At 65.2% G+C, this 56,405-nt stretch carries 49 protein-coding genes, 3 pseudogenes and 1 riboswitch (1 of these 53 running past the window's edge); of the genes and pseudogenes, 14 read left to right on the top strand and 38 right to left on the bottom strand.

The window, feature by feature from the left end; genetic code table 11:
- Positions 1-1,230, bottom strand: partial view of an exodeoxyribonuclease VII large subunit gene (gene xseA, locus FK527_RS11675; RefSeq protein WP_144733901.1) — the 5' portion only. Its footprint begins 105 nt before the window's first position; only the first 1,230 of its 1,335 coding nucleotides appear in the window; it begins with the start codon at positions 1,228-1,230; the stop codon falls past the left edge of the window.
- 397 nt (positions 1,231-1,627) lie between these two features.
- Here xseA and FK527_RS11670 point away from each other — a divergent pair, with 397 nt between their 5' ends.
- The 6 genes from FK527_RS11670 to adk all read left to right on the top strand — a co-directional run bounded on the left by FK527_RS11670 (position 1,628) and on the right by adk (position 5,783).
- On the top strand, positions 1,628-2,272 hold the full coding sequence (locus FK527_RS11670) for a MotA/TolQ/ExbB proton channel family protein (RefSeq protein ID WP_144733898.1): 645 nt from the start codon (positions 1,628-1,630) through the stop codon (positions 2,270-2,272).
- Positions 2,273-2,294: 22 nt separating this feature from the next.
- The gene (locus FK527_RS11665; RefSeq protein WP_144733895.1) at positions 2,295-2,732 is read left to right on the top strand and encodes an ExbD/TolR family protein; all 438 of its coding nucleotides are present in this window, start codon (positions 2,295-2,297) and stop codon (positions 2,730-2,732) included.
- Positions 2,733-2,788: 56 nt separating this feature from the next.
- Positions 2,789-3,946: a tetraacyldisaccharide 4'-kinase gene (gene lpxK, locus FK527_RS11660; RefSeq protein WP_144733892.1), complete on the top strand. Its 1,158-nt coding sequence runs from the start codon at positions 2,789-2,791 to the stop codon at positions 3,944-3,946.
- Positions 3,947-4,002: 56 nt separating this feature from the next.
- Positions 4,003-4,185 carry a Trm112 family protein gene (locus FK527_RS11655; protein WP_144733985.1) on the top strand — a complete coding sequence of 61 codons (183 nt, stop codon included), beginning with the start codon at positions 4,003-4,005 and terminating at the stop codon, positions 4,183-4,185.
- Complete coding sequence (kdsB, locus tag FK527_RS11650; protein ID WP_246072764.1) at positions 4,182-5,024, top strand: 3-deoxy-manno-octulosonate cytidylyltransferase; 843 nt, start codon at positions 4,182-4,184, stop codon at positions 5,022-5,024. Before FK527_RS11655 ends, kdsB begins: the two co-directional genes overlap by 4 nt.
- Before the next feature lie 102 nt (positions 5,025-5,126).
- The gene (gene adk, locus FK527_RS11645; RefSeq protein ID WP_144733889.1) at positions 5,127-5,783 is read left to right on the top strand and encodes an adenylate kinase; all 657 of its coding nucleotides are present in this window, start codon (positions 5,127-5,129) and stop codon (positions 5,781-5,783) included.
- Positions 5,784-5,864: 81 nt separating this feature from the next.
- On the opposite strand, the gene FK527_RS11640 is transcribed toward adk, so the two are convergent.
- Positions 5,865-6,812: an asparaginase gene (locus FK527_RS11640; protein ID WP_144733886.1), complete on the bottom strand. Its 948-nt coding sequence runs from the start codon at positions 6,810-6,812 to the stop codon at positions 5,865-5,867.
- A gap of 155 nt (positions 6,813-6,967) precedes the next feature.
- On the opposite strand from FK527_RS11640, the gene lexA reads away from it, so the two are divergent.
- Complete coding sequence (gene lexA, locus FK527_RS11635; protein ID WP_144733883.1) at positions 6,968-7,642, top strand: transcriptional repressor LexA; 675 nt, start codon at positions 6,968-6,970, stop codon at positions 7,640-7,642.
- A gap of 537 nt (positions 7,643-8,179) precedes the next feature.
- Here the strand turns inward: lexA and FK527_RS11625 are convergent.
- The 11 genes and pseudogenes from FK527_RS11625 to FK527_RS11575 all read right to left on the bottom strand — a co-directional run bounded on the left by FK527_RS11625 (position 8,180) and on the right by FK527_RS11575 (position 20,047).
- Positions 8,180-10,075 carry a cation:proton antiporter domain-containing protein gene (locus tag FK527_RS11625; protein WP_246072772.1) on the bottom strand — a complete coding sequence of 632 codons (1,896 nt, stop codon included), beginning with the start codon at positions 10,073-10,075 and terminating at the stop codon, positions 8,180-8,182.
- Between the two features lie 21 nt (positions 10,076-10,096).
- A pseudogene (locus FK527_RS11620) lies at positions 10,097-10,255 on the bottom strand (IS30 family transposase); the annotation flags it as partial.
- A gap of 74 nt (positions 10,256-10,329) precedes the next feature.
- A complete protein-coding gene (locus FK527_RS11615; RefSeq protein WP_425460444.1) occupies positions 10,330-11,700 on the bottom strand; it encodes an aminotransferase class I/II-fold pyridoxal phosphate-dependent enzyme in 1,371 nt (456 codons plus the stop codon).
- Positions 11,691-12,725, bottom strand: coding sequence for an adenosylcobinamide-phosphate synthase CbiB (gene cbiB, locus FK527_RS11610; protein WP_144733880.1), 1,035 nt, complete (start codon positions 12,723-12,725; stop codon positions 11,691-11,693). The genes FK527_RS11615 and cbiB overlap by 10 nt, the downstream gene beginning before the upstream one ends.
- A 24-nt stretch (positions 12,726-12,749) precedes the next feature.
- Positions 12,750-13,046 (bottom strand): NadS family protein, encoded by a 297-nt coding sequence (nadS, locus tag FK527_RS11605; RefSeq protein ID WP_425460443.1) that lies wholly within the window; start codon positions 13,044-13,046, stop codon positions 12,750-12,752.
- The gene (locus FK527_RS11600) at positions 13,043-13,354 is read right to left on the bottom strand and encodes a type II toxin-antitoxin system RelE/ParE family toxin (RefSeq protein WP_144733874.1); all 312 of its coding nucleotides are present in this window, start codon (positions 13,352-13,354) and stop codon (positions 13,043-13,045) included. The genes nadS and FK527_RS11600 overlap by 4 nt, the downstream gene beginning before the upstream one ends.
- A 61-nt stretch (positions 13,355-13,415) precedes the next feature.
- On the bottom strand, positions 13,416-16,358 hold the full coding sequence (locus tag FK527_RS11595; protein ID WP_144733871.1) for a class I SAM-dependent DNA methyltransferase: 2,943 nt from the start codon (positions 16,356-16,358) through the stop codon (positions 13,416-13,418).
- Positions 16,359-16,555: 197 nt separating this feature from the next.
- Positions 16,556-17,107, bottom strand: a complete 552-nt coding sequence (locus tag FK527_RS11590) for a methylated-DNA--[protein]-cysteine S-methyltransferase (protein ID WP_144733868.1) — start codon at positions 17,105-17,107, stop codon at positions 16,556-16,558.
- Between the two features lie 506 nt (positions 17,108-17,613).
- The gene (locus FK527_RS11585; RefSeq protein ID WP_144733865.1) at positions 17,614-18,321 is read right to left on the bottom strand and encodes a hypothetical protein; all 708 of its coding nucleotides are present in this window, start codon (positions 18,319-18,321) and stop codon (positions 17,614-17,616) included.
- A gap of 376 nt (positions 18,322-18,697) precedes the next feature.
- A complete protein-coding gene (locus FK527_RS11580) occupies positions 18,698-19,306 on the bottom strand; it encodes a hypothetical protein (protein WP_144733862.1) in 609 nt (202 codons plus the stop codon).
- Between the two features lie 36 nt (positions 19,307-19,342).
- The gene (locus tag FK527_RS11575; RefSeq protein WP_144733859.1) at positions 19,343-20,047 is read right to left on the bottom strand and encodes a CerR family C-terminal domain-containing protein; all 705 of its coding nucleotides are present in this window, start codon (positions 20,045-20,047) and stop codon (positions 19,343-19,345) included.
- A gap of 112 nt (positions 20,048-20,159) precedes the next feature.
- Here FK527_RS11575 and FK527_RS17580 point away from each other — a divergent pair.
- Positions 20,160-20,384 (top strand): annotated as a pseudogene (locus tag FK527_RS17580) (transposase); the annotation flags it as partial.
- 1,449 nt (positions 20,385-21,833) lie between these two features.
- Here the strand turns inward: FK527_RS17580 and FK527_RS17575 are convergent.
- The 5 genes and pseudogenes from FK527_RS17575 to FK527_RS11545 form a co-directional block, all read right to left on the bottom strand.
- Positions 21,834-22,817 (bottom strand): annotated as a pseudogene (locus FK527_RS17575) (MGDG synthase family glycosyltransferase); the annotation flags it as partial.
- Positions 22,814-23,377: a hypothetical protein gene (locus tag FK527_RS17570; protein ID WP_246072762.1), complete on the bottom strand. Its 564-nt coding sequence runs from the start codon at positions 23,375-23,377 to the stop codon at positions 22,814-22,816. The gene FK527_RS17570 and the pseudogene FK527_RS17575, both read right to left, overlap by 4 nt.
- Before the next feature lie 9 nt (positions 23,378-23,386).
- The gene (locus FK527_RS11555; RefSeq protein WP_144733850.1) at positions 23,387-24,877 is read right to left on the bottom strand and encodes an efflux transporter outer membrane subunit; all 1,491 of its coding nucleotides are present in this window, start codon (positions 24,875-24,877) and stop codon (positions 23,387-23,389) included.
- Positions 24,870-28,193, bottom strand: coding sequence for an efflux RND transporter permease subunit (locus tag FK527_RS11550; protein WP_144733847.1), 3,324 nt, complete (start codon positions 28,191-28,193; stop codon positions 24,870-24,872). The genes FK527_RS11555 and FK527_RS11550 overlap by 8 nt, the downstream gene beginning before the upstream one ends.
- Positions 28,190-29,350, bottom strand: coding sequence for an efflux RND transporter periplasmic adaptor subunit (locus tag FK527_RS11545; protein WP_222116149.1), 1,161 nt, complete (start codon positions 29,348-29,350; stop codon positions 28,190-28,192). Before FK527_RS11545 ends, FK527_RS11550 begins: the two co-directional genes overlap by 4 nt.
- A 135-nt stretch (positions 29,351-29,485) precedes the next feature.
- On the opposite strand from FK527_RS11545, the gene FK527_RS11540 reads away from it, so the two are divergent.
- Complete coding sequence (locus FK527_RS11540) at positions 29,486-29,650, top strand: HepT-like ribonuclease domain-containing protein (RefSeq protein ID WP_144733844.1); 165 nt, start codon at positions 29,486-29,488, stop codon at positions 29,648-29,650.
- A gap of 90 nt (positions 29,651-29,740) precedes the next feature.
- Here the strand turns inward: FK527_RS11540 and cobO are convergent, their stop codons facing one another.
- From cobO to FK527_RS11505, 7 genes are all read right to left on the bottom strand, one after another.
- Positions 29,741-30,310 (bottom strand): cob(I)yrinic acid a,c-diamide adenosyltransferase, encoded by a 570-nt coding sequence (cobO, locus tag FK527_RS11535; protein WP_144733841.1) that lies wholly within the window; start codon positions 30,308-30,310, stop codon positions 29,741-29,743.
- Between the two features lie 76 nt (positions 30,311-30,386).
- A complete protein-coding gene (locus FK527_RS11530; protein ID WP_144733838.1) occupies positions 30,387-31,151 on the bottom strand; it encodes an ABC transporter ATP-binding protein in 765 nt (254 codons plus the stop codon).
- On the bottom strand, positions 31,148-32,179 hold the full coding sequence (locus tag FK527_RS11525; protein ID WP_144733835.1) for a FecCD family ABC transporter permease: 1,032 nt from the start codon (positions 32,177-32,179) through the stop codon (positions 31,148-31,150). Before FK527_RS11525 ends, FK527_RS11530 begins: the two co-directional genes overlap by 4 nt.
- A 236-nt stretch (positions 32,180-32,415) precedes the next feature.
- Complete coding sequence (locus FK527_RS11520) at positions 32,416-33,282, bottom strand: ABC transporter substrate-binding protein (protein ID WP_186298434.1); 867 nt, start codon at positions 33,280-33,282, stop codon at positions 32,416-32,418.
- Between the two features lie 83 nt (positions 33,283-33,365).
- A complete protein-coding gene (locus FK527_RS11515; RefSeq protein WP_144733832.1) occupies positions 33,366-33,962 on the bottom strand; it encodes a bifunctional adenosylcobinamide kinase/adenosylcobinamide-phosphate guanylyltransferase in 597 nt (198 codons plus the stop codon).
- Entirely contained in the window at positions 33,959-35,350 is a 1,392-nt protein-coding gene (locus FK527_RS11510; protein WP_144733970.1) for a cobyrinic acid a,c-diamide synthase CobB, read from the bottom strand. The genes FK527_RS11515 and FK527_RS11510 overlap by 4 nt, the downstream gene beginning before the upstream one ends.
- Before the next feature lie 111 nt (positions 35,351-35,461).
- A complete protein-coding gene (locus FK527_RS11505; RefSeq protein WP_144733829.1) occupies positions 35,462-37,384 on the bottom strand; it encodes a TonB-dependent receptor domain-containing protein in 1,923 nt (640 codons plus the stop codon).
- 82 nt (positions 37,385-37,466) lie between these two features.
- A riboswitch (cobalamin riboswitch) is annotated at positions 37,467-37,703 on the bottom strand.
- Positions 37,704-37,730: 27 nt separating this feature from the next.
- Here FK527_RS11505 and FK527_RS11500 point away from each other — a divergent pair.
- Positions 37,731-37,964, top strand: a complete 234-nt coding sequence (locus FK527_RS11500) for a DUF904 domain-containing protein (RefSeq protein ID WP_144733827.1) — start codon at positions 37,731-37,733, stop codon at positions 37,962-37,964.
- A complete protein-coding gene (locus tag FK527_RS11495; RefSeq protein WP_144733824.1) occupies positions 37,961-38,296 on the top strand; it encodes a cell division protein ZapA in 336 nt (111 codons plus the stop codon). Before FK527_RS11500 ends, FK527_RS11495 begins: the two co-directional genes overlap by 4 nt.
- Before the next feature lie 72 nt (positions 38,297-38,368).
- On the opposite strand, the gene FK527_RS11490 is transcribed toward FK527_RS11495, so the two are convergent.
- Positions 38,369-38,878 (bottom strand): Crp/Fnr family transcriptional regulator, encoded by a 510-nt coding sequence (locus FK527_RS11490; RefSeq protein ID WP_144733821.1) that lies wholly within the window; start codon positions 38,876-38,878, stop codon positions 38,369-38,371.
- Between the two features lie 207 nt (positions 38,879-39,085).
- Between FK527_RS11490 and epsA the strand changes: the two genes are divergently transcribed.
- Positions 39,086-39,883, top strand: a complete 798-nt coding sequence (epsA, locus tag FK527_RS11485) for an XrtB/PEP-CTERM-associated transcriptional regulator EpsA (protein ID WP_144733818.1) — start codon at positions 39,086-39,088, stop codon at positions 39,881-39,883.
- Between the two features lie 64 nt (positions 39,884-39,947).
- On the opposite strand, the gene FK527_RS11480 is transcribed toward epsA, so the two are convergent.
- The 10 genes from FK527_RS11480 to moaE all read right to left on the bottom strand — a co-directional run bounded on the left by FK527_RS11480 (position 39,948) and on the right by moaE (position 52,906).
- Complete coding sequence (locus tag FK527_RS11480; protein WP_144733816.1) at positions 39,948-40,658, bottom strand: hypothetical protein; 711 nt, start codon at positions 40,656-40,658, stop codon at positions 39,948-39,950.
- Between the two features lie 76 nt (positions 40,659-40,734).
- Positions 40,735-41,565 carry an ExeA family protein gene (locus FK527_RS11475; RefSeq protein ID WP_144733813.1) on the bottom strand — a complete coding sequence of 277 codons (831 nt, stop codon included), beginning with the start codon at positions 41,563-41,565 and terminating at the stop codon, positions 40,735-40,737.
- Between the two features lie 3 nt (positions 41,566-41,568).
- On the bottom strand, positions 41,569-43,929 hold the full coding sequence (locus FK527_RS11470; RefSeq protein WP_186298433.1) for a tetratricopeptide repeat protein: 2,361 nt from the start codon (positions 43,927-43,929) through the stop codon (positions 41,569-41,571).
- A 67-nt stretch (positions 43,930-43,996) separates the two neighbouring features.
- Positions 43,997-45,547, bottom strand: coding sequence for a VPLPA-CTERM-specific exosortase XrtD (gene xrtD, locus FK527_RS11465; protein WP_222116148.1), 1,551 nt, complete (start codon positions 45,545-45,547; stop codon positions 43,997-43,999).
- A gap of 89 nt (positions 45,548-45,636) precedes the next feature.
- Positions 45,637-46,392, bottom strand: coding sequence for a WecB/TagA/CpsF family glycosyltransferase (locus FK527_RS11460; RefSeq protein WP_144733804.1), 756 nt, complete (start codon positions 46,390-46,392; stop codon positions 45,637-45,639).
- A 2-nt stretch (positions 46,393-46,394) separates the two neighbouring features.
- Positions 46,395-47,564, bottom strand: coding sequence for a glycosyltransferase family 2 protein (locus FK527_RS11455; protein WP_222116150.1), 1,170 nt, complete (start codon positions 47,562-47,564; stop codon positions 46,395-46,397).
- 20 nt (positions 47,565-47,584) lie between these two features.
- A complete protein-coding gene (locus FK527_RS11450) occupies positions 47,585-48,790 on the bottom strand; it encodes a glycosyltransferase family 4 protein (RefSeq protein WP_144733798.1) in 1,206 nt (401 codons plus the stop codon).
- Positions 48,791-49,028: 238 nt separating this feature from the next.
- A complete protein-coding gene (locus tag FK527_RS11445) occupies positions 49,029-49,547 on the bottom strand; it encodes a GNAT family N-acetyltransferase (RefSeq protein WP_144733796.1) in 519 nt (172 codons plus the stop codon).
- 134 nt (positions 49,548-49,681) lie between these two features.
- Positions 49,682-52,288, bottom strand: a complete 2,607-nt coding sequence (gene clpB, locus FK527_RS11440; RefSeq protein ID WP_144733793.1) for an ATP-dependent chaperone ClpB — start codon at positions 52,286-52,288, stop codon at positions 49,682-49,684.
- 126 nt (positions 52,289-52,414) lie between these two features.
- Positions 52,415-52,906 carry a molybdopterin synthase catalytic subunit MoaE gene (moaE, locus tag FK527_RS11435; protein WP_144733790.1) on the bottom strand — a complete coding sequence of 164 codons (492 nt, stop codon included), beginning with the start codon at positions 52,904-52,906 and terminating at the stop codon, positions 52,415-52,417.
- Positions 52,907-53,001: 95 nt separating this feature from the next.
- Between moaE and FK527_RS11430 the strand changes: the two genes are divergently transcribed.
- Entirely contained in the window at positions 53,002-53,256 is a 255-nt protein-coding gene (locus FK527_RS11430; protein ID WP_144733787.1) for a hypothetical protein, read from the top strand.
- Positions 53,257-53,276: 20 nt separating this feature from the next.
- Here the strand turns inward: FK527_RS11430 and FK527_RS11425 are convergent, their stop codons facing one another.
- On the bottom strand, positions 53,277-54,743 hold the full coding sequence (locus FK527_RS11425; RefSeq protein WP_144733967.1) for a sensor histidine kinase: 1,467 nt from the start codon (positions 54,741-54,743) through the stop codon (positions 53,277-53,279).
- Positions 54,744-54,796: 53 nt separating this feature from the next.
- Positions 54,797-55,531 carry an osmolarity response regulator transcription factor OmpR gene (gene ompR, locus FK527_RS11420; RefSeq protein ID WP_425460441.1) on the bottom strand — a complete coding sequence of 245 codons (735 nt, stop codon included), beginning with the start codon at positions 55,529-55,531 and terminating at the stop codon, positions 54,797-54,799.
- A gap of 191 nt (positions 55,532-55,722) precedes the next feature.
- Here ompR and FK527_RS11415 point away from each other — a divergent pair, with 191 nt between their 5' ends.
- Positions 55,723-56,292, top strand: coding sequence for an SIMPL domain-containing protein (locus tag FK527_RS11415; RefSeq protein ID WP_144733784.1), 570 nt, complete (start codon positions 55,723-55,725; stop codon positions 56,290-56,292).
- Positions 56,293-56,405: the final 113 nt, after the last annotated feature.

Here is a 56,405-nt window from a genome sequence, read left to right as displayed (position 1 = left end):
CGCGTCGCTCAGCAGCGCATAGCCGCGCTGCAGCACCTGTTGCGGGTCGAGCAGTTCCAGGCGCAGCGCGAGGCGCTCGAGCCGCTCGTGCTCGCGCGCGAGGCGCTGCCGTGTTTGTTGCACGAAATCGGCCTCCAGCGCTTTCCCCTCGTGCGCAAGCCGCTGCAAATAAAGGAGCATCGCATGGCGCAGGCGCTGCGCCTGCTGCGCGAGCCGCAGCTGCGCGCGTGCAGCGCAGGCCGAGGGCCGCCCCAGGCGCGCCGCCGCCTGGTCCAGGCGCTGCCAGCGCGCATCGAGCTGGCGCTGCATGGCGTCTGCAAGGCGCTGCTGCAGCAAGTCGAGCGCGCCCAACCAGACCGAGCGCGGCTGCGCCACGAGCTCTGCTGCGGCCGTGGGCGTGGGCGCGCGCAGGTCGGCGCAGAAATCGGCAATCGTGAAATCAGTCTCGTGCCCCACGCCGCTGACCACGGGCACGGGGCTTTGCACGATGGTGCGCGCGAGCTGCTCGTCGTTGAAGGCCCAGAGGTCTTCGATCGCGCCACCGCCGCGCACGAGCAGGATCACGTCGATGGGCGGCGCACCGGGCTGCGAATTTTTAGCCAAATCGGCCTCTTTAGCGCTTGTAGCTTGCGCTAGCAGATATAACTTTGAGAGCGCAGCGATGAGCGACGCCGGCGCCCCCGCGCCCTGCACGAGCGCGGGCACGAGCACCACGGGAATGTGCGGCACGCGCCGGCGCAGCGCGCTCACCACGTCGTGCAGCGCCGCCGCGCCCAGCGAGGTCACGATGCCTATGCCGCGCGGCAGCTGCGGCAGCGGGCGCTTGCGCGCGGCGTCGAACAGGCCCTCGGCTTCGAGCCTGGCCTTGAGGCGCAGAAACTGCTCGAACAGCGCGCCCTGCCCGGCGCGCTGCATGCTTTCGACGATGAGCTGCAGGTCACCGCGCGCCTCATAAACGCCCAGACGTCCGCGCAGCTCGACCAGTTCGCCGTCGCGCGGCGCGAAATCGAGCTGGCTCGCGGCGCGGCGAAACATGGCGCAACGCAGCTGGCCTTGCGTATCCTTGATGGCAAAGTAGCAATGGCCGCTCGCGGCGCGCGCAAAGCCGCTGATCTCGCCGCGCACCGCGACGGGGTTGAAGCGCGCCTCGAGCGCGTCGGCCACCGCACGGCACAAGGCCCCGACCTCCCAGACCCGCGCCGCAGCGTCCGCGCCGAAAAGCTCAGGCATGGCGCCTCCTGGCGCGGCGGCAAACTCGCCCACGGGCGAACAAACACGCACTATTCCACAGTGCAGCGCGCCCGGCAGCTGCGAATTGCAGAGCAGCCCCAAGCCCCTGAAAGGCGCAGGAACACGTGCAACCCATTGATTTACAAGCGATTTTTACTGCGTAATTTTTCATCATTCTGATTGACGCATGGCGCGGCGCGGGCTTGCAGGCACTCTTCAGGGCTTTACCCACAAAGTTATCCACAGAAACTGTGGGCGACCAGAAGGCCGTCAGGCGCCGGACATCGAAAACGTTCCCGAAATGCGGCGCGGCCAACGCACAGGCCGTGGCCCCCGGCGGGTCAGCCATCCTGCTGCGCCATAATCGCCGCCTGCCCTGATGCCCGTGGAGAGAGAATTGCTGTCGATCATACAAGCCGCAGGCTGGCCCATCTGGCCGCTCATCATCTGCTCCATCCTCGCGCTGGCGCTGATCGTGGAGCGCTTCGTGGCCCTCAAAAGCGCGCGCGTCGCCCCGCCCAAGCTGCTCGACGAAGCCATTGCCGTCTCGGCCAAAGGTGTGCCCGCACCCGACGTGGTCAATCAGCTCGCGCACAACTCTGCGCTCGGCGAAGTGCTCGCGAGCGGCTTGCGCGTGCTCCTGAGCAACCCGCGTGCGAGCGAGGCCGACCTGCGCGCCGCGATGGAAGGCGCGGGCCGCGCGGTGGCGCACCAACTCGAAAAATACCTGAACGCGCTCGCCACCATCGCCTCGGCCGCGCCGCTGCTGGGCTTGCTTGGCACGGTGATCGGCATGATCGAAATTTTTGGCTCGCAGGCTGGCGCAGGCGGCGCGGGAGGGGCCATGGGCGGCAGCAACCCGGTGCTGCTTGCGCACGGCATTTCCACGGCGCTCTACAACACGGCCTTCGGGCTCATCGTGGCCATTCCGTCGCTGATTTTCTGGCGCTATTTCCGCGGCCGCGTCGATGCCTACCTGCTGCAGATGGAGCTAGCCTCCGAGCAGTTCCTGCGCCACCTGCTGCGCCGCAACGCGCCCTGACAAGCCCAGCGTGCTGCCGGCCATGAACTTCCGCCCCCGCCCCAAGGACGAGCCCGAGATCAACCTGATCCCGTTCATCGACGTGCTGCTGGTGATCCTGATCTTTTTGATGCTCACCACCACCTACAGCAAATTCACCGAGCTGCAACTGACCCTGCCCGTGGCCGACGCCGAGCAGCAGCGCGACCGTCCGCGCGAGATCATCGTCGCCGTGGCGGCCGATGGGCGCTATGCCGTGAACAAAACGGCCGTGGACGGCAAGAGCGTGGATGCGGTCGCCGCCGCGCTTGCGCAGGCAGCGAATGCACAGGCCGCAGGCGCAGGGCGCGACAGCGTGCTCGTGATCAGCGCCGACGCCACCGCGCCGCACCAGGCCGTGATCAGCGTGATGGAAGCCGCGCGGCGCGTGGGCCTGTCGCAGATCACCTTCGCCACGCAGCCCTCGGCGGCGGCGCGCTGAGCGCGGCGCCGCACCAGCCAGTGCTCCCGGGCGCGTTCCTTCGCTCGCACCCCGACATGCCAGGTTCCTCGTCCCAGCGCCCCGCGCTTGCCGAGCGCCTGCGCCGCATCTGGCAGCGGCGCGGCTGGGCGGCTTGGGGCCTGTGGCCGCTGTCACTGCTCTACGGCGCGATCGTGCGCCTGCGCAGGGCGCTGTACGGCCGCGGCGTGCTCGCCTCGGCGCACCCCGGCTGCCCCGTGCTCGTCGTGGGCAACGTGATCGCGGGCGGCGCAGGCAAGACGCCCGTGGTCATGGCTTTGCTCGCGCATCTGCAGGCCCAGGGCTGGCGGCCTGGCGTGGTCGCGCGCGGCTATGGGCGCAGCGCGGGCCACGGCGAAGGCGACTGCCGCGCCGTCACGCCCGCGAGCAGCGCGGCCGAGGTCGGCGACGAGCCGCTCCTGCTCGCGCGCCGCTGCGGCGTGCCGGTGTATGTGGCGCGCCGGCGGGTAACTGCAGCGCGTGCGCTGCGCGCCCAGCATCCCGAAGTCGATCTGATCGTCTGCGACGACGGCCTGCAGCACCTGGCGCTCGCGCGCGACCTGGAAATTTGCGTGTTCAACGAAGAAGGCGTGGGCAACGGTTTTTTGCTGCCCGCCGGCCCCTTGCGCGAGCCCTGGCCGCGCCCGGTCGACGCGGTGCTGTACGCGGGCACGCCGCCACCCGGCACTGCGCCCGGCACTGCGCCCGGCACTGCGCCCGGCACTGCGCCCGGCACTGCGCCCGGCACCGCACCCGGCACTGCGCCCGGCACCGCACCCGCCTTTGCGCTGCAGCGCCGGATCGCCCGCCACGCGCTGCGCGCGGACGGCAGCCAGGTGCCGCTTGCGCGCCTGCGCGGCCAAGCCCTGCATGCAGTTGCGGCGATTGCCCGCCCGGAGATTTTTTTCGCCATGCTGCGCGCCCAAGGCCTGACGCTCGCGCACACCGAAGCCCTGCCCGATCACTACGATTTCAAGAGCTGGCAGTGCTTTCCCGACAATGGCTACACCTTGATTTGTACCGAAAAAGACGCGGTCAAACTCTGGCCCCGCCACCCCGAGGCTTTGGCCGTGCCGCTCGAACTCGAGCTTGCGCCCGCGTTTTTCGCCCTGCTCGACGCGCGCCTTGCGCCATCGCTGCGGGCCCGGGAAGGGGCACAATCGGCACCACAGCGCCCACCACCTTCGCACCCATGACCTCCGCTCCAGCCCCTTCAGCCCCTTCAGCCCCTTCAGCCCCACCTTCGAGCCCCATCGATACCAGACTGCTCGAACTGCTGGTCTGCCCCGTTACCAAGGGCCCGCTGAGCTACGACCGCGAACGCCAGGAACTGGTCTCGCACAGTGCGCGCCTGGCCTACCCCGTGCGCGACGGCATCCCCGTGCTGCTCGAATCCGAGGCGCGCACGCTCAGCGACGAGGAACTGCAGCGGTGAACGCGGCTTTGGCCCGGCCAGCCACCTGCGCCGTCCCGCCTGCGCCACCCTTCACCGTACTGATTCCGGCGCGCCTCGCATCCAGCCGCCTGCCGGGCAAGCCGCTCGCCGACATCGCGGGCCTGCCCATGGTGGTGCGTGTGGCGCGGCGCGCGGCGCAAAGTGCCGCCACGCGCGTGGTCGTGGCGGCGGACGACGAGGCCATCGTGCAAGCCTGCGCGGCCCACGGCGTCGAGGCCGTACACACCCACCCTGCCCACCCGAGCGGCAGCGACCGCCTGGCTGAAGCCTGCAGCCTGCTCGGGCTCGATGGCGAGCACATCGTCGTCAACGTACAGGGCGACGAGCCGCTGATCCCGCCCGCGCTCATCAACGCCGTGGCCGCGCTGCTGCCCGCGCGGCCCGAGGCCAGCATGGGCACGGCTGCCCACGCAATCGCAAGTCTTCATGATTACCTGAGCCCGCACGTGGTCAAAGTGGTGCTCGACGCGCGCGGCCTCGCACACTACTTCAGCCGCGCCCCGATCCCGCACGCGCGCGACCATGCGGGCACGGCCTGGTGGCAGGCCGCTTCCAGCGCTACTGCAGATGTCGCAGCGCATGCCCTGCCAGCGGGCTTTGCGCCCTTGCGCCACATCGGCATCTACAGCTACCGCGCAGGTTTTTTGCGCCAGTTTCCCACGCTGGCACCGGCGCCGACCGAGCAGCTGGAGGCGCTCGAGCAACTGCGCGCACTCTGGCACGGCCACCGCATCGCCGTGCACCTCAGCGCCGACGCACCCGCCGCAGGGGTCGACACCCCAGCCGACCTCGAGCGGGTGCGCGCCTTGCTTGGCTGAGGCCGCACACAGCGTGGCGCCGGCGGGCGCGTGGCGGTGCCATGCCATGCTATCCTCAAAGGCAAACGACATCCGATTGACATTTTTGAGGAACCCCAACCCATGCGACTGATCCTGCTCGGCCCGCCCGGCGCCGGAAAAGGCACCCAGGCCACCTTCATCTGCCAAAAATACGGCATTCCGCAAATTTCCACGGGTGACATGCTGCGCGCCGCCGTCAAAGCCGGCACGCCGCTGGGTCTGCAGGCCAAAGCCGTGATGGATTCGGGCGGCCTGGTCAACGACGACATCATCATCGGCCTGGTCAAGGAACGCATCGCCCAGCCCGATTGCGCCAAGGGCTTCCTGTTCGACGGCTTTCCGCGCACGATCGCACAGGCCGACGCCCTCAAGGCCGCTGGCGTCAAGATCGACTACGTGCTCGAAATCGACGTGCCCTTCGACGCCATCATCGAGCGCATGAGCGGCCGCCGCTCCCACCCCGCGAGCGGTCGCACCTACCACGTCAAGTTCAACCCACCCAAAGTTCCCGGCAAAGATGACGTGACCGGCGAAGACCTGGTGCAGCGCGACGACGACAAGGAAGAAACCGTGCGCAAGCGCTTGCAGGTCTATAGCGAACAAACGCGCCCCCTGGTCGACTACTACCGCCGCTGGTCCGAGCAGGATGCAGCCAACGCCCCCCAATACCGCGTCATCAACGGCCTGGGCAGCGTGGAGGAAATCACCGCGCGCGTGCTGCAGGCGCTGGCAGGCTGAACACAGCCTTGTCCTGCTGCAACGAAAGGCCCCATGCGGGCCTTTCGTTTTTTGGACGCGCGTTTCAGTACGCTGGGGGCTTCATTGCAGCAAGTCCAGCAGCAGCGTGATGCGCGCCTTGACGGGTGACAGGCCCGGCGCAGCGGGCAGCGCGTCGCCCGGCCGCGGCAGCATCTGCCCCTCGCTGCAGCGCGTCGCACGCAGCACGCGCACACCCGCAGCCTGCGCGCGCAACAGCGCCGCTTCGAGCGCCGCATGCACCGTGCCATTGCCCGTGGCGGCCACCACCAGACCCTGCACACCGCCTTGCACCAGCGCTTCGACGATGGCGCCACTCGCCCCTGCATGGCTGAACACCAGTTCGACACGCGGCCAAGTGCTGCAGCGCATTACCTTTTCGATAGCTGCTTGTGCTTGATGCGCCTGCGTTAGTGGCCAATTTCGCATCAAACGTACTGCACCTTCCTCGATCCAGCCGAGCGGCCCGGCGTCGCCTGAACTGAACGCATCGAGGCGATAAGGGTGCACTTTGCGCACCCATTGCGCCTCGTGGATCACGCCCGCCGCCACGACCACCACGCCCTGCGCGCCCGGCGTGCGCACCACGACCACGGCGTCGAGCAAATTCTGCGGGCCGTCGGGAAAAGGCGCCGTCGCGGGCCGCATGGCACAGGTCAGCACCACGGGCTTGTGCGCTGCCAGCACCTGGTGCAAAAACCACGCAGTTTCTTCGAGCGTGTCCGTGCCGTGCGTAATCACCACACCGCGCACCAGCGGGTCAGCCAACAGCTCGGTGCAGCGCAGCGCCAGGCGGCGCCAGGTATCCAAGTCCATGTCCTTGCTGTCGAGCTGAGCGATCTGCTGCGCCTCCAGCGCACAGCCCGCCGCCTCTCGCAAGCCAGGCACCGCGGCCAACAGCTGCGTGATGCCCCATTGCGCCGCGCGATAGTCCAGGCTGCTCGCACCCGCCTGCGCCACCCCTGCAATGGTGCCGCCCGTGCCCAACACGACAATTTTTTCCGACCCCACTTGCGCACTCCAAACAACTGTTGAAAAATACAAATACTGTATAAACGTACAAGTTCAACCCGCCGCCGCGGCCCTGCTCCCAGTCTCGGCCCTCTTCCCGCTCTCTTCCCGCCCTCTCTCAGCCCTCTCTCAGCCCTCTTACCGTGGAGTCTTCCATGTCAGATCAGCCCAAGCTCACCGCACGCCAGCAGCAGGTTCTCGACTTGATTCAGAACACCATGGCGCGCACCGGCGCCCCGCCCACGCGCGCCGAAATCGCCGCAGAACTGGGCTTCAAGTCCGCCAACGCCGCCGAAGAGCACCTGCAGGCGCTGGCGCGCAAGGGCGTGATCGAGCTCGTCAGCGGCACCTCGCGCGGCATCCGCCTGCGCAGCGAGGCCCTGCGCCACCTCAACGCCGCACGCGGCAAGCAGTTCAGCCTGCCAATGGCAGAACTCGCGCAGCTCGTGCTGCCGCTGGTCGGCCGCGTTGCCGCGGGCTCGCCGATTCTGGCGCAAGAGCACATCGACCGCACTTACGCGGTGGAGCCCACGCTGTTCGCACGCAGGCCCGACTACCTGCTCAAAGTGCGCGGCATGTCCATGCGCGACGCAGGCATCCTCGACGGCGACCTGCTCGCCGTTCAAGCCACGCGCGACGTGCGCAACGGCCAGATCGTCGTGGCGCGCCTGGGCGACGAGGTCACCGTCAAGCGCCTGCGCCGCAGCGCCGACATGGTCGAATTGCTCCCTGAAAACCCTGACTACTCCATCATCACCGTGCAACCCGGCGAGCCTTTCGACATCGAAGGACTGGCCGTGGGGCTGATACGCAACAGCTTGCTCCAGTAATGTTGACGCCGACCGAAAAATGACCACCTGAAGGCGTGAGTGCCGCTTTAACCCAGATTGTCCATTAGGCGGTGCTTCGCACCTACGCGGGCGCTGGCGGACGGCTGACGGTCATTTTGGCCGCTGCTTCGGCGCCCATGGCACCGGCCATGGACTTCTCACCAGCGACCAAACTGCCGCGCCATCATCCCGCGTCCTAATGAACAATCTGGGTTCAAAACTGACCAGGATGTACCAGGCGAATGCTGAATTTTTTGGCAGGAGCAAAAGAGATGATCATCATGGGCCTGATTGGCAATGTCAGGCACATGAAGATGCGCGATGGGGTATCGATCAGCGCGAGCAGCCTGTCGGACTTTGGGCGTCGAAAGCGAGAATGCGTCCCCGCGCGACCAGTTTTTGCCGAATTCGCCGCCCCATAGCCGGACCACGGGGCAAGAAGCCGGTAAAAATGGGCTGCTGCGGCGCATTCGCAGCCGACGATTCCGAAGTCCGACAGGCTCCAAGGGGATGACGGCGGCTCGGGCCGGCAAGGCCTCAGGCGGTCGCAGAGCTCCCGGACGGGCTGTTCGGCTGCGGGGCGAAGCGTTGCAGCACGTACCCGGCCATCCCCTTGGCCAGTTCTTCCTCGCCGAAGAAGACCGTGCCGATGCCCTCCTTGCGCAGCATCAGCGACTCGTCCTCGCCGTGGGTGCGCAGGACGAGCTCGATGTCCGGATTGAGCGTCCGCGCCGTTTCGGCCATCTGCCGGACGTTGAGCGGATCGGGCGTGGCCACCACGAGCATGGCCGCTTCCGCGATATGCGCCTGGATGAGCACTGCAGGATCGGCGGCGTTGCCTGAAACCGCTGCCACTCCTTGCTTGCGGAGCTTTTCCACCAGCTCACGATTCTGTTCGGCCACCACGTAGGGAATGCCGCGCGCCTCTAGGAGCCTGTCGGACTTTGGAATCGTCGGCTGCGAATGCGCCGCAGCGGCCCCTTTTTTACCGTCGTCTTGCCCCATAGCACCACTATGGGGGTGCGAATCCGGCAAAAACTGGCCTCGCCGGGGCGCATTCTCGCTTTCGACGCCCAAAGTCCGACAGGCTCCTAGCGCGCTGGCGATCCGCTTGCCGACCCTGCCATAGCCGACCAGCACCACCTGCCCCTCCAGGTACTTGCGCTCGGTGCTCATCGGCAGCTCGGCATAGGGATCGGTGCGCCGGTCAAGGCTGCGAGCGAATTCCGAGCGTTGGAGAATCCACTTTCGCACGGGCTCGACCGTGGCGAACAGCACCGGGTTGAGCGCGATGGAAATGAGCGCACCTGCCAGGACGAGACTCATGCCTTCGGCGGGCAGCAACCCCAGGGAAAGACCCAACCCAGCCAGAATGAATGAGAACTCGCCAATCTGCGCCAGACTGGCGGAAACGATCAGCGCCGTATTGAGCGGATAGCGGAAAGCCAGCACGAGGGCCAATGCCGCGACGGACTTGCCGAAAATGATGATCGCCAGCACAGCCAGCACGTGCCAGGGCTGTTCCACCAGAATCGCGGGATCGAACAGCATGCCCACCGATACGAAGAAGAGCACGGAGAACGCATCGCGTAGAGGCAAGGACTCTTCCGCCGCGCGATGACTGAATTCCGACTCGCGCATGACCATGCCGGCGAAGAAGGCCCCGAGGGCAAACGAGACGCTGAACAACGCAGCCGCCCCGTAGGCAATGCCAATGGCGCTGGCGACGACCGCCAGCGTGAACAACTCGCGCGAGCCGGTGCGCGAGACCTGCCACAACATCCAGGGCAGCACGCGTCGGCCGGCAATCAGCATCAGGGCCAGGAAGGCACCGACTTGCAGCAGCGTTTGCCCGATGGTGATCCACAAGGGCTTGGCAGCTGCCGCGTGGGCGGCTTCTGAACCGCCCAGGACGCCGGCCAGCGGCGGCAGCAAGACCAGAACCAGCACCGTGGCGAGATCTTCGACGACCAGCCAGCCCACGGCAATGCGACCATTCATGCTTTCCAGCACGCCACGGCTCTCCAGGGCCTTGAGCAGCACCACGGTGCTGGCGCACGACAGCGACAAGCCGAAGATCAAGCCGCTGCCCCAACTCCAGTCCCATCCCCACGCAACCGCCATGCCCAGCAACGTGGCCAGTCCCATTTGCACCACTGCGCCCGGCACGGCGATACGCTTGACTGCCAACAGGTCATCAAGCGAAAAATGCAGCCCGACGCCGAACATCAGCAGCATGACGCCGATCTCCGACAGTTGGGAGGCCAGCTGCACATCGGCCACGAAGCCCGGCGTACCGGGTCCGATGATGATGCCGGCCACCAGGTAGCCCACCAGTGCCGGCACCCTGATCCGCTCGGCCAGAAAACCGAGGATCAGGGCGATGCCGAAGCCAGCGGCGAGCGTGGTGATGAGTGAGATGTTGTGATCCATGCAGTGGTCTTTGAAATGGGAAGGCAAGGCGGGGTGCACCAAGCCGTTGGTGTTCTCGTTGGAGCCATGCTGCCAGGGGCTGTGTGGGTCACAGAAATACACGGCCATGCCGGTCTGCTCGGTCAGCTTCTTGTGCAGGGCCACCTCTCGGCCTTGATCGTAAGTCAGGCTCTTGAGCATCGGCTCGGCGATGCTATTGGGCTTGTCGGTGAAGCTGCGAATCCGGCAAAAACTGGCCTCGCTGGGGCGCATTCTCACTTTCGACGTCCAAAGTCCGACAGGCTCCTAGATGCTGATGGCCACGTATGCCGATCATCTGCCCCTGCACCTCCAGAATCCCCCCACGCCCGCAGCAACGCATCCTGCGACGCCGGCGCGCGCACGCCCAGGCGCACCAGGCCGGGCAGGCCGAACGAAGTGCAGTCGCGCAGGCGCACGCCGTGGCGGCGCAGCTGCGCGCACAGCGCGGGCACGTCGGCCACGTCGGCCACCGGGGGTCGCGCGCAGAAAAACGGCGCGTCGCTAGGTAGCACCTGCCAGCCCTGCGCCTGCAAGAGCGCGGTCTGGCGCGCCTTCCAGCGGCGCAGCGTGTGCAGGCTCTCTTGCAGCCAGGCGTGCACGGCGGGCTGCGTCCAGGCGGCCAGCAGCGCCACGCCGTGCGCGCCGAGCGGCCACGACGGGGCCAGCGCCTCGAGTTGCGCGACCATCTGCGCCACCGTCTGCGCCCCCGCCGGGGCGATCGCGTAGGCCGCGCGCACCCCCGTCAGGCCCAGCGCCTTGTTGGGCGAATACAGCCGCCACACGGCGTCCAGCGTGCCTGCGTCCAAGCTGGGCTGGCCCGACAGGCGCAGCGGTGCGTAGGCGCAGTCGAGCACGCGCACCGTGGCGAGGGTGCGTGCAGACGCATCGCTCGGCCCGTCACCTGGCGCATTGCGTGGCCCCGTGTGCGTACCTGTGCGCATCCCTTCGCGCCGCCCGTTGCCCAGGAGCCTGTCCACAAGCCCGTCCACAGACTTATCCCCAGCGCCATCGACAGACTTGTCCACAGCCGTGTCAGCGCACTTGCCGCCGCGCGCCGCCGCCCCACGCCAGCCTGCGAGCGCCGCGTCGGCCTGCCCCAACGGGCTGCCAGGCTCGCAGGCCCAGTGCAGGCCGGGCACGGGCGCAGCGCCTACTGCGCCCATTGCGCCAAGATCGCCCACAGCGCCCCTGCCGTGCCCAGCGTGCACCACGCGCAGCCCCCAGGCTTGCGCGGCGTGCGCATAGTCGCCATAGCCATGCGGGGGCAGCGCCACGGTGCGCGCGTCGGGCGGCAGCGTGCGCGCGGCCCAGGCCGTGAGGCGGTAGATGAATTCGCTCGCGCTGGCCGCGATCACGATGCGCGCGGGCGCCACGCCGTGCAGGGCCGCGAGCTGCGCGCGCAGCGCGGTGTAGGCCGGGTCGGGGTAGTGCGCGGCGTCGGCCTGCTGCACGGCAGCCAGCGCCAGCGGGCACGGGCCGTAGGCGTTCGCGTTGGTGGAAAAGTCGTGCGCAGCCACGCCCTGCGCGTCGGGCCCGCCGTGCACGCGCGCGCTGTTGTCAGGATCATTCGAATTGCCCGCATTGCTTGCGACACTCAAAGCCAAAATCCGTCTCCAAAAACTATCAAAACAGAAGCTGCAAGCGCAAGCGAAAAGAGCGCTAGAGGCACTTTTTGTGCCAAATGCAGCGCCGCCTGCACGTCGCCCGCCTGCGCCGCGCGGCCCGCACCGTGCAGCTGATAGACACCGGGCTTACCCAGCCGCACGCCCAGCGCGAGCGCCATCGCGGCCATGGGCCAGCCGCTGTTGGGCGAAGGCGTGCGCGCGGCCTCGCGCCGCAGCGTGCGCAAGGGCACGCGCTGCGCAGCGCGCGGCGGCCAGCCCGCAAACGCCGCGAGCAGCAAGGCCGTGAGGCGCGCCGGCAGCCACGAGAGCACATCGTCCGCCCGCGCCGCCCATTTGCCGGCCCACTGCCAATAGCGCCCGCCGTGCATGCCGGGGTAGCCCCACATCGCGTCCGCCGTGTTGGCAAACCGGTACAGCGCCGCGCCGGGCAGGCCCGCCACGGCAAACCAAAAGAGCGGCGCGACCACCGAATCGTTCAAATTCTCGGCCAGGCTCTCGATGGCGCTCTCGCGCACCTGCGCCGCATCGAGCGCCGCCACGTCGCGGCTCACGAGCCAGGCCAGGCGCGCGCGCCCCGCGGCGAGCGACTGCGCGAGCGCCACCTCCACGGCCCCCACCTCGGCCGCAAGCATGCGCCAGGCCAAAAGCGGCTTGAGCAGCAAGGCCAGCAGCAGCGCTGCGGGCGCCAGCGGCAGTTGCAGCGCGGCCCATTGCAAGCCCCAAGAAGCTCCTAGGGTGATAGCTGCCAGCGCACACCAGACAAGCGCAGAGAGCCAAAAAGAGCAAAAATCCCGCGGCGTAGGCGCGCGCGGCGCGATGCGCGCACCCGCCCAGCCGAGGCCGCGCCCCATCCACACCACCGGATGCCAGCGCGCAGGCGGCTCGCCAAGCAGCCGGTCGATCAGCAGCGCGAGTGCAGCGGCGGTTGCGAGCGGTGCGAACGGTGCGAACGGTGCGTGGAGTGCGTTCGAGAAGTCATGGATGGTTGAAAAAAGCCCGGGCATGGGGCGGGATTGTCGCGGGCGAACTCACGCATGCAAAGCCTTCAGCGCCACGTCGGGCGCGGCCTGCACGACTTTGAGCAAAGCGGAAGCTGGCCCCGTCGGGTTGCGGCGATGTTGCTCCCAGTTTTGGAGCGTTCTGACGCTCACTTGCAGCAACTGGGCAAACTCGCTTTGCGACAGCCCGATTTGCTCGCGCACAGCCTTGACGTCGGGTGGCGTCACCTTGGTGCGGCGCGCTGCGGGCGCCTGACCATGGGCAATGGCCTTGGCCTCCTTGAGGCTTTGCAGCAGATCATTGAACAGCGTAGGCTCCATTGTCACAACTCCTTGACCCATTGGCGCAGCAAGGCGGTTTCGTGCTCGGTGAGCGTGTCTTTTTTGGACTTGGGGTAGATCAGCAGCATGTAAATCTGCGCATCCTGGCGCCGCCAGTAATAGATCACCCGAACACCACCGCTTTTCCCACGTCCTGCCAGCGCATAGCGCAGTTTGCGGATTCCACCGCCACCCTGGACGAGATCGCCCCGTTCTGGGTTTTCGGCCAGCACGTGCTGCAAGCCGGCGTACTCGTCATCGGTCAACAAACCCACCAGCAAGCGGGTGAATGTTGGGGTTTCGATGAATTCCATACACGAATGATATACGCCAATGGCGTATAAAACAAGGCGCCTTCAGCATGAATGTGCCCGCTCAATCCGCGTCTTTCACACCCCCTGCCCCCAAACCCGTACCGCGCCGGCGCGGCTTTTTGGCGGGGGCGGATTCGACGGGCAGCAGGCTGGTGATGCGCTGGTAGAGCGTGAACAAAAAGGCCACGCGCTCGGCGTCGCCGCTGTAGCTTTTGGGGCCGCCGGCGAGCTGGTAGGCACGATCCACGGCGGCGTCGAGCTTTTGGTGCGTGCGCAGCAGCGCGGGCGGCATGGTGAGCGGGTCGTACAGGTCGGCCAGGGTGCTGCCGGGGAACTGGGCGCGCGCGTCGAGTACCGCCTGCGCTGCGGCTTCGATAGCTGCTTGCGCTTGCTGTACCTTGGCTGGAGGCACTTTTTGCTTGGAATCGAGGGCGCAGAAGGGCCAGGGGAAATTGTTGTAGACAATCTGGGCCGAATACTGATAACGGCTTTCCAATCGACCACATACCTGTCGCATCCACGCCATGTGCATGACAGACTGGAGAACACCGAATTCGAACAAACCGGCGCCGGGAACGATCAACGCACTGCCGTTCGCAACGACCTGCGGCGACATGAAGCCCATCGGCATATAGGAGCGGTTTTCGGACGAAACCTTGGGCAGCAGAAGGTAGGCGCCGTCTGGTTGGCGATCTTCGCCAAACAATGCCGGGGTGTTTGCCAGTTCGCGCGTCGTCGGGCGCTGGCTGGCCGCCCGAAACGCCCGCACGGATTCGATGCGACGACGCAACGACGGCGAGCCACGCAGCACGCTGGGCGAAGCATCTTTGAGCCACAGGCACCAGCGAGGTTCTGCGTTCAAAAACTCATGCGCGCCCATGTAGGGGCGAATCAGTTCGGCCAGTTGCGGCTCGGTGCGCAGCAATTCATCACGCGCTGCTGCGTCGAGTATGAGGTGGCCGTCATCGTTTGCCATGCTGCCGTAGCTGATCGGCGGCACGGGACAAATTGCCTGGGTGCGCTTGCCAAGCACCACATCCGGCGCATCGACCAGATACGGATTGATGTTGGCCGCGGGCACGGCGTGCGCCGGGCCTTTGATGTCGTCGTATTCGTAGATGACTTTGCCGGGCAGGTCTTGCAGGCCAAAGCCGATGATGACGCAGTGCACGGCGGCCTTGCCGCGCGCCTCGTTGCTCCAGGCGAAGGTGCGGTGCGCAAACTGGATGTGCACGCCCTGCGCGAGCAGCCAGCCCCAGAGCACGCCCACCTGCTCGCCCTGCGTGATGCTGTTGGTGGAGACGAAGGCCACGCGCGGCGCGGCGGCGTTTTGAATGAAATTGGCCGTTTGAGCTTGTGTATCCTGCGTCAGTAGCTCGTTTTTCAATAGCATTTCGGCCGTGCGCAGGTAGCGCGCCGCCTTGACGTACCACGCGGCGACGAAGTCGAGCACACCAAAGCCCTTGATGTCGCGCATGACCGGCTCGAAGTCGGCTTTCTGCACGGCGCTTTGCTCTTTTTTACCCACAAACGGCGGATTGCCCAGCACGAAGCTGCAGCGCGCGGGCGGCAGCACGGCGGCCCAGTCGAGCGTAAGCGCATTGCCGTGCACGATGTGCGGGCTGGTGACGAGCGGGATGCGCGCGAAGTATTGGCCAAACTCCTCGCCCACGCGCAGGTTCATCTGGTGGTCCACCAGCCACAGCGCGACCTGGGCGATCTGCGCGGGGAATTCTTCGATCTCTATGCCGTAAAACTGATCGACGTTGACGCCGATGAGGCTGTGCACGTCGATGCTGCGCTGGCCGCTTTGGCCTTGCAGTTCGGCGGCGGCGCGCAGCACGTCCAATTCGAGCAGGCGCAGCTCGCGGTAGCTGATGACCAAAAAGTTGCCGCAGCCGCAGGCGGGGTCAAGAAAGCTCAGGGTGCGCAGCTTTTTGTGAAAGTCGAACAGGCGGTTGCGCTGGTGCTTGACGCGCTCGAACTCGGCGCGCAGGCCGTCGAGGAACAGCGGCTTGATGAGTTTGAGGATGTTTTCCTCGGACGTGTAGTGCGCGCCCAGGTTGCGCCGCGCCTGCGCGTCCATGATGCTCTGGAACAGGCTGCCAAAGATGGCCGGGCTGATGCCGGCCCAGTCGAGCGCGCAGGCGTCGAGCAGCGCCTCGCGCGTGGCGGCGTCGAAGTCGGCGATGGGCAGCAGCTCTTCAAATAACCGGCCGTTGATGTAGGGGAAGGCGGCCAGCTGCTCGTCGAGGTGCGTGGAACGCCGCTCGGGCGGGGTGTTGAGCACCTGGAACAGCTGCGCGAGCAGCGCTCCGGTGTCGCGCCCGTCGGGCGCGGTGCGCTCTTCGATGAAGGCGCGAAAGCCCTGCGCGGGGAAGATGGCGGTGTCGTCGGCAAACAGGCAAAACAGCAGGCGCACGAGCAACACTTCGAGCGCGTGGCCGGCACGTTCGGGCGCGCTACCAAACTGCCCGTAGCCGCTGGCCTTGAGCGCGTCGTGCAGGCGGCCCATGCGCTCGGCGGCCTTGATGTTGACGGGGTCTTGCGGGCGGATTTCCTGCGTCTTGTAGCCGGCGATGAAGCCGAACCAGCGCACGTGCTTGTGCAAGTCGGCCAGCGCAAAGCTGATTTCGCGGCGCGTGTCGAGGTCGATCACGCGAAAGCGCGCAAAGTCGCACACCACCAGCGTGTGCGGCAGGTCGCGCTCGGCAATGCCGGGAAAGTAGCCCATGGCCTGGTCGAACGCGGGCTCCAAGGGCTTGCCGCGCGACTTTTGCTCGACCAGCATTTGCCCCGGCCAGAACAGATCGACGTAACCCTGCCCGCCGCCGTGCTTTTTGACGGCATGCTCGAAGCTCGCGACGCGCCGGTTGGTGATGCCGAAGACCTCGAAAAAGTCGATCCAGAACGGGATGGACTGCTGCTTTTCATCGGCCGCGTCGGCCCACTGGCGGCTGAAGGCCATGGCGCGCGACTTGATTTCGTTCCAGGACAGGGGCATGGGGGGTGGGCAAACAGGAAGGGAAAGGCAGCGGTGCAACAACGTAGGCTGGGTTAGCGTAGCGTAACCCGGCATTCCCGGTGCATAGCCGGATGCTGGGTTTGGCTGCGCAAACCCGGCCTACGAGCTACGGGCTGAGGCCGCAGCGGTGTGGGTGTTCTCAGATCGGCTGCGCTTGTAGCCGTTTTGAGAACACCTCACCCCCTGCCCACCCCCTGCGGTGATGCGGGCGGCGCGGCTTGTTGCCCCTGCTCCAGCCCCAGCAGCCACGCCTTGCGCGGCAGGCCGCCGCCGTAGCCGGTGAGCTGGCCCTTGCTGCCGATCACGCGGTGGCAGGGCACGACGATGCTGATCTTGTTTTGCCCATTGGCCGCGGCCACGGCGCGCGTGGCGCTGGGCTGGCCGATGTGCTGCGCCTGCTGCGCATAGCTCCAGGTCTGGCCATAGGGGATGGACAGCAGCGCCTGCCACACGCGCTGCTGAAACGGCGTGCCCACCAGGTCCAGCGGCAGCGCGAAATGGCGCCGCCGGCCCGCAAAGTATTCGGAAAGTTCGTGGCCGAGCTGCGCCGTCCAGGCGTGCAAGGTGTCTGGCGCAGGTGCCGCATCGCCACGTGCGGCCTGCAGCTGCGCCAGTTCACGCGCCACGCGCGGCTGGCCCGCAAATTCGAGCAGCCCGAGCCCACGTGCGGTAAACACGGCGAGCAAATCGCCGAGCGGGCTGGGGTAGGTGTGGGTGGCGAGGGGCATGGGGGGCATCGTTTGGGTAGAGGTTGCGTCGGGCGGGAGAGGCTCGGACACAAGGGCGTCGCGGTTGAACCCAGATTGTTCATTAGGACGCGGGATGATTTTGCCCCGTCATTGCGGGGGCCGAAGGCCCGCGGCAATCCATGGAGCCGCCGCAACAGCGCCTGCGTGCGCAGCAAAGGACGGAACTGGATTGCCGCGCCCCTGCAGGGCTCGCAATGACGGGTTTCTTTGCAGCGGACCCAATGACCGTCAGCAGCCCGCCGCGCTCGCGTGCCAAGTCGCCTTCATCATCAAGTGGAACCCGTGTAGCACGCCGGTGGAGACACTGGTCAAAGAACGGCTGGCCGATGCACACACCATGTGGGGTGTTGCGCGAGGGCAAGCGCGAGTGCGTGTGGCAGGAAGCCGAGCAATGGAATTTTCCGGCTGTCACCTTCCCATGCATCTGCACAGGCGCCAGAGACGAGAATGCGCAGGACATGTCTGCGTCTTCGGCATTAGGGAAATTACTTTTTAGCCTCGTCGATGGACTGGCGGATGGACGCATAGGTCTCGGAGAAAAGCCGTTGGGCTTCCCCATAGCTCTTTTTCGTGGTCTCCCATGCCTCGGCCGAGGCTTTTGAGACCCGGGCCTTGGTCTCCTCCACGTCTGCATTCAGTGCAGCAATACGCCCTTCAATGGCTGCACGCTGATCTGCCGCGAGCTTGGCCGCGTCGGCACGCAATCCAGCAAGCGCTTTCTGCTGCGCCTCAAGTTCCGCCTCCAGTACGGCGCGCCGCGTAGCGATGCTGGCCTTGCTTTCTTCAAGATACTTGTCTCGGGCGGCCTGGAAGGCGGCCCAATCGTTGTCGAGCGCCTGACGTGCTTCGGCGACCTGAGCATCGCTCCAGTTCTTTGCGTTGGCTGCGGCATCTTGAGCCCGGCGGCGATAGGCATCCCGCTGCTTGCGCAGGTCCGCCAACGCCGCATCGGCCTTGGTACGCGCCTCGCCCTGGAGCCTGTTGGCGTCTTTTTCCAGGGCAGCAATGTTGGCATCAAGCTGGGCCAGCCGATCCTGCGACCACGCCAGTGCTTGGTGAACCCTTGAGGGCTCCTTCTGTGGAGCGGCTGAATCGGCCTGTGCTTCTGCATTCTGTGCCAGGGCGGGAGGAGCCGACAGCAACGCTGTCTGAGCAAGCAGCGCCAAGGCGATCGTGGAAAAGCGAAGTTTCATGGTGATTTCTCCTGATGAGCCAAAACAAAAGCAACGTAGCGCCTAGGAGCCTGTCGGACTTTGGGATCGTCGGCTGCGAATGCGCCGCAGCGGCCCATTTTTTACTGTCTTCTTGCCCCATAGTCTCGCTATGGGGCGGCGAATCCGGCAAAAACTGGTCTCGCTGGGGCGCATTCTCGCTATCGACGCCCAAAGTCCGACAGGCTCCTAGTGTGCTGTCCCGCAAATAGCTGCACGAAATGAAATCGATGAATTCGCGTTCAGGGCAAGGCGCAAACCGCAGCGATAGCTGCAGCTATCGCGAGGATTTGCAACGCCGCCCTGAGTGCGAAGGCGCGATTTCATGTGTAGTTATTTGCGGGACAGCACACTAGGTTCAGAGAACCTTGGAAAAGGCATCCTTGATCTTCTGGACCGTGATGGCATGAGCGGCCTTGGCATCGGCAAACCCCTGCTTGACGGCACGCCAGGATGCATCGCCAGCGTCCTTGACCTCACCGATACGCGCCTGGAACTTCTCGGCCTCGATGGAGAGGCGATCGAACGCGGCATCGAGTTCGCCGCGGGCCTTCTCGACGGCATCGGCCGCCTGGTCACCCAAATCCTTCAGGGAGTTTTGCCACGCTTGCCGCTGTGCGCGCGCACGGACGATGACGATGCTGCGCACGGCTTTCACCTCGTCGCCGGTCGTGCCGACAAACTGCTGGAGGGCGGACTCGACCTCGATCCATTCGGCTTCGAGCTTGTCCTGAATCTCGCTCGCTTCCTGCTTCGCGGTATCCGCTTGGGCGCGCAGATCGTCGTAGTACTGCTGCAGCTTCGCGCGGGACGCTGCGAGGCGTGCGTGGGCTGCATCGGCTTGCTTGCGGGCATCCTCCCTGATATCGGCGGCCGATTTCTCGACCTGGGAGAGAATGGCATCGGTCTCATCGAGACGGTGCTTCGCCCATGCGATGGTCTGGTGTGCGTAGGAATGGAGCGTCATGGTGCACTTCCTTTCAGTTGGGAGGGCTTGATGGAATCAAGCGGAGACTGTTTTTCGGTTCGCGCCCTGATCAGCCGGCAGAACGGCAAGAAAGCTGCTTCGGCAGAGATCGCGGACCATGTCCGTGATCTGCCTGACGGCTTCGCTCTGAATGCTTTGCCAGTCCATGCCACGGAGCATCACGCCGCGCAGAAACCTGAAACTGAAAATTGCCGTCAGAATTCCGATGACGCGCAGCCGCAGCGCCTCGTCATCGGAAGATCGGCCGCTAAACTGGCTGGCGGCATGTACCAGACGCGCCTGCAGCGGAGCGATCGCGCGTTCATGAATCAGGGCGAAGGCGTCATCGTTGTCGTAAGCGCAGCGGGTCACAAATGCCGTCCAGGCATGCGGCTCGGCCTCCTCCAGCATGGTGTGGAGCAGTTGGATCAATGCGAGTTCGAAGCGAACGGAAAGCTCGTCGACGTCAGACGTATCGTCAAGCAAGGCTGCGGCTTCCGCGAAGCGATGGGCCGCATACTCGGCAATCATGTCCGCTGCGGCCAGATAGAGCTCCTTCTTGCTGCCGAAATGGTAGGGAATGGCCGACAGCGTGGTTTTGGCCGCCTGCGCCAGGGCGCGCGTGGTTGCCCCCTCGTAGCCAACGGCAGAGACAACGTCAATCGTCGCTTCGATCAACTGCGATCGGGTCTTGGCGCTGCGCGCCTCGTGGCCGCTGGTTGTTTCGGCATGATTGGACATACATCCTCCGACTGTTCCAATAAAAGCATAGTTCATACGAACGATCTTTTCAATGGTAATGGGACTGCGAAAAATCGGGTACCTCATGATCAGTGGCAACGGTCACGGGGGTCTCAAGCCGATGAGGGACGTCGCCTGGCTGATCCGAAACTCCTTCGATGGCATCGCCGCCTGGACCCAGACCCACCGGGCTGACAGCCTCCTGGAAGCCCTGAATGGGCTTTTCCAGGCCACCAAGCGTCAAGCGCGTGGCCGGATCGGCTTCAAGAGGATGCGCACCGTGCTCTTTCGCATCGCCGTTGGGCTCGACTTCGCCCGAATCAATCCGCATGCCGCTGACCCCCTTCGCCCCCCTGCTGCGAGGGTGCGACCGCGCACCGGTGCGAGCGAGTGCCGTCATCCTGTGCCACCAGGCGGGCAGGAGCGCCCACGAAGTACCGGCGGGCACGAGTTCACGTCCCAGCGCCAACTCGAACGCTCGAAGCCGCGCAAGGTATGACCGCACGTGGCGAGACTTTAAGCGCTGCGGGTCAATCCGCCCGTAGCCCTCCACGAGCTGGGTGAACAGCGCACGCAGGCGGTAGGTGCGAGGGCGCGGATCGTCCTCGGCATGCTCGGTGGCGAGTCGGGCAAGTTCGAGCCCGCGATCGACGAGGCGGTAGAACGCCGCTGCGGCGGGGAGGCTCCCCAGGCGTTCGATCCGCGTGAGCGGCAGTTTCACGTAGGCCGCGAGCAGGCGCCGCAGATCGGCGAGGATGGCCCGTTCCAGCGCCAAGTGGGGACGGCCCGCAGCTGGCGAAGCGGGCCAGCATGCCCGCAGGTCCTCCACGTAGAGTTGCCGGTCGCCGAAGTAACTGGTGACCTGCCGGGCCACCGCCTGTTCGAGCGCGTCTGGCTGCGCATCGCCCAGGACGCGCGCCACCGAGCGCAGCGGCTGCCCCATCGACAGCGGGAAACGGGAGAAGCGGTAGCTTGCCTGCGTTCCTGGCAGCAATCGGTAGGCCACCAGTTCTTCCCGCAAGGAAGTATCGGACTCGAAGTGCGCCCGCATCCGCTCGAACAAATCCAGCGGCATGCTCGGCAGGCCCGCCCGGTCGTACAGGGAGCGGTCGTCGTAACCACCGGCAGCGAGAATGCGCGCCACCACGTCGGCGCAATTGAATTCGCTGCGGCTCCAGCGCAGGCTTGCGTCCCGGAAGCCGGTTTCGATGCGGTGCGCCTCGACCACCATCGCCGCACGGCGCTCGGCGGGAATGCCCTGGACCCGCAGCCCGAGCGTCTCACGGCCATAGGCCATGCCGTAGGTGTTGGTATGGACTTGCGAACGGGACGGACGATGGATGCCGTACAAGTAGTCCGCCAGGCTCACGTGCTGCAGGAAGTTCGGATCGACGGACGGGTCCGCGATGTAGTTCGCGCTGTAGACGGTGTCGCCGACGCGGATGGCCAGATGCCCGAACGGGTTTTCGAGCACGACCCGTTGCGGCGTTTTGGACGTGGCGTAAGACAACAGCAGCTCGACCTCTGCCGGTGCTTCGGAATCCAATTGCGCCAGCGCTTGATCGATGCCCTGGACGGGCACGCCGTTCTCGACGCCATAGTCGGGCAGTGGGTAAGTCGGCCTGAAACCATCGTCCAGCGCAAACCGCACGATGCTTGCGATGTCGATGCTCTGCCGGAACTCCCTCTGCGCACGCAGCATCGCTTCCCGCTGGGCGGGGTCGCACAACAGTTCCATCGCGTACTTCCCCGCATCGTCGACGCTGGCCGCAAACCTGGCCAGGCCCTGGCGCTGGAACAGGGCTGCGTTCTCGCGCTCGTGGCCGCTGATCACGTCGAGCAGCACGGTCGGTACCCCGAGGGCGAAAGCCTCTGCCGGCGTCATTCCGCCGGCCTTGGTGACCAGAATGTCGGCGGCCGCCATGCAGGACACCATGTCGCTGCGCGGCAGCAACCCCAGCGGCTTCAGCGCCACCCTCTCCGGCAGTCTTTCCCGCAGCTCGGCGAGCGCCCCGTACCGCCTCGAATTCGCACCGCACACCGCGATGATCTGCAAGCGCCCCGGGCAGTGGCGAACGACGCTGCCGATGACCCCGGCATAGTCGCCCGCACCTTCCTTGCCACCGGTCAGCAGCAGGGTCGGCACGTCCGCCGACAGCCCAAGGCCCTGGAGCGTGGCGCGGCGGGCGTCGGCGGATCTCTCTGGAATCCGCACCGGCATGCCGCTGGTAACAACCTTGTCGGTCGGCACGCCCGCTGCGCGCCAGCGCGTTTCCAGTTCCGGGTGGGCAAGAAAAGTACGGTCGATCCGCTTGGAGATGCGCGGGAAATAGCCCTCGAAGAAATCCGTGTGCAGCCAGCCCATTCTCGTGTCGGACAGCAGCCCTTTCTCGCGCAAGGTTCCCAGCACTTGGGCTGCCCCGTAGTGGGTGGCGAGAACGGCATCCGGCCGCTGTGCGGTCAGGTAGGCCAATACACTTTCTTCCGGATAGTCGTTGGGCAGCCTCGACAGCGAGGGCACACGGTTGCCGCGCGTCTGCATCGCACGGAACAGACTCTCGAAGCACTCCGGCAGATGGTTGGCGACGAACCAGTACAGGCGCTCGTCAACCCGTCGCCACACCGGGTGCATGAACGCGCGGATGTCCTGCAGCAGCACCGGGGTCGTCGGAGATTGCCGCCGTATCTCGTCCCGAATGGATTGCGCGGCACTGATGTGTCCGTATCCGATGGAGGAATAGAAGATGACGATCTTTCCGGTGGTGCTCATCGTCCTCTCCCGCTATGCAGAATGGAAAACAGAATCCATAGGCCGCCGACTGTCGCGCCAAGGAATCCGAGAAGGCCGAAGACCGGCAATCCCAGGAGCGTCGGTCCTCCCGGCACGGTCATGACGATGGACGAACCGACGATGAGCGCGGCGACGACGATCCCGATCACCAGACGGTTGGCAGCATGGTCGAGCTGGTCATTGGGCAGGACGAGGTGATGTTGGCGCGGTATCACCACGAGGTCGGACAGCATTTCGCTCAACTGCAGTTGCTTCGGCGGTCCACTCGGGTTCGAGTAGATCGGCCCGGGTAGCGCGCACCTGACCGAGCTTGACAAAGTCGGCCCCATCTCCTCCAGCGCCCGCCGCACTCGTTCAGGGGGCGTCATGTGGGCGAAGTCTGCCGCTTCGCTCCAGTGCAGCGCCGTCCCCGCCCGCTCCAGGGCGTTGGACAGCCCCATCCGGCGCACCATGTCGCCAAAGCCGTAGCGGACCAGGATCGAGGCGATTTCGTGCAAACGCCGTAGATCACGCATCGCGCTCAGTGCCTGCCAGAGCATTGCGCCTCCTCATCTTTTCGGGGGCTGGTTGATGCCACCGCCCAGCGCTGCGTACAGCCCGATTTGGCTTGACAATGCCGCCCTGCGTACCTGCACCAGTTGCTGCTCGACGGCAAGCAGGTCGCGCTCGGCGTCCAGTACCTCCAGGTGCGCCGCCGAACCGGCATCGAACAGCATCCGCGCCAGTTTCAAACGCTCGGTCTGCGCGGCGTGGGCCTGGCGCGCCACGGCGAGTTGCTCGGCGAGCTTCTGCCTTGCGGCCAGGGCGTCGGAAACGTCGCGAAACGCTGCCTGGATGGCGCGCTCGTATTCGGCAATGGCGATGTCGCGCCGCACGACGCTGACGTCGAGATTGGCCTGTCGCATGCCGGCATCGAAGATCGGCAGTTCGATCGTCGGCTGGAACAACCATGCCCGGGTGCCCGACGAGAACAGGTCGCTCAGGCTGGTGCTGACCGAGCCGGCGCCGCCGGTCAGTGCGATGCGCGGGAAGAACGCGGCGCGCGCCGCACCGATGTTGGCCTGGCGCGCCCGCAGCGCATGCTCGGCGGCCAGGATGTCCGGGCGGTTCGCCAGCAGGTCCGACGGCAGCCCGGGTCTCAGTTCGGGCATGACCAGGGCTTCATCCATCGGGGCCGATGGCGGCGGCAATTGGGGTTCGCTGCCGAGCAGCAGCGCCAGGGCATTGCGCTGCTGTTCGCGCGCAAGCTCCAGTTGCACCTGCAGGGCTTTGCCCTGGCTCAGCAGGGTGCGCACCTGGGTCAGCTCAAGCCGCGAGCCGTGGCCCAGCTCCAAGCGTTTCTGGAAGATTTGCTCCAGCGCTTGCTGGTTTTCCACCGTGCGCCTTGCCAGCGAAATGCGCTCGTCGAGTTCGCGCAGGCCCAGGTAGGCATCGGCGACCTGGGCGACCAGTGCCAATTCCACGGCACGGTGGCCCTGCTCGGTGGCCAGCCATTGCTCCAATGCGGCGGTCTTCATGCTGCGTACGCGGCCCCACAGGTCCAGCTCCCAGCTGCTGATACCCACGGAGGCTACGTTGACCTCCAGGACCGAGCGGCCCGCCAGCGGCTGTAGCCCATCGGGCAGGCCGGTGCGGATGTGCTGCGCCCCCACGCCGACCATTGGCGCCTGCTGCGCACGCTGGATGCGGAAGGCGGCGCGCGCCTCCTCGGTGCGCAGCAGCGCCACGCGCAGATCGCGGTTGTTTTCCAGCGCGGTCTCGATCAGCGCCTGCAAGGCCGGGTCGGTGAAGTACTCGCGCCACGCCAGGTCAGCCGCGGCCGCAACGCCCGGCGTGTCGGGCTGCGTCCGCCAGTTCGATGCGACGGGGAGCGCGATGGGATCGAGCGCGGGTGCCAGCGAGGCGCAACCGCTCAGCATCGCCAGCACCGCCACGGCCAGCGTGCCGACGAGCCGATGGCGGGCCGATGGGCCGGTCTCATGGCCTGCGCGGGCCAGGCGACGGCGAGCCGATGATGTGCCGTTGTGGTTCTCATACATGGTCTGCTCCTGTGGCCGCCGGGGCCGCATGGCGCTTCGCATGCAGCTCGTAGAGCAGCGGCACGACGAACACGGTCAGCGCGGTCGAGACCAGCGTGCCGAAGATCAGCGAGACGGCCAGCCCCCCGAAGACCGGGTCGGTCACCATGACGGCCGAGCCGAAGATGATCGCCAGCATGGTCAGCAGGATGGGCCGCAGACGCACCGCGCCGGCCTCGCGCACGGCCTCTTTCAGCGGCATGCCGTGGCGGATGTTGTCCTGGATGAAGTCGATGATCAGCAGCGAGTTGCGGATCACCACCCCCGCCAGCGCGATGATGCCGACCATGGATGTGGCGGAGAAATCCATGCCGACCAGCCAATGCCCCGGAAAAATGCCGATGATGCCGAGCGGCACGGCCGACATGGCCACCAGCGGAACGATGAACGAGCGGTAGTAGGCGACCAGCGCGAAATAGATGATGAGCAAGGCGCCGCTGAGGGAGAGGGAGAGATCCCGGTACACGTCCAGCGTCATGCGCATCTCGCCGCCCCACAGCAACTGGTAGCCGTCGATGGTGTCGGGCACGTCTTCCTTGAAGCGCAGGTTGCCGGTGCGCAGCGGGCGTCCGTCCGGCGCGGTGATGCCATGCAGGCGCCGCTGCAGGTCGAGCACGGCGTACAGCGGCACCGAGTCCGAAAGTTCTGCGCCGACGAAGGTGACCTTCTCGTTGTCGCGGTGCAGGATGGGGCGATCGACCGATGCGGGAACCACTTTGACCAACTCCGCCAGCGGCACGGGTCGGCCGGCGGCGTTGTCCACGAACACCCGGTCGAGCCGGGCGGGATCGACCTCGAAGCGGCGTGGCACGAAGGCCCTGACCACTACCGGCAGTTTCTCGTCCGGTACGTGGGCGCGGCCGAGCGTGGTGCCTCCATAGACCAGCGCCAGCGCCTCGGCAATCTGCGCAGTCGAGACGCCGGAGAGCGCGGCCTTGTCCTTGTCCGGCACGATGCGGTGCTCCCGCACATCTTCCGGTTCGGTGTCGGTGATGTCGACGGTGTCGTAGGTTTGTGCGAAGGCCCTGCGCACCTGAGCCGACAGCGTGCGCAGCCCCTCGGCGTCGGGGCCGTAGATTTCCGCCAAAACGGTCGAGCGCAGCGGCGGACCCGGCGGCTGCTCCACCAGCGCGACCTCGGCACCGGGCCAAGCAGCGCGGACCGCTTCCACTCGAGGGCGCAGTTCGCGCACGATGTCGATGGAGCTTTCCTTGCGGTGACGCTTGTCGGTGAGGTTGACGCGGATTTCCGCGACGTGGCTGCCGGCACGCGCGGCGGTACCCTTGAACAGACCGCTGAAGTCGGCCACACCTGCCTGGCCGACCCAAGTCTGGTAGTTGAGCACGTGTGGCTCCCGCGCCAGCACCGCGGTCACCTGGCGTACCAGGCGATCGGTGTCTTCCACCGGTGTGGTTTCCGGCATCGAAACCACCACGTTGAAGGTGTTCTGGTCATCCTTGGGCAGAAAGCCGATCGGCACGCCCAGCGCGGACACGGCCCCGCCCACGCCCGCCGGACGGACGAACTGCCAGGCGCCTTGCATCAGCGAAACCGCCATCAGCAGCAGCACCGCCAGAGCGAAGCCAATGCGCACGTTTCTGCGCTGCTGCAGAGGGCCGAACAGGCGCAGGTAGAGGCGCTCGATCCGTCCCGGTGCGCCGTGACCATGGACAAGCTGTCCGTGTTCGGTTTCCGGCCATGATGATTCTTCCCGCTGGACTTCGTGGCGATGAAGCCAGCGATTGGACGCCCATGGCACGACGATGTAGGCCACCACGATGGAGGCGACCATGGCGACCGGCACGGTGACCGCTATCGGGAAAAAATACTGGCGCGGCATGCCGGTCAGGGCCAGCAGCAGGGTGATGAAGACCAGCATCACCGCAAAGGTGGCCAGATTGGTGGCGTTGCCGATCTCGTTGGTCGCCAGCACGGTTTCCGCCTGCTTGTCTGCCTTCGGTTTGCGGCTGGCGTAGTGGCGGTGGATGTTCTCGATGACCACGATGGCGGCGTCCACCAGCAGCCCCAGTGCCAGGATCAGGGCGAACAGCGTGACGCGGTTGATGGTGACGCCGCCGAGCAGGTTGGCCGTCAGCGTGATGCCCATGATCAACGGCACCGTGATCATCACGATCAACGCCTCGCGCCAGCCCAGGAAGAGGATCAGCACCAGGCCCACGGTGACGAGGGCGATCGCCAGGTGTTCCAGCAGCAGGTTGACCGCGTCGTCGGCCTTCTGGCCGTCGTTGCGCGTCACCACGACCTGGATGTCCTGGGGCACGAAGCTGGCCTGCATGCGCTGCATGCGGTCGATCACTGCATTGGCGACCACCACGGCATTGGCGCCCTTCTTTTTGGCCACAGCGATGGTGACGGCGGGCAGGTCTGTGGCATAGGCCGTGCCAAAGCGTGGATCGCCGGGGCCGAAGGAGAGGCGGCTGGCCGTGGCCGGCTCCGGCGGCGGGCCGTCGGTGACGGTGGCCACGTCGCGCACGTAAACCGGCCGCTTGTCGCGCACGGCGATGAGCTGGTTGCGGACATCCTCGGCCGAGGTATAGGCCGCATCCAGCTTGATGGCTTGTACCTGACCGTCACGTACGGTGGGCTGCAGTGGCAAGGTCAGGTTGCTGGCTGGGAAGGCCGCTCGGGCTTGGCCGAGGGTCACGCCGTAAGCCTGCAGGCGATCGGGGTCCAATTCGATGGTGATTTCGCGGTGCTGCCCGCCGCGCAAGGAAACCACCGAGACGTTTTCGGTACTGCGCAGGCGCTCGGCCATGCGTTCGGCCATGCGGTTGAGCGCGTAGTCATCGTATTTCGACGAAGCCAGCGTGAAGGTGACGATCGGCACGTCGTCCGCGTCGATGCTTTGCACCAGTGGCGTCGTGGCGTCGGCAGGCAGCCAGGCGCGGCTGGCCATCACGCGGTCATAAAGCTTGACCAGTGACTGCTCCTTCGATTCGCCGACCTTGAATTGCACCTGAACGATTCCCTGCGAGTTGCGGGAAGTGCTCTCGATGTGATCGACGCCGGGCAGTTCGCTCAGAATGCCTTCGAGGGGCGTGACCACCAGCGCTTCGACCTCACTGGCAGAGGCGCCCGGCAGGCCGACCATCACGGCGGCAGCGGGCACGATGATCTGCGGGTTTTCCTCGCGCGGGGTCTGCAGCACCGCCACGACGCCCATCAACGCCACGGCGATGATGAAGACCAGCGTGAGCTTGGAGGTGATGAAGTGCTTCGCGAGAAAACCCGCGAAGTTCAGGCGCTGCTGCGTCATCGCGCGCCCCCGGCGGCCTGGACCGGCATGCCGTCATGGACGGTGTCGGCGACGCTGGCGAGAATGGTTTCTCCGTCCGACAGGCCGGCGCTCACCTCCACCCCATCGCCCAGGCGCTGGCCGGTGCGCAGCCAGCGAAAACGCGCCACACCGTCCTGCAGCACGAACACACCGTCCAAGCCACCGCGCCGAACGAGGGCCGCACGCGGCACCGTGACGGCCCGCTTCTCGTCCAGCAGGATTTCGAGGCGGCCGAACATTCCCGGCAGCAGGCGCGCGTCCCGCGGCAGCACGATGTCCACCTCGTAGCGGCGGGTCACGCCATCACCCGACGGCACAACACCCCGGACCCGTCCCTTGAGCCGCTCATCGCCCAGCGCGTCGATGCGCACGGGAATCGAGTCGCCGACCTTGACTGCCGCCAAGCTGCGCTCGGGTACGAACGCCTTGAACAGCAAGACCTCGCGCGACTCCACCGTCATCAGCGGCGCGCCGGGAGTAGCCATCTCGCCGCTGCGCCGGGCCACCGAGACGACCACGCCATCCACCGGACTGGTGATGGTCACGTAGTTGCGTTGCGCCTGTGCCGCCGCCAACGCCGACTGCGCTTGTTCCAGCGCCGCGCGGGTGGTTTCCTCCCGCACCCTGGACTTGCGCAGCGCGTCAGCCGAGATCGCGCCTGCCGGCGCCAGTTGCGCGTTCTGGTTCGCGTCGTGCTGCGCATCCCGCCAAGCCTCCTGGGCGGCCTGCACGCCGGCGCGTGCCTGCGCGATGGCCGCGTCGATGTCAGAGGCGTCGATGCGCAACAGCAGGTCGCCGCGCCTGACCGCCTGGCCCTCGCGAACATCGAGCTGGCGAATGAATCCGGTCACGCGCGAAGCCACGTCGATGCGTCCATCAGAGACGACGCTGCCAGTCACGTCGTTGGTAACAGGCCATCGTGCCTGCCGTACCACGACAACTTCCGCAGGCATCGGCGTGGATGCGGATCGAGGCGAGCTTGAGCCATCCGTGCAGGCGGCGAGCAGAAATACGCAGAGGGACAGCACAGCCGCCATGCACGCCTGCGTGCCCCTGCCTGCGCTCTGCGTGCCAGCCTCCCAGACCGACGGTACGGGGCTATGGCGGCCGAGCGCATAGGTAGTCAAGCGATTCATGAGTATCTCGAAGTCTTGGTCATGTCAGATTCTAAACAAGTTCGTACGATCGAACTATTTCCTGAATCCGTGAACGTCCCCCAACGCCCGGCCCGATAAGTTCCGCGCTTGCCTGCTTGCCGAGGCACGTCCCGTATGACGCGAGATAGGCAGCGGCAGCTGCCGCTGGCATCTGCCTACCAGATGCGCAAGGCCTTGACCCACGGGTATTTCAAAGTGGACTTCGAGATCGTCTGGAACGCCATCGAGCGCGACTTGCCAAGCCTGGGAAGGCACATTCGGGCGGCCTTGGGCAACTGAGCAAGCCTGTCTGGGCAAGGAAAGCGCCTCGCTCGGTCCTGAGGCTCGGAAGCTGAGAGTTTTTCGGCCGCGGCCGAACGACTCTCAGTCTCAATCCTCTATCCCGCGCTGCGCCGGCACGCCGGCGTTGAAGGCGTGTTTGACCAGGCGCATCTCGGTCACGGTGTCGGCGATGGCGATGATTTCCTGCGGGCAATTGCGGCCCGTGAGCACCACGTGCACGTCTTTGGGGCGCGTGCGCAGGGTGTGCAGCACGTCTTCGAGCGGCAGCCAGCCGTAGATCAGCGGGTAGGTGATTTCGTCGAGCACGACCAGGAAATACTCGCCGCTGAGGATGCTGGCCTTGGCGCGCTGCCAGCCTTCGCGTGCGAGCTGGGCGGAGCGTTCCAGGTCCTGGCTTTTCCAGCTGAAGCCGTCGCCCAGGCCCTCCACGGGCACGCCGAGCTGCTCGAACACGCGGTGCTCGCCAAAGCGCGCGCTCGGCACTTTCATGAACTGGTAGATTTTCACGGCCTTGCCGCGGCCATGCGCGCGCAGCGCGAGGCCGAAGGCCGCCGTGCTCTTGCCCTTGCCGTCGCCGGTGTTGACGATGATGAGGCCGCGGCGCTCGCCGGCGGGGGGCTCGTAGGGTTTTTCGGTCGGTGGGGTTTGGATGTCCATGGGGGCTCCTTGAAAGTGTGGCGGTCAAAAAACGGTTGCGGGATGGTGTGCCGCGCGGCGGTGCATTGGAACTTTGTTATTTCAGCATCGCCACCCACTGCCCCTGCAGCGCATGGATGGCGATGCGCCCGTCGAACACCTGCTCGAGCGCGCGCTGCGTGGCCGCATGGGCGCAGGCGCCGTGGTGCACGACGCGCCCCTGCGCCAGCACCAGCATGTCATCGGCCTGCAGGGCGAGCGAGACTTCGTGCAGCACGCTGAGCACGGTGGCGCCCTGCGCGACCAGCGCGCGCACGAGCTGCAGCCAGTCGGCCTGGTGCGGCGGGTCGAGGTTGGCGAGCGGCTCGTCCATGAGCAGCACCGGCGCCTGCACCGCCAGCGCACGCGCGAGCAGCACGCGCTGGCGCTCGCCGCCCGAGAGCTGCCCCAGGCTGCGCGCGCGCCAGTCCCAGGCCTGCGTGGCGCGCAAGGCCTGCTCCACGGCGGCAATGTCGGCAGCACTGGGCGCCGCCAGCCAGGGCCGGTGCGGCAGGCGCCCGAGCAGCACCAGGTCGTGCACCGTGAGCTCGTCGGCCACGGCCTCGTTCTGCCCGAGCCAAGCCAGCGTGCGCGCGCGCTCACGCCGCGGCCAGTCGGCCAGCGCGCGGCCCAGCAGCTGCACCTGCCCCGTGCAGGGCTGCAGGCCCGCGAGCGCGCGCAGCAGCGTCGATTTGCCCGCCCCGTTGGGCCCGACGATGCTCGTCCAGCGCCCCGCGGGCAGCGCCAGGCTGATGTTTTGCAATATAGGGTGTTTTTCGATGCTGACGCTGATCTGCTGTGCGCTGATAGCTATGTTCGTCATAGCAACCCTCCGCTTGCGCTGCGCCGGTGCATGCGCCACAGCAGGTAGCTGCCGCCGAGCGCCGCGGTGAGCACGCCCACGGGCAGCTCCTGCGGCGCGAGCACCCAGCGCGCGAGGATGTCGGCCGCGAGCAGCAGCACCGCGCCCATGAGACTCGCCAGCGCGATGTGGCGCGCAGCGGTGGTACGCACCAAGGTGCGCACGAGGTGCGGCGCGGCCAGGCCGACGAAGGCGATCAGCCCCGTCTGCGCCACTGCCGTGCCCGTGGCCAGCGCCATCACCGCGACGAGCCCGGCGCGCATGGGCACGAGCGGCAGGCCCAGGCTCGCGGCCGTGGCCTCGCCCAGCGTGAGGCCGTCGAGCGCGCGCGCCAGCGCCGCCGCAAGCAGTAGGCACAAGCCCCAGGCCGCGGCCATGAGCGCGCAAGCCAGCCAGCCGACGAAGCTGGTGCTGCCCAGCGTGAAGGCCTGCATGGCCTGCAGGATGTCGGGCGAGGCGAGCTCCACCAGATCGCGCGCTGCGCCGAGCACCACGCCCACGATCACGCCTGCAAGCAGCAGGCGTAGCGTGTGCTGCACACCGCGCGCCAGCGCGAGCGTGAGCAAGACCGCCGCCGCCGCACCCACGAACGCCATGCCGCTGATGCCCAGCTGAATGCCCAGCCGCGCGAGCCACGGCGCGCCGCCCGCCGGCACCACGCCGAACAAGGCGAGCGCGAGCGCGCCACCGAGCGCCGCGCCCGAAGCGCTGCCCAGCAGGTACGGGTCGGCCAATGGGTTGCGAAACAGCCCCTGCGCCACCGCGCCCGCCAGCCCCAGCAGCGCGCCCGCAAGCCACGCGCCCAGCGTGCGCGGCAGGCGGATGTCCCAGACGATCTGGCGCGCCACCGCGTCCTGCCCTTGCTGCAGCAGGCTCGTGAAACCCGTGCTGCCCACGCTCGCGCCCAGCAGCAGCAAGGCGGCGCTTGCGAGCAGCAGCGCCACGGCAAGCAGCAGCGCGCGGCGGCTTTGGCGATCCAACGCTTTCATCCCGGCTTGTCCTTAGGCGACGCTTCGTAGAGTGCACGCTGACCGTAGCCCCGTCATTGCGAGGGCCGCAAGGCCCGTGGCAATCCATGCGGCCGAAGGTCCAGCGCCTGCGTCCCTTGCAAAGTCAGCAATGGATTGCCGCGCCCCTGCGGGGCTCGCAATGACGGGGTTCTGGCTGCGGTCAAATTGCCCTAGCCACCTCGCCATCGTCCCGCGTCCTACGGAGCACCGTGGGCTCATTGTCCTTTGCCCCCCAGCTTTTCTGCGAGGCAACGCGCCATCGCACGCGCACCCTCGGCCAGGCGCGGGCCGGGGCGCACGATGAGTTCGGACGTGACCGCGTCGAACACGCACACGCGCTGCGCGCGCACCGCGGGGATGCTGTCCCAGCCCGGGTAGAGCGCGCGTGCCTGCATGCTGCGGTTGCCGAGCATGATCACGTCGGGGTTGGCGCGCACCACATACTCGGGGTTCAGGCGCGGGAACGGCCCCAGCGCCGCGGGCACCACGTTACCGACTCCCAGCCGTTGCAGCGTCTCGCCGATGAAGGACGATTCGCTCGCCGCATAGGGCCCGCGGCTGACCTCGAAATACACGCGCGCCCCGCGCGCGCTGGCTGGCAGCGACTGCGCCGCGGCCTGCACGCCCGCGTCGATCTCGCGCCACAGGCGCTCGGCGCCCTGCGCGGGCGGCACGCCAAGCAAGTCGCCGAGCACGCCCAGCACCTGGCGCACCTGCGCATGCGTCTTGGGCTCGAGCGCGACCACGGTGAGCCCCAGCGCCTCGAGCCGCTCGTTCGCGCGCGAGGACACGCTCGCGAGCACCACGTCGGGGTGTAGCGCGACGATGGCCTCGATGTTCGGATCCAGCCCTCCGCCCACCTGCGGCAGGCGCGTGAGCTCTTGCGGCCAGTTGGAGTAGCGATCCACGCCCACGAGGCGCGCGCACGCGCCGAGGGCACACACGCTCTCGCTCAGCGAGGGCAGCAGGCTCACGATGCGCTGCGGCGGCGCGGGCAGGCGCAGCACGCGCCCGCGCCCGTCGGTGACCTGCACGGGCTGGGCCGCAGCCACGCCGGCAAGCAGCAGGCCGACGACGAGCATGCCCAAGCCCAAGCCGCTGCGCCAGAAGCTGCGCCGGAACTGGCGCCGCGAGCCCAGGCGAACCCTCTGCCAGCACGCGCCCATCATGCGGACTCCTTCAGGCACAGCGGCAGACCCGCGGCCATCAGCGTGACGCGCGTGCAGACCTGCGCCACGCGCTGGTTCAGCGTGCCCAGCGCATCGACGAAGGCGCGCACCTCGGCCCCGAGCGGGATGACGCCCAGGCCGATCTCGTTGCCCACCAGCAGCACGGGGCCGGGGGATTGTTGCAATGCTTGCAAAAACATAGCTTCCTGCGCTTGCCAGTCCTGCGTTAGAGGCATATTTTGTTCAGAATCGTCGAACGGCATGCGCCAGTTCGTGAGCCAGAGCGTGAGGCAGTCCACCACGATCAGCGTGTGTGCGCTGCCGTGCGCCGCGAGCGCGCCGGCCAGCGCGTGCGGCACCTCTACCGTGCGCAGCCCCGGCACGCGCGCGGCGCGCTCGCGCTGGTGGCGCGCGATGCGTTCGCGCATTTCGCCGTCGTGCGCCTGCGCGGTGGCGATCAGCACGGCCTGGTGTGCGGGCGACTGCGCGAGCCAGGCCGCGGCGAGCTGCTCGGCGCGGCGCGACTTGCCGCTTTTCTGCCCGCCGAGGATGAGCTCGCGCGCGGCGATGGCAGGATGATGGGGGACGGTCATGGACACGCTGCTTTCTCCGCGTCTGCCACGCAGCCCGCCTGCGCAGCGCCAAACAGCAAGGCCACGGCCTGCGGGGCCGAGGCAAACCAGGCGTGGAAGTAGCTTGCATGGATGCTGCCATGCCGGTACAGCGCCTCGCCCACGTTGGGCCCGGGGGCCGCGCCCGGCGCCGCGGTGCGCGCGACTTCGCGCGCGCTGCTGGTGCAGGTCGAATAGTGGAAGGTGTGGCCGCGCAGGCAATGTCCCTGCCAGGCCAGCTGCTGCGGCCCGAGCGCAGCCAGGCGCGTGTGCAGGGTGACTTCGCCCGGCAGCAGCCCCCACAGCGGCTGCACGCGGCCATCGGGCTGGCGGATGGCATCCATCAAGGCCACCATGCCGCCGCATTCGGCCCACAGCGGCTTGCCCGCCTGCACATGCGCATGCAAGTCGGCGCGCAGCGGCTGGTTGGCGTGCAACTGCGCGGCGTGCAGTTCGGGGTAGCCGCCCGGCAGCCAGACGGCGTCGCAAGGCGGCAGTGCAGCATCCGCGAGCGGCGAGAAAAACACCACGTGCGCGCCCAGTTGCTCGAGCGTCTGCACATTCGCCGCGTAGAGGAAGCAAAACGCCGCATCGCGCGCCACGGCCACAGTGCGGCCTGCGAGCAAAGGCGCCACGGGCTGCACCGTGGGCGCCGGGAAGTCCACCGCCCAGGCTTGCAGCTGTGCCGCGTCCATGCGACCCAGCGGCGTGGCCGCGAGCGCGTCGGCCGCGGCGTCGAGCCGCGCCATGGCATCGCCCAATTCTGTCGCGGCCACGAGTCCCAGGTGCCGCTCGGGCAGCGTGAGCGCCGGGTTGCGCAGCAGCGCGCCCAGCCAGTGCGCGGGATTTTGCAGGCTGGCCTGCAGCATGCCCGCGTGGCGCTCGCTGCCCACGCGGTTGGCCAGCACGCCGGCCCAGCGCAGACCGGCGCGGTAATGCTGCAGCCCATACGCCACGGCCCCGAAGGTGCCGGCCATGGCGCCGGCGTCGATCACGGCGAGCACCGGCAGGCCAAAGCGCAGTGCCAGATCGGCCGCGCTGGGCTCGCCGTCGTACAGGCCCATCACGCCCTCGACGATGAGCAGGTCGGCCTGCTGCGCTGCGGCGTGCAGGCGCGCGCGGCAGTCGGCTTCGCCCGTCATCCACAGGTCGAGCTGGTACACCGGCGCGCCGCTGGCCAGCGCGTGCCAGAACGGGTCGAGAAAATCTGGCCCGCACTTGAACACGCGCACGCGCCGCCCCTGGCGCGCATGCAGCCTGGCCAGCGCGGCGGTGATCGTGGTCTTGCCCTGCCCCGAAGCCGGGGCCGTGACCAGCACGGCGGGGCAGCGGGCGACAGCGCCTTGGCTCAAGTTAGCTATGTCAGCCATGTCAGCCATGTCCAGCTCCGCAAGTGCCCTTTGCCTTTGCATGTCTTTCCTTCCCATTTTCATCAGCGCCAAGGATGCCGGCAGCGCGCGCGGCGGCACCATTGCCGGGCATCACTGCGGCGCCCATTTGAGCCCCACGTACAGCATGCGCCCCGACGGCACGTAAGTGTTCGCGAGCTGGTAGCGCTTGTCGCCGAGGTTGTCCACGCGCGCGAGCAGTTGCGTGTCGCGCGCCACCTGCGTGCTCGCGTGCAGGTTCCAGAGCATGTAGCCGCCGAGCCGGTTTTTGTTCGCGGCGTCGTCGAAGCGCTGGCCCGTGGCCTGCACTTCGCCGCCCAGCGTCCAATCGGCCAGGCGGGTGTCGGCGCCCAGCGTGGCGTAGCGCTGCGCGCGGCGCGCCAGGCGCTTGTCGGTGTCGAGGTTGCGCGGGTCTTGCCAGTCGATCGAGCCGTGCAGCTGCACCCCGCCCCAGCGCTGCGAACCGGCCAGCGTCACGCCCTGGTAGCGCGCGTGCGCCGTGTTCGCATAGCAGCCGTAGGCCGAGGCGCAGGTGCCCGCGCCGACGAAGTTGATCAGGTTGCTCACGCGGTTGCGATAGACCACGAGCGATGCGCTGCTGTGGCCCTGGTCGTAGCGCAGGCCCAGCTCGGCGTTGTAGCTGGTTTCGGGCTGCAGCGCGGGGTTGCCGTATTCGCTGAAGCGCTGGTAGAGCGTGGGCGCGCGAAAGGCCGAGCCCCACGACGCCGTGGCGCGCCAATGCGGCGCAAAGGCGTAGCCGTAGGCCGCGCTCGCGGTGTTCTTGATGCCGAATTCGCTGTCGTCGTCGTGGCGCCAGTGCAGCTGCAGCGTGTGCGCGCCCGCGTGCAGGCCGTAGCCCAGCGCCAGTGCATTCTGCGCACGGCTGCCGCGGATGGCCGTGCTCCAGGCGTCGAGCGCGGGGTTCGTGAGCTCGTCCTCGCGGCGTTCGAGCGCGGCGCTGAAACTGTGCACGCCCAGGCGGTAGTCGTTCTGCCAGAGGTAGTTGCGCAGCCGCGTCTCGGTCAGGTAGGGCGAGGGTGTGGTTTCGTAGCGGCTGTAGCTGTCGGTGGCCGACAGGCGCATGGTGTAGGCGTCGCTCCAGTCGGCCGTCCAGGTCAGGCCGGCGGTGCGCAGGCGCTCCTTGTTGCGGTCATCATCCAGGGGCATGGAGGGTTTGGGCATGCCAGACAGGTAGGCGTCGTAGCCTGAATTGAGCTGGTTTGCGAGCAAGGTGGCATCAAGCCGGTGGCGCGCATCGATCTTGAAGCCCAGGCGCGCGTGGCCCGAGGTGCTGCGGTAGTCGTCGCTGTCAGGATTGTGCGGCACGCCCGCGCGGATGTCCCAGCCGTCGCTGCGCTCGTACGCGAGGCTCAAAGCGTAGTCGAGGGCATTGTCCACGCCCGTGGCGCCGCTCACGCCGGCTTCGAGCTTGCTCGTGCCGCGGTTGCCCACGCCCACGCTCACATAGGGCGCGGGCGGGCCTTCGCCCTTGCGCGTGAAGAGCTGGATCACGCCGCCGATGGCGTCCGAGCCATACACGGCCGCAGCCGGCCCGCGCAGCACCTCGATGCGTTCGATCTGCGCGAGCGGGATCTGCTCCCACAAGGCGCCGCCCGTGGATTGCGAATCCACGCGCACGCCGTCGATATACACGGCGGTGAAGCGCGATTCGGCGCCACGCAAAAACACGCTGGTCGCATTGCCCGGCCCGCCATTGCGCGCAATTTCCACGCCCGGCAGGCGCGCCAGCACGTCGGCCACGCCCGTAGCGCCGCTGCTTTCTATGGTTTCACGATCGACGATGGACAAGTCCGCCACCAGGTCGGACAAAGGCTGCGGCGTGCGCGTGGCCGTGACCACCACATCCTGCAGCGAAGGGGCGCGCAGATTCTGCGCGAGCAGGGTTTGCGCCTGCGCGCACGGCAGCGCCGCGGCGATGGCAGACAAGGCGAAGCACGCCGCAGGGGCGCGCAGCAAGGGCGCGACCGAGCGCGCAGGAAAGAGACGATTTTTCATGGAGAGCATCCCACCGAGGGAAGCGCCCGCGCCGGCTTCCCCGCCGGCTCGTGGGCAAAAATGGCTGCAGGCGCAAAAAGCGCAGGCAGCCGCCTCGTTGGCCGGTATCCGGGCTGGCGGAACGCCCTCCAAAGCCTTCCCAGATACCTTTCAGGGCACCCAGTGGCGTGGGGATGGAGAGGGAATCGGCAAGATTCGTCCGCTGACCGTTGCGGGGGCAGCGCAGGCTCGGTGCGCATCGTGGATGCGCCCCTCCCTGCTTCCCGTTTAACCGCAGCCCTTGAATCGGGCCGCGAGCACCAACGGCGGGGATTCTAATGTGCGCGCCTCTACAATCCGAGCCGCCATGGACGACGCCGCCTCCCCCAACGACCCCATCACCCAGCTCGGCGAGCGCATCGAGCGCCTGCTGCAGCGCCACGCCGAACTGCAGCGCAGCAACGCGCTGCTCACCGAGCAAGTGGCCAGCCTCACCAAAGAGCGCGATTCGCTCGCCTCGCGCCTGCGTGCCGCGCGCGCGCGCGTGGATGCGCTCCTCGAACGCCTGCCCGAAACGCCCCCCACGAAGGAAGCGTCATGAAACAGATAGAGGTGCAAATCCTGCAGCAAAGCTACCTGCTGAGCTGCCCCGAAGGCCAGGAGGCGCGCTTGCTCGACGCCGTAGAGCGCGTGGACACCGCCATGACGCGCATCCGCGACGCCGGCAAGGTGCGCGTGCGCGAGCGCATCGCCGTGCTGGCCGCACTGAACCTCGCCTTTGAGCTTGCCGAGCGTGAAAACGCCGCCATCACCGCAGCCGCCCAAGCCGCATCCGACTCCACACCCCTGCCCACCGGCGCAAGCCAGCGCCTGCAAACGCTGGTGCAGCGCCTGGACGACGCCCTGGGCACGAACGGCATGCTGTTCGAATAAGGCAGGGGAGCGGCATCGGCCACAAGACGCGCAGCACTGTGCGCTGGCTGCGCCGATGCCAGCATCATCCGGTTACTGCGACGCCAACTGCTTTTGCAGCGCATGCAGACGTGCGCTGACAGAGTGCAGCAAAATCATCAAAAGCTTGTTGCCCAGCCACGGCAGCGTCAGCATGATGTCTTTGAATGCGTGACTGGACAGCACCACCAGGTCCACTGGTTCCGTTGCCACACACGAAACGGTGCGCGGCTTGTGGTCAATCATCGACATGCCGCCCACTGCCGCACCAGAACCTATGGTGTCCACGGACACCGGTTGACCTCTGTCGTTCTCGATGAACAACTCCGCATGGCCGGTAAGCAAAAAAAACATGTAGTTGCCGACCTCGCCCTGCTGTACGAGCTTGGCCCCCCGCGGGGCTGAATAGCACACCATGAAATTGCAGAGCAGCAAGGTCTCGCTCGTGTCTGGCCCCTCCACCAACCCGAAGTTGCTGAAGATTTCATGGATGTCGTCGGCAAACTCTATAGCCCCACCCAGGCACTCAAAATCAGCCGGAAGCATGTCACTCAAAGAATCCATAAAGCTGCTACTTGTTTACTCGCAATCTCGGCAAAAATTGTGCTCAACGCACATTCCCATTGGCGGTCATCATAGCCGCTATTTTTCGCCGACTTTGCCCTGGCCAAGCTGCGAAGGTCAACTGTATCTTGTTGTACGGCGACCACATCTTCTGCCGAAAAGGGCCGATCTGCTAGGATGCAACTGGCTATTACTCGCCCGCCCAAAATGTCGTTTCTCACGAATGTGTCACTGACCGAACTGAACCAGGTGCTGCAGGTAATGCAGCAGTCCTTGACGATTCGCAGTCACTACGCCCTGTTCAACTGGCTGCAAGGAGACATACAGCACTTCGTGCCACACGACATCGTCATAGTGGCCTGGGGCAATTTTTCTCTGGGACTGGTGTGCTATGACGTCGTCTCACCACTGCCCGGGCTGCGCACAGCATCGTTTGGCGACAAGTCCATCCAACCCTATATCACCAGCCTTTTGCAACGCTGGCACGCTTGCGACCATGCGCCCTTCACGGTGCACTCCAACGAGGGCATGCAGTTTCACGACATCGACAACCCCGACATCCTGAACTCCCTCTCGCGCATGCGCACCGCCTTGGTCCATGGCATCAAAGACCAGCGTGGCCGGCAGGATTGCCTTTACGTTTTCATGGGCTCAGCCGCCTTGGCGGGGGAGCCTCCTCGCGAAGCGCTGCGCTACCTCTTGCCCTACATCGATGCGGCCTTCCGTCAGGTTGCGCATTTGCCGGAGCAATACCTTACCCCCCCGGTGTCTACCAATAAGCCCCAACCCCTCAAAACCGACGCTGATATAGGCCTGAGCGCACGCGAGGTGGACATCATGGAGTGGGTGCGCAAAGGCAAAACCAATCAAGAGATCGGCATGATCCTGGACATCAGCGCCTTCACGGTCAAAAACCACGTGCAGCGCATTTTCAAAAAACTGAACGTCGTCAACCGCGCGCAGGCCGTGGCCAAAATCGAAACCATGCGCAGCAATTCCACCTGACGAGAATTGCACATAAAAAATGCCGCAACAGTATGCAGCATTTTTTATGGAGAAGAAAACAAACTCAAGCCACCGCTGCTGCCGGTGTCGCGCGCCGACGCCGTTGCAGCAAACCACCCAAACCAAGGGCTGAACCGAACAGCAGTGCGGCTGCGGGAATGGGCGTGGGCACCACTGTCATCAGATCCTGAGATTTACCGCTTGTCAATTTGACAAGCTTATAGTCACCTGTGGACGATGAGGTAGAGAGATTACTCAACCATTCTTGCGCCATATTCCGGGCATTGCTATTTCCTGATGTAACGCGAAAATTTCCTCTACTCAAATCAAGAGAGCTGCTATCGTATGCAATCTCCCAAACCGCCAACTGCATGGCAGCAGAAACAACATTGCTTGCGCCCGCCAAAACATCTTTGTAATGTTGATTGAAAAGCTGGGTCATCTTTCCTGACCATGAATCACTCCCACTGCTGTCGCTCGTGTAATTAGCAGGAGTATTAATAAACTGCGTCAACTCAATACACCAAGCCAGAATCGAACCAGGCGAAGAAATCAGTGGATCATTCGACGAATTTACCTTCATGTTAAAACCGCCGGCCTGTACTGAGCCGCTCGTTGGGCCAGCCACGCCAAAACTCAGGTAATTACCGTATTGGGGCCCGACATAGTCCAAACCCACCGTCCCCGCCACTGCAGAATGCAAGGGCGCTATCGCACCTAATGCCACACCTGCCAACAGCGAAACTGCCCTCAAAGAAAACTTAAGCTTGCTCATTGGGAATCCTCCTAAAAAATAAAAATGGAATTGAAGGTTAAAGCATCGTTCGGTCACGCTCAATGAGCTGAACGGCCTATGCCACCGGCGGTCCAGAGAGCACCCCATATTCCTGCTTGTCGCGCAACACTTCGTCCACCAGCGCTTCATCGATTGCTACGCTATCCGAAGCAAAACCATAGACCAGCAACGTGTCGCACAGGATGTTGATACTACGCGGCACCCCATGCGACGTTTGGGCTATACGCTGCACTGCGGCGGGCGTGAAAAGTGGCTCCTCCCTGCCTGCCACCTGAAGGCGGTGCGTGATGTAGGCGGCGACTTCTTCAGGAGTCAGCGGCGGAATGAAAAAATCCACCGCCACGCGCTGTGCGAACTGAAGCAGCTCGGGCTTTTGTAGCAGATCACGCAACTGCGGCTGGCCGACCAAGATCACCTGCAGTAGCTGGTCCTTGTCCACATTGATGTTGGACAGCATGCGCAAGGACTCCAGCGCCGCGACGCTCAGATTTTGCGCCTCATCGACGATCAGTATGGTTCTGCGGCCAGCGCCATACTCGTTGATCAAAAAGCGCTGAAACGCATCGTACCGGGCCACCGCTGACATGCCTTCGTAGGGCTGCCCAAAGGCCAGCATGATCCATTCGAGCAAATCGGCAATATCCTGGTGGGTGTTGTATACCAAACCCACCGTCAGGTCTGGACCCAGCTGGTTCAGCAGGTGGCGTATCAGCGTTGTTTTGCCACAGCCAATATCTCCACAAATCACTGAAAAATTGGCTCGGTTTTGGATTCCATATTGAAGCATGGTGTAAGCCAGACTGTGGCGCCTACCCAAGAACAAAAAATCGGGGTCTGGCTGAATGGAAAATGGCTTTTCCTTCAATCCATAAAATGCTTCGTACATGCTTCACAGCCCTTGCAGCGCTTTTTTGGCACTTTCCGCCTGTGGGAAAGGCTGCTTGGCCGAAAGCGCCACCGCCTTTTCCAAAGCCGGCTTCGCCAAGGCCTTGTTGTTTCTGGCCAGCTGCACCTGCCCATAGTGGTATTGCACCACAGCCCTGTCTGGCAGCTGGTCTGCCGCCGCCTTGAGCAATACCACGGCATCCTCGTTCTTGCCCACGCGGTAGCTGGCCCAGCCCAGCGTGTCCTTGAACTGCGGCACGTTGCTATTCTTCAGGCGCTGGGCCAATTGGTAGGCCCTTTCTGCACTGGCTTTGTCTTCGCGGTGGTCTGCCAACAGGCTGGCAAGGTTGTTCACCACCACCTCCGCGCCCGGCCGCTCTTTGATGAGCTGTTCATACACGGCGATGGCTTCGTCGATGCGGTTGAGCGCCTCCAATACCCCCGCCTGCGCCAGGCGCAAATTGAAATCCGCTGGCGCAGCCTTCAATCCTTTTTCAAGCGTGGCTTCGGCTTCGGTCCATTTACCCTGCGCGGAGAACAGTGCGGCCAAACCGCCATACGCCGGCGCAAACCGCGCATCGTGCGCAATCATCGCTTCGTAAGCCTTTTGGGCACCTGCCGTATCCCCTGTCTGCTGCAGCAACTGCGCCAGCAACAACTGTGCATTCAGATTGTCTGGAGAAGCCTTCACCACACCCTGCATGAAAGAGACGGCCTCGTTGCTCTTTCCCGCGGCCAGATAAGTGCTCACCAAGGCCATCATGGGGCGCACCTCGGTAGGGGACAACTCGTAGGCCTTGCGGAATGACGCAATGCTGCTGTCGAAATTGCGTCGTGCCGCAAATACCGCCCCCTGAATCTGGCTCGCCGCTGCGGTCTGGTCTTTCATCTTGGCGACCGCATCCGCAACGGCTTGCGCATTGGTCAGGTCGCCGGTGCTCAAGTAAGCTTGCGCCAACAACTGCAGCGCCGGGACGTGGTTGGGAGTGATCCCCAATACCTCACGCAAGACCTCCTGCGCCTGCTTGGCCTTGCCACTTTGCAGCAAAAATTGCGCGTAATTCACGCCAAACTGAGGCGATTGCTGCTTGCCCGCCTGAAAACTACGCCCCAGGTAATCCATCGCCAGATCGCGCGAGCCTTGCAATTCGTGTGCCCTGCCCAATAAGGCCATGGCGCGCGCCGAGTTGGGTACGTCGCGCAAGATGGTGCGCAAGTCGGCCACGGCGTCATCCAGGCGCTGCTCGTCCATGGCCACGCTGGCCTTCAACAGCAGAGCTTGCTCATTGCGCTCGTCTTTCGCCAACACCTCCTTGATCAAGCTCTGGCCACCCGCCTTGTCGCCGCGCTTGAGCAGTTCCACGGCCAGCGCATTGCGCGCTTTCAGACCGGCCTCGTCGGTGTCCGCTTGCTGAATCACCTCGCGAAACACGCTTTCTGCCTCCGCGCTTTTTCCTTGCGCCAACAACGTGCTCGCCAGGGCAAAGCGCAGTTCATGGTTCTTGGGTTCGGCTGCGATCAGCTTGTTGAGTTCGGCTAGGCTGGCGTCTTCGCCGCGCGCCGCAGCCAGAAAACGCACGACATCCAGCTTGGCCTGCAAGTCTTTTGGAAATGCCTGCACGGTAGCGCGGTACTCCGCCTCGGCCTTGTCTTGTTGCCCATGCAGCATGTAATACTGCGCCAGCAGCGTCCGAAAGGATTTATTGTCCGGATAAAGCGCAATCAGCTTGCGGAACACCTGCTCGGCCTGCTCATGCTGGGCCATTTTTTCGAGGGCTTGCGCCTTGATCAGTTGCAGAGCCACATCGCGCTCATTCGCGGCCAGGCCTTGATCGAGATACTGCACGGCAGCCGCAGCATCGTTTGCCGCCAGGCGCTCCGAAGCCAGCACCACCAACGCATCGGCTTGGGCAGGCTCCTTGCGCAAGGCTTGTTGGGCAAGTTCCACCGCTTTCTTGCGGTCGTCGAGCTTGAACATCAGTGCCGCACGCAAGGCCAGCACGTCGGCGTCTTCGGGAGCCAAGGCCGAAGCAGCATCGCTTGCCGCCAAGGCCTTGTCCAACGCCCCTGCAGCCAAAAGCAGCTTGGCCAAGCGCAGCTGCGCTTTCAAGTTTGTAGCATCTACCTCCACCACCTTGCTGAGCAAGGCATACACCTTATCCCACTCGGCAGAGCGCTCGGCAATGTCCACCAGCCCCATCAGCGCGGGGACATAGTTGGGGTTGAGCTGCAAGGCATTCTGAAACTCCAGCCGCGCCTTCATCCATTCGCCCTTGGCCATGAGTTCAGTGCCCCGCGCGTTGAAACGCGCCACTTTTTCTTCGGGCGAGGAACACCCCAAGACCACAACCACGGCTGCGGCCATTGCCCACTTGCCAAGTGTTCCGAATCTGCGCTTGTCCGTCATGTTGCTCACCCTATCGTTTCGTTTGTCAATCAGGCACATAGGACCCAAGCATAGGAATTGCCAGCCTCACCAGCCGTTGCAGGCGCTCGTCCGCGCGCTGCACATCTTCTGACGGGCCTAAAGCCGTCACTACACGCACCAGTGCACCATCGGTGCGGTTGCGCGTCAAAGCATCCTGCAACAGATACCACTTCATCCAATATTCGTTCGAAATGCGTCGTCCGCGCTGCTCAAACCAGTAATACACCAGCTGCCGCTGCCCACTTTTATCAATCAGCACCCGCACCGCCTCCATAGGCTTGCCATCGGTCAGCGGAAACTTTACCTGCTCGATACCAGAAATCACCCAGCCACCACCCGGAATACACACCTGCGGGGAATGCGGCGAAACGCCCTTGCGCTGCGAAGCGTAATAGGCCACATAGAAATTCACCTGTGCGCCTTCCGGGTCCACGTAGTCCGCCAGCACGTAATCGCTGAACCCCAGCGCCTGCTCGACATCTATGGACAAGGATGACTCCTGCTGGGCTCGCCAGTCACCCAACTCCAGCGGAAAAGTCTTCAGGCTCTGGCGCAAGGGCTGCTCTTCGGCGCGTCCGCCCAGCTCATACACCAGCACCGATGCCCCGACCAACAACAACACGCCCGCTGGCAACCACTTGCCCACGCCAGCCCCCACAGGCCGTGCAGGCACCACCGCCGCCACTGTGGGCAACTTTTGCACATCCAGCAACGGTCGGCGGTGGGTATAGCGTTCTATGAGCCAGATTTCGAGCATCAAGACCAGCTGGCAAATCAGAAAAATCACCCAGCCTTCAAAGTAGTGCAAAAAGCCATCCGCCATGCCGCTGCCCCAGCGCTCCACCAGCACCCCCACCATGGCAATCCGCAGACTGTTCGTCAGCACAGTGATAGGGATAGTGCTCAAAAACACCAGCACCCGCCAGCGCAAGGCCGCCGGGTACATGTAGGCCATCAAAAAGCCGATGCTGAGCAAAGGGTACAGGTAGCGCAAGCCACTGCACGCTTCCACCACCTGCAGTTTGTAAACGCCCAGGTCGATCACATTGCCTTCGAGGTACACCGCGTAGCCCAGGGCTCGCAATACGGCCACGCCCAGCGTCGAAGAAAGCAACTGCAAGCGCCACGAAATTTGTGAATCCACAAAGTACGGCAGCGGAATGGCAAACAGCAGGAACGCGATGGGCAGCCAGGCCATACGCAGCAACGAAACCCCGCCGTAGCACAACACCACCCCCACCAGCGCGAGCAAGAAGCCCAACTGAATGAGCAGGTAAATGGCCGTAACCTCCCCCAGCACCAGCAAAGCAGCGCTCAGCGCCAGAACCACCAAACCCCATGTCGAGGGCGCGCCCACACTGTCGCGCAGCGCCTGGCGCCTGCTCCACAACAGCCAAAGCGAAATCAACGGCAGGAAAAAACCGTGGCTGTATTCCTCTTGCTTGTACCAGCGGTGTACCAAGTCGAGCAGGCCACCACCGAAGGCCAAAAAGGTCAGCAGCAGCGCAAAAACAAGCAAAGCCTCGTTGAGGCGAAATTTGGATGGGATCGTCACTTGCACATCACGAAGTAGGGGCCACGGATACTAGCAGTTACCAACATTCAAATGTACCTTCCCAGCACGGAGGTCTTGAGCCAGTCGGGCTATTTACGCATGCCTTGGAACCTCGCAGCGCGCCATAAAAACGCGGGGTTACCGAGCACATAGCGGCGGTACAGGCGGCGCGGCTCCAACCCAAGGCGGTATAGCCATTCGAGACCCGTCTGCCGGAACAGCCTTGGGGCACGCGCTACCCTCCCACCGAGAAAATCCAAGATGGCGCCACCACACACCACCAGGCAGCCCACGGAATTGGCCTGCTTCAGCAATGCAGCGATCCGCTCCTGCTTGGGCATGCCCATACCCAGAATCACCACTTGAGGTGCCGCTGTCCGCATCGCGGCCAAGTAGTCTGCATCGGCCAAAAAACCATCGAGACAAGAAACACATTCGACGCCCCACTCGGCAGCTATCCTGCACTTGGCCTGCTCCAGATAGGGGTCCTGGGTGCCCCAGAGCGCCACGCGCTTACCCCGGCAGGCAGCCAGCAACTCTGGGATGAAATCTGTGCCGTTCATGTTCAGTCCGGGCGGCTGCCCCAGCATGCGCAGCAGCACTTGCATGCCCGAACCATCGCGCAGCACCACATCCGCCTGCATCAGCAAGCCGGCAAACTCGGCCTGCTGTGCCGCCATGTTCATGGCGTGCGCATTCACAAAAGCCAGCACCCGCGGCCGCTCAAGAGGCTGCAGCAGCTCATGCACCAAAGCCTGCTTTTCGGGCATTCCCGGCACCAGACGCAACACCTGAAGCACCCGCTCCCAACGAACCGCCCAATCTGGCAGAGGCTTTGTATCCATGCTTAGTCGCGCCGGGTCTTTACCCAAGCCACCTGCCGCTTGAAAAGAAAAGCCAGGTACAAAGGCAATTTCCGCAAAATGTAAACTGGCACTAGCAGCAACTCGTGGCCGCGCACCCAGGCTTTCCCCACCAGCATCCATCCCTGCACCGCTGCACTCAGCAGCGCCGCACAAGCGCCCACGCCCACCAATAGCGGCCACACCACAGCCGTTTGCCAAGCCACTACCGCCCCCAGCATGGCGTATGTCGCACACAAGGAGGCAAGCAAAGCCAACGGCGGTACGCTCATGTCCAGCGCCAGAGCCAACAAGCTCCCATTGCGCTGCCATAGCGCCTGCGCCAGATAGCGCGGCGCGTCCTGCATCAGCACCGTCAGATGTCCATGTTCCCAGCGTTTGCGCTGGCTTTGCACGCCTTGCTCGTTGACAGGGAAGTCGCTCAACACCATCGCCTCGGGGCAAAAATACGGTGGCTTGCCCATCGCGGCAAAGGTCAACCCCAACTTCAGGTCTTCCACAATGTGCCCCGTGGCAAAACTCACTTGCTGCACCAATGGCCAAGGGAATGCCATACCACTTCCCATGAGCTGGCAGGGCAACCCCAGGCACTTGTATCCCAACGCCCGCAAGTGGTTGCGCAATGCCCATGCGAAAGCGGCCATACGCAATTTCAGGCCGCTGCCGGCGCCGGCCTGCATCAGGTACAAGCCCTGCACCGGGCGCTGCAACTTCCAGGCCTGCGCCGCGAGACGCTGCAACGCCCCAGGTGCCAAGCGGCAGTCGGCATCCACCACCACCACCACCTGCGGCGAACGCTGCGTCAGGCATGCCAGACCATACGCCAGTGCGTAGCCTTTGCCACGCAATACAGGGTCGGTGCGTTCCACCACCTCCGCACCCGCGGCGCACGCCACTTCGGCTGTGGTGTCGGCACAGTTGTCGGCAACCACCAGCAAGCGGTCTTGCAGTCGCAGGTGCCGACGCACCTCGGCCACCGTCTGGGCAATCACGGTGGCTTCGTCATGGGCCGGCATCAGTACGGCCAGGGTCGGTGCTTCGTCCGGGCTGTCAGCGATCTGGGCACGCCACACCCAAGCTGCGGCATACACCTGAATCACCAATAAGACCGTCCACAGCAGCAGCAAAACACCCAGCAGCGCCAGCGGCAGCATCCACAGCAAACTGCTATTCACTAGTCCCCCCCTTGCCGAAACAAGGCCAGCAATTTGGCAGCTTCCGTATCCACATCGTGGCGCGCCAGCACCCGCTCCCTGCCTGCCAAGCCCATGGCACTCAATTGCGCGGGGGGTGCGGCCAGCACCTCATACATGGCGGCCACCAGAGCGTCTTGATCTCCTGCGGGCAGCAGCCAGCCCTGCTCGCCGTGGCGCACCAGCTCAGGTATGCCGGCAATCGCCGTAGTCACCACCGGTCTGGCCAAGGCCAGCGCCTCCATGATCACCACTGGCAGCCCCTCGGCAAAACTGGGCAGCACCATGGCGCGCGCAGACTGCAGTTCTTCGCGCACCTGGGTGCTACTGATCCAGCCAGTGACGCGCACCGCCGGCTGCAAGCCGTTTGCCTGAATGTAATGCTCTATCTCGGGCCGCATCTCACCATCGCCCGCCAGCACCAGTTCGCACGCCACGCCCTGCGCGCGCACCTCACGCAGCGCTTGCAGCAACAGCAATTGCCCTTTCTGCTCGCACAACCGACCCACACACACCAGACGAGGCACATCCGGCACTGGTGTTATAGCTCGTGCATGGAACGACTCTTCCAACCCGCAGCGCACCACGTTCACCTTGGGCCAGTGCGCATATCCTACCCATCGGTACAGCTGGCTGCGTCCGAAAGAGCTTATGGCCACCACAAAACGGGCGTGCTCGATCTTTTCGCGCAGGTGCAAGCCCTGCGGTTTGTCAAACTCTTCCGGCCCATGCACGGTAAAGCTGAAACCCGGCCCGCCCAAGGCATGTGCCAGCATCACCACCTCGGCCGAATTGGTGCCAAAGTGGGCATGCACGTGCTCCACCCCAGAGCCGCGCAGCAAGGCCAGCAGCTTGCAGGCTTCGGCCAGATAAATCCAGTGGTAGAGCAAGGGTCGGTCAGACATGCGGGCCATGCGGCTGGCTTGCAGCCAAGCTCTGCCCAAGCGCACCGGGTTACGCAACAACTGCCCCAGCACAGCGCCCACCAGACCACGCAGTCCGCCACGCAGCACATAGTGCGTTTTCCCCTGTTCGGCCTGGTCTTCTGCATCCACCACCGAATCGTCCCAACCGCGCAAAGCCATGCGCACAACGGTTGCCCCCTGGCGCTCCAGCGCCAGAATCTCCCGCCGAATGAAGCTGTGGCTTACTTTGGGGTATTGGTTGATGAAATAAGCGAGTCTCATGCAGCGTCCCTGATTCGCGACCAAGCCCCAGCAGTCACGAGCGCCAAAGCCCTATTTTTGATCATCGCATTCACCTTGACACCCAATGTGTTCGCAATAGCCCAGCACCTCGAGTATTTCGCTGCGCTGAGCGCTGGCCCGGCGTGAATGCAGGAGCCCCGTAAGGGGTGACTGTTGGCCTGACGGGGATATGGCGTCCCGCCGGCATCAACAATGCACCCCGCGCGGAGTATGCCAGTCAATGCAGCGCACGCTTGAGGCGGATTTCCTCTATGCGCACGCCGCCCACGAGCGAAGTCTTGGCCGTGGAGAGTTCGCGCTTGAAGCCCGCAATTTCATGAAAGCGCAGGGCGCGCTCGTTGCACAGGGGAATCCACACCGTGGCAGTGGTACAGCCCTCTTCGAGCAGACCGTCGCGCGCCGCGTCCCACAAGGCCAGGCCCACGCCCTGTTGCCAATGGCTGGGCGCGGCGTAAATGGCCCAGATTTCGCCCGTGGTCGGGCGCGACTTGGGGTCGCGCGAGCGGTCGTAGCCGACGAAACCGACGACTTTGTCGCCCTCGAGCGCCACCATGACCTGCGGCTCGCAGTATTCGATGGCTTCGCGCCAATAGGCCTGGCGCTCTTCGGGCTTCAGGGTGCGCAGATAGTCATCCGGCAGCAGGCCCCGGTAGGCCTCCTGCACGGCAAGGGTGTGGACTTGGGCGATGGCTTTGGCGTCGCGCAGCGTGGCAGGACGCACCTCGATGGTGGACATGTAAAAAACGGCGAAGTGACAAAAGGCCGGCATTGTGCGCGCAATCGGTACGGCCCGCAAAAAAATCATAAAAAAAAGCTGCCAGCTCTTGTATGTCAAGCGCTGGCAGCTATCATTTTAGTGAGTTGTCGGGCTTACTTTTGCGCGCTGGCAGCAAACTGGAACACACCCGGCTCGCGCACCGGATCGACCGTGACGCGGATTTTGCTCTTGGGCGGAAAGCGCCCCTCGAGCAGCAGCTTCGACAAGGGGTTTTCGATGCGTTGCTGGATCGCGCGCTTGAGCGGCCGCGCGCCGAACACCGGGTCGAAGCCCACCTTGGCAAGCTCTGCCAACGCAGCGTCGCTGACCTCAAGCTCGAGCTCCATCTTGGCAAGACGCTCGGTGAGCACTTTGAGCTGGATCTTCGCAATGGCGCTGATCTGGCTCGCATCCAAACCGTGGAACACCACAATTTCGTCGATGCGGTTCAGGAACTCGGGGCGGAAGTGGTTCTTCAGCTCGTCGAACACCGCATCCTTGACTTCATCGTAGGGCCGGCCCGCCATGCTTTGGATCATGGGGCTGCCGATGTTGCTGGTCATGATGATCACGGTGTTCTTGAAGTCCACCGTGCGCCCCTGACCATCGGTCAGGCGCCCGTCGTCGAGCACTTGCAGCAGCACGTTGAACACGTCGGGGTGGGCCTTTTCCACTTCGTCGAGCAGCACCACGCTGTAGGGCTTGCGCCGCACGGCCTCGGTCAGATAGCCGCCCTCCTCATAGCCCACGTAGCCCGGCGGCGCGCCGATCAGGCGTGCGACCGAGTGCTTTTCCATGAACTCGCTCATGTCGATGCGGATCAGGTGCTCTTCGCTGTCGAACAGGAAGCCCGCAAGCGCCTTGCACAGCTCGGTCTTGCCCACGCCCGTGGGGCCGAGGAACAGGAAGCTGCCCGTGGGTCGGTTCGGGTCGGACAGGCCCGAGCGCGAGCGCCGGATCGCATTGGCCACGGCGGAAATCGCCTCCTCCTGACCGACCACGCGCTCGTGCAGGTGCTCCTCCATCTGCAGCAGCTTTTCGCGCTCGCCCTGCATCATCTTGGACACCGGGATGCCTGTCATGCGGCTCACCACCTCGGCGATCTCTTCGGCGCCGACCTGGGTGCGCAGCAGGCGATGGGGCGCGGGTGCGCCGTCCTTGCCCGCCTCCTTGGCCTGGGCTTCCTTGAGCTGCTTTTCCAGCTCGGGCAGCTTGCCGTATTGCAGTTCGGCCACCTTGTTGAAGTCGCCCTTGCGCTTGAATTCCTCGATCTGCAGCTTGGCCTGCTCGATCTGCTCGCGCACCTGCTGACTGCCCTGGGCCTGCGCTTTTTCGGCCATCCAGATGGCCTCGAGGTCGGCAATCTCTTTTTTCAGCTTGGCGATTTCTTCCTCGATCAGGGCCAGGCGTTTTTGCGAGGCCTCGTCCTTTTCCTTCTTCACCGCTTCGCGCTCGATCTGCAGCTGGATCAGGCGACGGTCGAGTTTGTCGATCTCCTCGGGCTTGGAGTCGATCTCCATCTTGATCTTGGCCGCAGCCTCGTCGATCAGGTCTATGGCCTTGTCGGGCAGGAAGCGGTCGGTGATGTAGCGATGCGAGAGCTCGGCTGCGGCCACGATGGCCGGGTCGGTGATCTCGACGCCGTGGTGTACCTCGTACTTTTCCTGCAGGCCACGCAGGATGGCGATGGTGGCCTCCACGCTGGGCTCGCCCACCAGGATCTTTTGAAAGCGGCGCTCGAGCGCGGCGTCTTTTTCGATGTATTTGCGGTATTCGTCGAGCGTGGTTGCGCCTATGCAGTGCAGCTCGCCGCGCGCGAGCGCGGGCTTGAGCATGTTGCCCGCATCCATCGCGCCCTCGGCCTTGCCGGCACCGACCATGGTGTGCAACTCGTCGATGAAGACGATGGTCTTGCCCTCGTCCTTGGCCAGTTCGTTGAGCACGTTTTTCAGGCGCTCCTCGAACTCGCCACGGTACTTGGCGCCAGCGAGCAAAGCCGCCATGTCGAGCGAAAGCACGCGCTTGTCGCGCAGCGACTCAGGCACCTCGCCCGCGACGATGCGCTGCGCCAGCCCTTCGACGATGGCCGTCTTACCGACGCCGGGCTCGCCGATCAGCACCGGGTTGTTCTTGGTGCGCCGCTGCAACACCTGGATGGCGCGGCGGATTTCGTCGTCGCGGCCAATCACCGGGTCGAGCTTGCCCTGGCGCGCGCGCTCGGTCAGGTCGATGCAGTATTTCTTGAGCGCCTCGCGCTGGCCTTCGGCCTCGGGGTTGTCCACCTTCTGGCCGCCGCGCACGGCCTCGATGGCGGCTTCCAGGCTCTTGCGTGTGAGGCCGTTTTCCTGGGCGATGCGCCCGGCCTCGCCTTTGCTGTCGGCAAGGGCGAGCAAAAACAGCTCGCTCGCGATGTATTCGTCACCGCGCTTGATGGCTTCTTTTTCGGTGGCCTGCAGCACGCGCGCAAGCTCGGGCCCGATCTGCACCTGCTCCTGGCCCTGCACCTGGGGCAGGCGCTTGACGGCGGCCTCGGCCGCAGTGAGCAGGCCTTGCACGTTGACGCCCGCGCGCTGCAGCAGCGCGCGCGGCCCGTCTTCCTGGCGCAGCATGGCCACGAGCACATGCGCCGGTTCAATGTAGGCATGGTCATTGCCGAGCGCCAGCGACTGGGCGTCGCTCAGGGCCTCCTGGAATTTGGTCGTGAATTTGTCAATCCGCATGGGTTTTTACCTCCGAATGGGCTGCAACTGAGGGACGCGCGCACCATTTCAAGGCCAACCCGCGCGGATAAGGTTGACCGGCATCAAAGCCCATTGAGCCTGCCATTGCGTCGCATGCGCGGCTCCTCACCCGCCCGCGTTGCGTGCCGCGATGCCCCAGCGCGCGAGCGCGGCATCGTCGCTCACGCGCGCATCGACCCAGCGCGCCCCTTGCGGCGTTTGCTCCTTTTTCCAGAACGGCGCCTGCGTTTTGAGGTAGTCCATGAGAAATTCGCAAGCCTGAAAGCTGGGCCCGCGGTGCGCCGCAGTCACGGCCACGAGCACGATTTGCTCGCAGGGCTGCAGCAGGCCCACGCGGTGGATCACGCGCACGGCGTAGATCGGAAAGCGCGCAAATGCCTCATCGACCATGGTCTGGATGGCTTTTTCCGTCATGCCCGGGTAATGCTCGAGTTCCAGGCTGCCCACCGCGTCGCCGTCGTTGTGGTCGCGCACCAGGCCGACAAAGCTGCACAGCGCGCCCACGCGGCGATCTTGCGCGCGCAGGGCCGTCAGTTCAGCGCCGAGGTCGAAGTCGGCCGTCTGGATGGAGATGGTGAATGCGGAGGGTGCGTTCATGGCATGCGTACCGATGCTGCGGGTTTTGGATAGCATTGCCCTGCACTGTATCTCTGTCTCCCCGTCTCTCTGTCTGCCACCCACCGGATACCCTCATGGCCAGCCGCACCATCACCACTGCCCGCTACAAGCTCTACCCTTCGCCGCGCAACGAAACCCACACGGTATTCGCGCACGAATCGTTCGTGCCCTACCCTTATGCGCTGATCGACCTGCCGAGCTTCGACCTCGTGGGCAAAAGCAGCCTGTTCGCCGCCTGCCGCCTGGCCGACATGAAGATGGGGCAACTGGTGACTTTCGAGCTCGAACAGGACTTGCGCAGGTTCGAAAGCCGTTTTGTGCCGGACTGAAACGGTATGCCCGAAGCCGCCTACGCCGCAGCGCGCTGGCGTTTCACCGAAGGACGCTGCAGACGCGGCTGCGGGTCTTCGCCCGGCGGCAGGCTGACCACGCGCCGCAACGTGATCTGCGCCTCCAAACCGCCCGAGCGCGCATTGACCAGGGTCAGTGTGCCGCCCATGCGCCGCACGGTCTTGTCCACGATGGACAGGCCCAACCCCGCCCCCGCGGCAGCTGTGCGCGCCGCGTCGCCGCGGAAAAAAGGCTTGGTCAGACTCGCAAGCTGCTCGGGCGGAACACCCGGGCCGTGGTCGCGCAGCTTGAGCAGCACCCACTCGTCACGCGCCCTGGCCGCGATGTCCACCTGCGTGATCTCGGTGCCCGGCGTCTTGCCATAGCGGCGCGCGTTTTCGAGCAGGTTGGAGATCACGCGCGCGAGCTCGACCTCATCGGCCTGCACGTTCAGGTCTTCGGGCACGGACATGCGAATCTGCAGGGCATGGTGGTTTTGCAGCGCATACACGCACGAAGACACCACGCCGTGCAGATTCACCGGCGTGAGCGTGGCGTGGTCGGGCCGCGCATAGTCGAGGAACTTGTCTATGGTCGCGTCGAGCTGCACGATGTCGGCCACCATGTGCGCGCGCGCCACCTCGTCGGTCACGCTCATTTCGGTTTCGAGCCGCAGGCGTGCAAGCGGCGTACGCAGGTCGTGCGAAATGCCTGCGAGCATCACGGCGCGGTCCTGCTCGAGCTTGGCCAGGCGCTCGGCCATGCGGTTGAAGCCGATGTTGACCTCGCGCACTTCGCTCGTCGGGACGTTCTCGTCGAGGTGGCTGGCCGCGAAATCGCCCTCGCGCACGCGGCTGGTCGCGTAGGACAGCTGCTTGAGCGGGCGGTTGATGAGCCGCGCGATCACCGCGGAGCCCGCAAGCGAGAGCAAGCCCACCATCGCGAGCCAGATCAGCCAGGTGCGCCCGCCTGCAAGATTGAAACGCGCCTGGTCCATGCGCAGCCAGTTCGGATCGCCGTTGATGTTGAAGCCCACCCATAGGCCCGGTTCGCCGTTCACGCTCTGTGCCACGACGGTGTCGGGGCCCAGGCGGCGCGCGAGCTCCTCCGTGAGGCGGCGCGCGAGCGCGGAGCCGGCCAGCGGCTCGTAGTGGTCGCCAGGCTCGCGCGGCATGATGCGCACACCCTCTTGCTCGGCCATGGTCTTGATCAGCGACACGCGCGCAATCGGGTCTGCGTGCACCAGCGCCGCGCGGCTCAGGTTGACCAGCGAGGCCGCCTGTTGCGCCATCTGCAGCGTGCGCGGCTCGAATTCGAGCACGCGCAATATCTGCAACCACGCGAGGATGCTGCCCGCCAGCAGCAGCGCCAACAGAAAGAACGTGCGCCAGAAAAGGTTCAGCCCCAGGCTCGTGCGCGGCTGGGCGCCGGAGGGTGCCGGCTCCAGCGGCGCCGGCATGGTGACATCGGGGGCTGCCTCTTGCATGGTGAGCTGCGAATCCGAAAAGGCCGAATGCGCGCCCGTTTGCGGCATGGGCATCAGCTCGTCCCATCCGGCACGAACACGTAGCCCACGCCCCACACGGTCTGGATGTAGCGCGGCGACGCGGGGTCGGCCTCGATCAGCTTGCGCAGGCGCGAAATCTGTACGTCCAAACTGCGGTCGAAAGGCTCGAACTCGCGCCCGCGCGCGAGCAGCGCCAGCTTTTCGCGCGACAGCGGCTGGCGCGGATGCCGCACCAGCGCCTTGAGCATGGCGAATTCGCCCGTGGTCAGGGGCAGCTCCTCGTCGTTGCGAAGCAGCACGCGCGTGCCCAGATCGAAGGTGAAGGGGCCGAAGCTCACGACCTCGTTCTCGCCCGAGGGTGCGCCGGGCGCCTCGGGCACGGGGCGGCGGCGCAGCACCGCATGGATGCGCGCGAGCAGCTCGCGCGGGTTGAAGGGTTTGCCCAGGTAATCGTCCGCACCCACCTCAAGGCCGACGATGCGATCCACGTCCTCGCCCTTGGCCGTGAGCATGATGATGGGCGTGCGGTCGTTCGCGGCGCGCAGGCGGCGGCAGATCGACAGGCCGTCCTCGCCCGGCATCATGAGGTCGAGCACGATGAGATCGACCGCTTCGCGCAGCAAAATGCGGTTCAGCGCCTTGCCGTCCTCGGCCAGCATGACTTCAAAGCCTTCTTGCGTGAGGTAGCGGCGCAACAGATCGCGGATGCGCGCATCATCGTCCACCACCAGAATCTTGTCGGTGCGGTTGCTCGTGGTATTCATCATGACCCCCGGTCGAATTTGTAACAGCGGCGATTCTGACCAGCTTGTCCACCAAAATTCCAGTTTTTTCGCCAGCCCTGACGCACTGTTACAAGTCTTGCCGCGTCGTACCGTGCGTTTTCTGCGCTTTCACGCGCCGTCTGCGCGCAGTTGCCTATCCTCTGCCGATTCTCGCTGCCTCAGGAGTCTTAGCCATGCCAAGAATCACGAAAATCATAGCTGCCTACGCTGTATCTACGGCCTCTGCGGCCATTTTTGCCCAAAGTCTTCCCACGCCCCAGCCAGCGCCCGCTGCGAACCTGCTGCAGCTCTCGACCAGCGCCACGGTAGAGGTGGCGCAGGACTGGCTGACGCTGACCCTGTCCACCACCAAAGAGGCCGCAGACGCGGCCGGCGTGCAGGCGCAGCTCACGCAGGCGCTGGAGGCCGCGCTCGCACAGGCGCGCCGCCAGGCCCAGCCCGGCCAGCTGGAGGTGCGCACCGGCCCCTTTGGCCTGTACCCGCGCTACGGCAAAGACGGCAAGATCAACGGCTGGCAGGGCCGCGCGGAAATGGTGCTCGCAGGGCGCGACTTTGCGCGCATCACGGGCACGGCGGGTCAGATCCAGACTCTGAGCGTCAGCGCGGTGGGCTTTTCGCTTGCGCCCGAAGCGCGCACCAGGGCCGAAAACGAAGCGCAGGCCCAGGCCGTCGCACGCTTTCAGGAGCGCGCCGCCACGCTCACGCGCGCATTCGGCTTTGGCGGCTACATGTCGCATCCCTGACGATTGTATAGACTCCCGCCGCTACCCCCTGTTCATGGCTCGTGCCGTTTTGCAAGCCCTGATTGAGGAACATGAGCAAGCCAGCAAAGGAGCCCGTACACCATGATGATCGC

It is taken from the genome of Extensimonas perlucida (genome assembly GCF_007655255.1).
Taxonomy (GTDB): domain Bacteria; phylum Pseudomonadota; class Gammaproteobacteria; order Burkholderiales; family Burkholderiaceae_C; genus Extensimonas; species Extensimonas perlucida.
This window is presented reverse-complemented; position numbering and strand designations above follow the sequence as displayed.

Excerpts from the sequence above, each read along its gene's own strand:
- FK527_RS11665 (WP_144733895.1), top strand. The coding sequence starts at position 2,295 with ATGAACTTCCGCCCCCGCCCCAAGGACGAGCCCGAGATCAACCTGATC.
- FK527_RS11525 (WP_144733835.1), bottom strand. The coding sequence starts at position 32,179 with ATGAAAGCGTTGGATCGCCAAAGCCGCCGCGCGCTGCTGCTTGCCGTG.
- lpxK (WP_144733892.1), top strand. The coding sequence starts at position 2,789 with ATGCCAGGTTCCTCGTCCCAGCGCCCCGCGCTTGCCGAGCGCCTGCGC.
- FK527_RS17570 (WP_246072762.1), bottom strand. The coding sequence starts at position 23,377 with ATGCTCTGGCAGGCACTGAGCGCGATGCGTGATCTACGGCGTTTGCAC.
- FK527_RS11520 (WP_186298434.1), bottom strand. The coding sequence starts at position 33,282 with ATGCTCGTCGTCGGCCTGCTGCTTGCCGGCGTGGCTGCGGCCCAGCCC.
- FK527_RS11600 (WP_144733874.1), bottom strand. The coding sequence starts at position 13,354 with ATGGAATTCATCGAAACCCCAACATTCACCCGCTTGCTGGTGGGTTTG.
- FK527_RS11460 (WP_144733804.1), bottom strand. The coding sequence starts at position 46,392 with ATGGATACAAAGCCTCTGCCAGATTGGGCGGTTCGTTGGGAGCGGGTG.
- FK527_RS11590 (WP_144733868.1), bottom strand. The coding sequence starts at position 17,107 with ATGCCCCTCGCCACCCACACCTACCCCAGCCCGCTCGGCGATTTGCTC.
- FK527_RS11445 (WP_144733796.1), bottom strand. The coding sequence starts at position 49,547 with ATGTCCACCATCGAGGTGCGTCCTGCCACGCTGCGCGACGCCAAAGCC.
- epsA (WP_144733818.1), top strand. The coding sequence starts at position 39,086 with ATGTCGTTTCTCACGAATGTGTCACTGACCGAACTGAACCAGGTGCTG.
- FK527_RS11540 (WP_144733844.1), top strand. The coding sequence starts at position 29,486 with ATGACGCGAGATAGGCAGCGGCAGCTGCCGCTGGCATCTGCCTACCAG.
- FK527_RS11580 (WP_144733862.1), bottom strand. The coding sequence starts at position 19,306 with ATGACGCTCCATTCCTACGCACACCAGACCATCGCATGGGCGAAGCAC.
- FK527_RS11585 (WP_144733865.1), bottom strand. The coding sequence starts at position 18,321 with ATGAAACTTCGCTTTTCCACGATCGCCTTGGCGCTGCTTGCTCAGACA.
- FK527_RS11450 (WP_144733798.1), bottom strand. The coding sequence starts at position 48,790 with ATGAGACTCGCTTATTTCATCAACCAATACCCCAAAGTAAGCCACAGC.
- FK527_RS11575 (WP_144733859.1), bottom strand. The coding sequence starts at position 20,047 with ATGTCCAATCATGCCGAAACAACCAGCGGCCACGAGGCGCGCAGCGCC.
- FK527_RS11430 (WP_144733787.1), top strand. The coding sequence starts at position 53,002 with ATGGCCAGCCGCACCATCACCACTGCCCGCTACAAGCTCTACCCTTCG.
- FK527_RS11480 (WP_144733816.1), bottom strand. The coding sequence starts at position 40,658 with ATGAGCAAGCTTAAGTTTTCTTTGAGGGCAGTTTCGCTGTTGGCAGGT.
- FK527_RS11475 (WP_144733813.1), bottom strand. The coding sequence starts at position 41,565 with ATGTACGAAGCATTTTATGGATTGAAGGAAAAGCCATTTTCCATTCAG.
- cbiB (WP_144733880.1), bottom strand. The coding sequence starts at position 12,725 with ATGCCCGGGCTTTTTTCAACCATCCATGACTTCTCGAACGCACTCCAC.
- FK527_RS11595 (WP_144733871.1), bottom strand. The coding sequence starts at position 16,358 with ATGCCCCTGTCCTGGAACGAAATCAAGTCGCGCGCCATGGCCTTCAGC.
- moaE (WP_144733790.1), bottom strand. The coding sequence starts at position 52,906 with ATGAACGCACCCTCCGCATTCACCATCTCCATCCAGACGGCCGACTTC.
- FK527_RS11500 (WP_144733827.1), top strand. The coding sequence starts at position 37,731 with ATGGACGACGCCGCCTCCCCCAACGACCCCATCACCCAGCTCGGCGAG.
- FK527_RS11490 (WP_144733821.1), bottom strand. The coding sequence starts at position 38,878 with ATGGATTCTTTGAGTGACATGCTTCCGGCTGATTTTGAGTGCCTGGGT.
- FK527_RS11495 (WP_144733824.1), top strand. The coding sequence starts at position 37,961 with ATGAAACAGATAGAGGTGCAAATCCTGCAGCAAAGCTACCTGCTGAGC.
- ompR (WP_425460441.1), bottom strand. The coding sequence starts at position 55,531 with ATGATGAATACCACGAGCAACCGCACCGACAAGATTCTGGTGGTGGAC.
- FK527_RS11515 (WP_144733832.1), bottom strand. The coding sequence starts at position 33,962 with ATGACCGTCCCCCATCATCCTGCCATCGCCGCGCGCGAGCTCATCCTC.
- FK527_RS11425 (WP_144733967.1), bottom strand. The coding sequence starts at position 54,743 with ATGCAAGAGGCAGCCCCCGATGTCACCATGCCGGCGCCGCTGGAGCCG.
- FK527_RS11510 (WP_144733970.1), bottom strand. The coding sequence starts at position 35,350 with ATGGCTGACATAGCTAACTTGAGCCAAGGCGCTGTCGCCCGCTGCCCC.
- FK527_RS11545 (WP_222116149.1), bottom strand. The coding sequence starts at position 29,350 with ATGAATCGCTTGACTACCTATGCGCTCGGCCGCCATAGCCCCGTACCG.
- cobO (WP_144733841.1), bottom strand. The coding sequence starts at position 30,310 with ATGGACATCCAAACCCCACCGACCGAAAAACCCTACGAGCCCCCCGCC.
- lexA (WP_144733883.1), top strand. The coding sequence starts at position 6,968 with ATGTCAGATCAGCCCAAGCTCACCGCACGCCAGCAGCAGGTTCTCGAC.
- adk (WP_144733889.1), top strand. The coding sequence starts at position 5,127 with ATGCGACTGATCCTGCTCGGCCCGCCCGGCGCCGGAAAAGGCACCCAG.
- FK527_RS11555 (WP_144733850.1), bottom strand. The coding sequence starts at position 24,877 with ATGTATGAGAACCACAACGGCACATCATCGGCTCGCCGTCGCCTGGCC.
- FK527_RS11415 (WP_144733784.1), top strand. The coding sequence starts at position 55,723 with ATGCCAAGAATCACGAAAATCATAGCTGCCTACGCTGTATCTACGGCC.
- FK527_RS11550 (WP_144733847.1), bottom strand. The coding sequence starts at position 28,193 with ATGACGCAGCAGCGCCTGAACTTCGCGGGTTTTCTCGCGAAGCACTTC.
- FK527_RS11530 (WP_144733838.1), bottom strand. The coding sequence starts at position 31,151 with ATGACGAACATAGCTATCAGCGCACAGCAGATCAGCGTCAGCATCGAA.
- FK527_RS11625 (WP_246072772.1), bottom strand. The coding sequence starts at position 10,075 with ATGGATCACAACATCTCACTCATCACCACGCTCGCCGCTGGCTTCGGC.
- clpB (WP_144733793.1), bottom strand. The coding sequence starts at position 52,288 with ATGCGGATTGACAAATTCACGACCAAATTCCAGGAGGCCCTGAGCGAC.
- FK527_RS11455 (WP_222116150.1), bottom strand. The coding sequence starts at position 47,564 with ATGCTGCCGCTGGCGCTGCTGGGTGTTTTGCTGCTGCTGTGGACGGTC.
- FK527_RS11470 (WP_186298433.1), bottom strand. The coding sequence starts at position 43,929 with ATGGCCGCAGCCGTGGTTGTGGTCTTGGGGTGTTCCTCGCCCGAAGAA.
- FK527_RS11505 (WP_144733829.1), bottom strand. The coding sequence starts at position 37,384 with ATGAAAAATCGTCTCTTTCCTGCGCGCTCGGTCGCGCCCTTGCTGCGC.